This is a genomic window from Phenylobacterium sp., from assembly GCF_016793225.1.
Lineage (GTDB): Bacteria > Pseudomonadota > Alphaproteobacteria > Caulobacterales > Caulobacteraceae > Phenylobacterium.
On the sequence record NZ_JAEUMN010000071.1, the window covers coordinates 1 to 56,724 of the forward strand.

The 56,724-nt window shown below is 71.2% G+C and carries 51 protein-coding genes and 1 pseudogene (1 of these 52 only partly in view); 26 read left to right on the top strand and 26 right to left on the bottom strand.

From position 1 onward, the window contains the following. Window positions 1-2,261: penicillin-binding protein 1A (locus tag JNK30_RS07785; RefSeq protein WP_367118737.1), on the bottom strand; the 2,261-nt coding region annotated here is incomplete at its 3' end. Between the two features lie 84 nt (window positions 2,262-2,345). Continuing rightward, window positions 2,346-3,533, bottom strand: coding sequence for an N-acetylmuramoyl-L-alanine amidase (locus JNK30_RS07790; protein ID WP_293481496.1), 1,188 nt, complete (start codon window positions 3,531-3,533; stop codon window positions 2,346-2,348). 453 nt (window positions 3,534-3,986) lie between these two features. Between JNK30_RS07790 and JNK30_RS07795 the strand changes: the two genes are divergently transcribed. The 6 genes from JNK30_RS07795 to JNK30_RS07820 all read left to right on the top strand — a co-directional run bounded on the left by JNK30_RS07795 (window position 3,987) and on the right by JNK30_RS07820 (window position 12,847). Continuing rightward, window positions 3,987-6,683: a ribonuclease E/G gene (locus JNK30_RS07795; RefSeq protein WP_293481497.1), complete on the top strand. Its 2,697-nt coding sequence runs from the start codon at window positions 3,987-3,989 to the stop codon at window positions 6,681-6,683. 128 nt (window positions 6,684-6,811) lie between these two features. Beyond that, window positions 6,812-8,227: a M48 family metalloprotease gene (locus JNK30_RS07800; protein ID WP_293481498.1), complete on the top strand. Its 1,416-nt coding sequence runs from the start codon at window positions 6,812-6,814 to the stop codon at window positions 8,225-8,227. Window positions 8,228-8,258: 31 nt separating this feature from the next. Next, window positions 8,259-9,002: a DsbA family protein gene (locus JNK30_RS07805; protein WP_293481499.1), complete on the top strand. Its 744-nt coding sequence runs from the start codon at window positions 8,259-8,261 to the stop codon at window positions 9,000-9,002. Between the two features lie 49 nt (window positions 9,003-9,051). Next, entirely contained in the window at window positions 9,052-10,542 is a 1,491-nt protein-coding gene (locus JNK30_RS07810) for an NAD(P)/FAD-dependent oxidoreductase (RefSeq protein ID WP_293481500.1), read from the top strand. A 288-nt stretch (window positions 10,543-10,830) separates the two neighbouring features. Further along, window positions 10,831-12,234 carry an aldehyde dehydrogenase family protein gene (locus tag JNK30_RS07815; protein ID WP_293481501.1) on the top strand — a complete coding sequence of 468 codons (1,404 nt, stop codon included), beginning with the start codon at window positions 10,831-10,833 and terminating at the stop codon, window positions 12,232-12,234. A 220-nt stretch (window positions 12,235-12,454) separates the two neighbouring features. Continuing rightward, window positions 12,455-12,847, top strand: coding sequence for a GFA family protein (locus JNK30_RS07820; protein ID WP_293481502.1), 393 nt, complete (start codon window positions 12,455-12,457; stop codon window positions 12,845-12,847). Window positions 12,848-13,192: 345 nt separating this feature from the next. Here the strand turns inward: JNK30_RS07820 and JNK30_RS07825 are convergent, their stop codons facing one another. Further along, entirely contained in the window at window positions 13,193-13,999 is an 807-nt protein-coding gene (locus tag JNK30_RS07825) for a thiazole synthase (RefSeq protein ID WP_293481503.1), read from the bottom strand. 1 nt (window position 14,000) lies between these two features. Further along, window positions 14,001-14,201, bottom strand: a complete 201-nt coding sequence (thiS, locus tag JNK30_RS07830) for a sulfur carrier protein ThiS (RefSeq protein WP_293481504.1) — start codon at window positions 14,199-14,201, stop codon at window positions 14,001-14,003. Window positions 14,202-14,413: 212 nt separating this feature from the next. On the opposite strand from thiS, the gene aroQ reads away from it, so the two are divergent. From aroQ to JNK30_RS07850, 4 genes are all read left to right on the top strand, one after another. After that, a complete protein-coding gene (gene aroQ / locus JNK30_RS07835; RefSeq protein ID WP_293481505.1) occupies window positions 14,414-14,851 on the top strand; it encodes a type II 3-dehydroquinate dehydratase in 438 nt (145 codons plus the stop codon). A 29-nt stretch (window positions 14,852-14,880) separates the two neighbouring features. Next, a complete protein-coding gene (gene accB, locus JNK30_RS07840) occupies window positions 14,881-15,372 on the top strand; it encodes an acetyl-CoA carboxylase biotin carboxyl carrier protein (RefSeq protein WP_293481506.1) in 492 nt (163 codons plus the stop codon). Between the two features lie 4 nt (window positions 15,373-15,376). Then, window positions 15,377-16,723, top strand: a complete 1,347-nt coding sequence (gene accC, locus JNK30_RS07845) for an acetyl-CoA carboxylase biotin carboxylase subunit (RefSeq protein WP_293481507.1) — start codon at window positions 15,377-15,379, stop codon at window positions 16,721-16,723. Window positions 16,724-16,884: 161 nt separating this feature from the next. After that, window positions 16,885-17,499, top strand: coding sequence for a cysteine hydrolase (locus tag JNK30_RS07850; RefSeq protein WP_293481508.1), 615 nt, complete (start codon window positions 16,885-16,887; stop codon window positions 17,497-17,499). A 19-nt stretch (window positions 17,500-17,518) separates the two neighbouring features. Here JNK30_RS07850 and JNK30_RS07855 read toward each other — a convergent pair whose 3' ends face one another. Genes JNK30_RS07855 through JNK30_RS07870 form a run of 4 tightly spaced genes read right to left on the bottom strand, consistent with a single transcriptional unit; the run spans window position 17,519 to window position 21,261 of the window. Beyond that, on the bottom strand, window positions 17,519-18,874 hold the full coding sequence (locus JNK30_RS07855; RefSeq protein ID WP_293481509.1) for an ATP-binding protein: 1,356 nt from the start codon (window positions 18,872-18,874) through the stop codon (window positions 17,519-17,521). After that, a complete protein-coding gene (locus JNK30_RS07860) occupies window positions 18,871-19,545 on the bottom strand; it encodes a response regulator transcription factor (protein WP_293481510.1) in 675 nt (224 codons plus the stop codon). The genes JNK30_RS07855 and JNK30_RS07860 overlap by 4 nt, the downstream gene beginning before the upstream one ends. A gap of 8 nt (window positions 19,546-19,553) precedes the next feature. Continuing rightward, complete coding sequence (locus JNK30_RS07865; RefSeq protein ID WP_293481511.1) at window positions 19,554-20,054, bottom strand: PepSY domain-containing protein; 501 nt, start codon at window positions 20,052-20,054, stop codon at window positions 19,554-19,556. Window position 20,055: 1 nt separating this feature from the next. Continuing rightward, a complete protein-coding gene (locus JNK30_RS07870; protein ID WP_293481512.1) occupies window positions 20,056-21,261 on the bottom strand; it encodes a glycosyltransferase in 1,206 nt (401 codons plus the stop codon). A 123-nt stretch (window positions 21,262-21,384) separates the two neighbouring features. On the opposite strand from JNK30_RS07870, the pseudogene aat reads away from it, so the two are divergent. Next, a pseudogene (gene aat, locus JNK30_RS07875) lies at window positions 21,385-21,975 on the top strand (leucyl/phenylalanyl-tRNA--protein transferase); the annotation flags it as partial. Here the strand turns inward: aat and JNK30_RS07880 are convergent. Together JNK30_RS07880 and JNK30_RS07885 are read right to left on the bottom strand one after the other, a co-directional pair. Further along, complete coding sequence (locus JNK30_RS07880) at window positions 21,972-22,784, bottom strand: DUF2155 domain-containing protein (protein ID WP_293481513.1); 813 nt, start codon at window positions 22,782-22,784, stop codon at window positions 21,972-21,974. The pseudogene aat and the gene JNK30_RS07880 overlap by 4 nt on opposite strands. 6 nt (window positions 22,785-22,790) lie before the next feature. Continuing rightward, window positions 22,791-23,195, bottom strand: coding sequence for an NADH:ubiquinone oxidoreductase subunit NDUFA12 (locus tag JNK30_RS07885; protein ID WP_293481514.1), 405 nt, complete (start codon window positions 23,193-23,195; stop codon window positions 22,791-22,793). 171 nt (window positions 23,196-23,366) lie between these two features. Between JNK30_RS07885 and JNK30_RS07890 the strand changes: the two genes are divergently transcribed. Continuing rightward, entirely contained in the window at window positions 23,367-25,817 is a 2,451-nt protein-coding gene (locus JNK30_RS07890; protein ID WP_293481515.1) for a ribonucleotide reductase, read from the top strand. Between the two features lie 169 nt (window positions 25,818-25,986). After that, complete coding sequence (locus tag JNK30_RS07895; RefSeq protein WP_293481516.1) at window positions 25,987-26,988, top strand: pentapeptide repeat-containing protein; 1,002 nt, start codon at window positions 25,987-25,989, stop codon at window positions 26,986-26,988. A gap of 16 nt (window positions 26,989-27,004) precedes the next feature. On the opposite strand, the gene aspS is transcribed toward JNK30_RS07895, so the two are convergent. From aspS to JNK30_RS07910, 3 genes are read right to left on the bottom strand one after another with little or no spacing between them, the layout of a single operon-like run. Then, window positions 27,005-28,783 carry an aspartate--tRNA ligase gene (gene aspS, locus JNK30_RS07900; RefSeq protein WP_293481517.1) on the bottom strand — a complete coding sequence of 593 codons (1,779 nt, stop codon included), beginning with the start codon at window positions 28,781-28,783 and terminating at the stop codon, window positions 27,005-27,007. A gap of 60 nt (window positions 28,784-28,843) precedes the next feature. Continuing rightward, on the bottom strand, window positions 28,844-29,704 hold the full coding sequence (locus JNK30_RS07905; RefSeq protein WP_293481518.1) for a hypothetical protein: 861 nt from the start codon (window positions 29,702-29,704) through the stop codon (window positions 28,844-28,846). Window positions 29,705-29,711: 7 nt separating this feature from the next. Further along, window positions 29,712-31,073, bottom strand: coding sequence for a serine hydrolase (locus JNK30_RS07910; protein ID WP_293481519.1), 1,362 nt, complete (start codon window positions 31,071-31,073; stop codon window positions 29,712-29,714). A 113-nt stretch (window positions 31,074-31,186) separates the two neighbouring features. On the opposite strand from JNK30_RS07910, the gene JNK30_RS07915 reads away from it, so the two are divergent. Continuing rightward, window positions 31,187-31,678 carry a flavodoxin family protein gene (locus JNK30_RS07915; RefSeq protein WP_293481520.1) on the top strand — a complete coding sequence of 164 codons (492 nt, stop codon included), beginning with the start codon at window positions 31,187-31,189 and terminating at the stop codon, window positions 31,676-31,678. Window positions 31,679-31,695: 17 nt separating this feature from the next. Beyond that, a complete protein-coding gene (locus JNK30_RS07920) occupies window positions 31,696-32,553 on the top strand; it encodes a TauD/TfdA family dioxygenase (RefSeq protein WP_293481521.1) in 858 nt (285 codons plus the stop codon). Between the two features lie 2 nt (window positions 32,554-32,555). Here the strand turns inward: JNK30_RS07920 and JNK30_RS07925 are convergent, their stop codons facing one another. Continuing rightward, the gene (locus tag JNK30_RS07925) at window positions 32,556-32,735 is read right to left on the bottom strand and encodes a hypothetical protein (RefSeq protein ID WP_293481522.1); all 180 of its coding nucleotides are present in this window, start codon (window positions 32,733-32,735) and stop codon (window positions 32,556-32,558) included. A 197-nt stretch (window positions 32,736-32,932) separates the two neighbouring features. On the opposite strand from JNK30_RS07925, the gene JNK30_RS07930 reads away from it, so the two are divergent. From JNK30_RS07930 to JNK30_RS07950, 5 genes are all read left to right on the top strand, one after another. Further along, window positions 32,933-34,852 (top strand): nidogen-like domain-containing protein, encoded by a 1,920-nt coding sequence (locus JNK30_RS07930; protein WP_293481523.1) that lies wholly within the window; start codon window positions 32,933-32,935, stop codon window positions 34,850-34,852. Beyond that, window positions 34,828-37,590 (top strand): filamentous hemagglutinin N-terminal domain-containing protein, encoded by a 2,763-nt coding sequence (locus tag JNK30_RS07935; RefSeq protein ID WP_293481524.1) that lies wholly within the window; start codon window positions 34,828-34,830, stop codon window positions 37,588-37,590. Before JNK30_RS07930 ends, JNK30_RS07935 begins: the two co-directional genes overlap by 25 nt. An 86-nt stretch (window positions 37,591-37,676) precedes the next feature. Then, window positions 37,677-38,381, top strand: a complete 705-nt coding sequence (locus JNK30_RS07940) for a hypothetical protein (protein WP_293481525.1) — start codon at window positions 37,677-37,679, stop codon at window positions 38,379-38,381. Then, a complete protein-coding gene (locus JNK30_RS07945; protein ID WP_293481526.1) occupies window positions 38,378-39,193 on the top strand; it encodes an enoyl-CoA hydratase in 816 nt (271 codons plus the stop codon). The genes JNK30_RS07940 and JNK30_RS07945 overlap by 4 nt, the downstream gene beginning before the upstream one ends. Before the next feature lies 1 nt (window position 39,194). Further along, entirely contained in the window at window positions 39,195-39,533 is a 339-nt protein-coding gene (locus JNK30_RS07950) for a hypothetical protein (protein WP_293481527.1), read from the top strand. A 7-nt stretch (window positions 39,534-39,540) separates the two neighbouring features. On the opposite strand, the gene JNK30_RS07955 is transcribed toward JNK30_RS07950, so the two are convergent. Then, complete coding sequence (locus JNK30_RS07955; protein WP_293481528.1) at window positions 39,541-41,199, bottom strand: M10 family metallopeptidase; 1,659 nt, start codon at window positions 41,197-41,199, stop codon at window positions 39,541-39,543. Window positions 41,200-41,341: 142 nt separating this feature from the next. Further along, entirely contained in the window at window positions 41,342-41,722 is a 381-nt protein-coding gene (locus JNK30_RS07960) for a hypothetical protein (protein ID WP_293481529.1), read from the bottom strand. Window positions 41,723-41,919: 197 nt separating this feature from the next. Between JNK30_RS07960 and JNK30_RS07965 the strand changes: the two genes are divergently transcribed. From JNK30_RS07965 to JNK30_RS07985, 5 genes are read left to right on the top strand one after another with little or no spacing between them, the layout of a single operon-like run. Continuing rightward, entirely contained in the window at window positions 41,920-42,951 is a 1,032-nt protein-coding gene (locus tag JNK30_RS07965; RefSeq protein ID WP_293481530.1) for an HWE histidine kinase domain-containing protein, read from the top strand. 55 nt (window positions 42,952-43,006) lie between these two features. Further along, window positions 43,007-44,038, top strand: a complete 1,032-nt coding sequence (locus JNK30_RS07970) for a 2OG-Fe(II) oxygenase (RefSeq protein ID WP_293481531.1) — start codon at window positions 43,007-43,009, stop codon at window positions 44,036-44,038. Then, a complete protein-coding gene (locus JNK30_RS07975; protein WP_293481532.1) occupies window positions 44,035-45,111 on the top strand; it encodes a 2OG-Fe(II) oxygenase in 1,077 nt (358 codons plus the stop codon). The genes JNK30_RS07970 and JNK30_RS07975 overlap by 4 nt, the downstream gene beginning before the upstream one ends. Window positions 45,112-45,169: 58 nt before the next feature. Then, window positions 45,170-45,610: a DUF3617 family protein gene (locus JNK30_RS07980; protein ID WP_293481533.1), complete on the top strand. Its 441-nt coding sequence runs from the start codon at window positions 45,170-45,172 to the stop codon at window positions 45,608-45,610. 56 nt (window positions 45,611-45,666) lie between these two features. Beyond that, window positions 45,667-46,452: a tryptophan 2,3-dioxygenase gene (locus JNK30_RS07985; protein WP_293481534.1), complete on the top strand. Its 786-nt coding sequence runs from the start codon at window positions 45,667-45,669 to the stop codon at window positions 46,450-46,452. Window positions 46,453-46,461: 9 nt separating this feature from the next. Here the strand turns inward: JNK30_RS07985 and ssb are convergent, their stop codons facing one another. From ssb to flbT, 10 genes are all read right to left on the bottom strand, one after another. Then, window positions 46,462-46,947, bottom strand: coding sequence for a single-stranded DNA-binding protein (gene ssb / locus JNK30_RS07990; RefSeq protein WP_293481535.1), 486 nt, complete (start codon window positions 46,945-46,947; stop codon window positions 46,462-46,464). A gap of 134 nt (window positions 46,948-47,081) precedes the next feature. Beyond that, window positions 47,082-47,462, bottom strand: coding sequence for a hypothetical protein (locus JNK30_RS07995; protein WP_293481536.1), 381 nt, complete (start codon window positions 47,460-47,462; stop codon window positions 47,082-47,084). An 18-nt stretch (window positions 47,463-47,480) separates the two neighbouring features. Next, window positions 47,481-48,191 carry a hypothetical protein gene (locus JNK30_RS08000; protein WP_293481537.1) on the bottom strand — a complete coding sequence of 237 codons (711 nt, stop codon included), beginning with the start codon at window positions 48,189-48,191 and terminating at the stop codon, window positions 47,481-47,483. Between the two features lie 44 nt (window positions 48,192-48,235). Then, on the bottom strand, window positions 48,236-50,998 hold the full coding sequence (locus JNK30_RS08005; protein WP_293481538.1) for a hypothetical protein: 2,763 nt from the start codon (window positions 50,996-50,998) through the stop codon (window positions 48,236-48,238). Between the two features lie 174 nt (window positions 50,999-51,172). After that, on the bottom strand, window positions 51,173-52,006 hold the full coding sequence (locus JNK30_RS08010) for a flagellin (RefSeq protein WP_293481539.1): 834 nt from the start codon (window positions 52,004-52,006) through the stop codon (window positions 51,173-51,175). Between the two features lie 171 nt (window positions 52,007-52,177). After that, the gene (locus JNK30_RS08015; RefSeq protein ID WP_293481540.1) at window positions 52,178-52,483 is read right to left on the bottom strand and encodes a flagellar protein FlaG; all 306 of its coding nucleotides are present in this window, start codon (window positions 52,481-52,483) and stop codon (window positions 52,178-52,180) included. A 122-nt stretch (window positions 52,484-52,605) separates the two neighbouring features. Beyond that, complete coding sequence (locus tag JNK30_RS08020; protein ID WP_293481541.1) at window positions 52,606-53,424, bottom strand: flagellin; 819 nt, start codon at window positions 53,422-53,424, stop codon at window positions 52,606-52,608. A gap of 282 nt (window positions 53,425-53,706) precedes the next feature. After that, complete coding sequence (locus JNK30_RS08025) at window positions 53,707-54,525, bottom strand: flagellin (protein WP_293481542.1); 819 nt, start codon at window positions 54,523-54,525, stop codon at window positions 53,707-53,709. 282 nt (window positions 54,526-54,807) lie between these two features. Next, the gene (flaF, locus tag JNK30_RS08030; RefSeq protein ID WP_293481543.1) at window positions 54,808-55,173 is read right to left on the bottom strand and encodes a flagellar biosynthesis regulator FlaF; all 366 of its coding nucleotides are present in this window, start codon (window positions 55,171-55,173) and stop codon (window positions 54,808-54,810) included. Then, entirely contained in the window at window positions 55,133-55,558 is a 426-nt protein-coding gene (gene flbT / locus JNK30_RS08035; RefSeq protein ID WP_293481544.1) for a flagellar biosynthesis repressor FlbT, read from the bottom strand. The genes flaF and flbT overlap by 41 nt, the downstream gene beginning before the upstream one ends. Window positions 55,559-55,770: 212 nt before the next feature. Between flbT and JNK30_RS08040 the strand changes: the two genes are divergently transcribed. Continuing rightward, window positions 55,771-56,724, top strand: the 5' portion of a protein-coding gene (locus tag JNK30_RS08040; RefSeq protein WP_293481545.1) for a tetratricopeptide repeat protein. The gene runs 831 nt beyond the window's last position; only the first 954 of its 1,785 coding nucleotides appear in the window; the start codon lies at window positions 55,771-55,773; the stop codon falls past the right edge of the window.

Sequence of the window (56,724 nt, forward strand, 5' to 3'; positions counted from 1 at the left end):
GCCTCGCGGACGCCGCGGATCATGGCGAACTTGGCGTTGGCCGGAGCCTTGAACGGCTTGGCCGGCTTGTCCTTCAGCGCCTCGGTCATGAACTCGGTGAAGATCGGCACGGCGGCCACCGATCCGGTCTCGTTGTTGCCGAGGCTGCGGTTGTCGTCGAAGCCGATGTAGACGCCGACGACGAGATCCGGCGAGAAGCCCATGAACCAGGCCGACCGGTAGTCGTTGGTCGTGCCGGTCTTGCCGCCCAGCGGCTTGCCGATCGAGGAGGCCTGGGTGGCGGTGCCCCGCTGGACGACCCCCTCCATGAACGACGTCACCTGATAGGCGGTCACCGGATCGATCACCTGGTCGCCCGCCCGCGGGATCCGAGGGCTCTCGCCGCCCGAGAAGCCGGCGTCGCAGCGGCTGCAGTCGCGGCGGTCGGCCTTCCAGATCACCTTGCCGTTGCGGTCGGCCACGACCTCGATCAGGTGCGGCTGGACCAGCTTGCCGCCGTTGACGAACGTCGAATACGCGGCCGCCATGCGGAAGACGGTGGTCTCGCCCGACCCGAGGGCCATGGCCAGCACCTTGTCCATCTTCTTCGTCACCCCCATGCGCTCGGCGAGCGACGAGATGCGGTCCATCCCCACGCCCTGGGCCAGCCGAACGGTCATGGTGTTGCGCGACAGCTCGATCCCCTTGCGCAGCGTCAGCGCGCCCAGGAAGTCGCGGTGGTAGTTCTCGGGGCTCCAGTCCTTGCCGCCATAGCCGCGCAGGGTGATCGGGGCGTCCAGGACCGTCGAGGCGGGGGTGTAGCCGGCCTCCAGGGCCGCGGCGTAGACGATCGGCTTGAACGACGAGCCCGGCTGGCGAAGCGCCTGGGTGGCGCGGTTGAACTTCGACAGCGAGAACGAATAGCCGCCCACCATGGCGAGCACCCGGCCCGAGTAGGGCTCCATGGCGACCAGGGCGCCGTTGGCGGCCGGGATCTGCTTCAGCCGGAAGCCCGAGCCGCCCTCGTTCGGGGCCACGAAGATCAGGTCGCCCGTTCCGATTCCCTTGCCGGCCCGGGCCCACGCCACGTCCTGCCCCGCCAGGTTCCCTTCGACGCCGTCGATGTTGCGCACCCTAACCGTCCCGCCCGAGACGCTGAGCACCACCGCGCGGCGCCAGGTCGTGTGCTCGCGGGGCCGCACGGTCTTGCGCGCCACGTCTTCCCAGCCCTCGAGCGTGGTCACGTTGCCGAACGCGCCGCGCCAGCCGTGCCGGCGGTCGTAGGTCTCGAGCCCGTTCATCAGCGCGGTCTTGGCCGCGCTCTGGAGGCGGGGGTCGAGCGTGGTCCGCATGTAGTAGCCGCCCGCGTTCAGGCGCTCGTCGCCCAGCTCCTCCATCGAGAGCGCGATCCGCCGCACCTCCTCCACGAAGTAGTCGGCGTCCCGGTACTGCGAGCGCGTGGGCGCCGGCTGGACCACGAGGTCCTGGGCCATGGCCGCGTTGGCCTCGGCCCGGCTCACCCAGCCCAGGTCGGCCATCTGGTCGATCACCCAGTTGCGCCGCGCGATCGCCTGCTGCTTGCGGCGGATCGGATGGTAGTTGTCGGGCCCCTTGGGAAGCGCGGCCAGATAGGCGCTCTCGGCCAGGGTCAGCTCCGACATCGACTTGCCGAAGTAGTTGTAGGCGGCCGCGCCGACGCCGTACGAGCGATACCCGAGCCAGATCTCGTTCATGTAGAGCTCGAGGATCCGCTCCTTGGAGAGCGTCTGCTCGAGCTGCGACGCGAGGATCGCCTCCTTCAGCTTCCGGCCGATCGTCTGCTCGTTGGACAGCAGGATGTTCTTGGCCACCTGCTGGGTGATGGTCGAACCGCCCTCCAGGCGACGCCCCTGGGCCAGGTTCACCACGTTCTTCATCTGCGCGCGGGCGAAGCCACCCACGTCGACGCCGCCGTGCTGGAAGAAGCCATGGTCCTCGGCGGCCAGGAACGCCTGGGCGGTCTGCTTCGGGATCGCCTCGTAGGGCACGAAGATGCGGCGCTCGCGCGAGAACTCGCCGATCAGGGTGCCGTCCCAGGCGTAGGCCCGCGTGGCGGTCGGCGGGTGGTAGTCCACCAGCTCGCCCGCGTCGGGCATGTCGTGGAACAGCCAGGCCGAATAGACGCCGACGCTGAGGGCCGCCAGGGCGATGAAGCTCAGGGCCCCGACGCCCAGCAGCGCGACCCACCGCGGGACCTGCGGACGGGGCGGCAGCGCCGTTTCCGGGGTTTCGGGGGCGGTCAACTCGGGGCGGCTCCGGCGCGCAACTAGAGCCCGTCGTCTATCCTGTGTCGCCCCGGGCGCCAACGTCCGGGACGGGCCGGTGCGTCAGCGCGACGCGAGCCGGACCTGTTCGCCGAAGTGGCTGTCGATGGCCCGGGTGACGGCGCTCATGAGCCGCGCGCGCTGGGCCGGATCGCGCAGCCGGGCCTCGTCCTCGGGGTTGGAGACGAAGCCCATCTCGAGCAGCACCGCCGGCACGTCCGGCGCCAGGAGCACCATGAAGCCCGCGTCCCTGTGGCTGCGGCGCAGCATCGGCGCCCTGCCCTCGATGTTGGCCACCAGGGTCTGGGCGAACACCGCCGAGCGGTTCCGCGTGGCGCGCTGGGTCAGGTCGAACAGGATGTCGCGCACCCCCTGGTCGCCGGTCAGGCTGGCCTTCATGAACCAGTCGTTGGCGCTGACGAACTTCGTCGCCCGCGCGGAGGCCTTGTCCGACAGCGTGTAGACCGACGCGCCCTTGAGGTCGGGCTCGGGCCCGGAATCGGAGTGCAGCGAGATGAACAGGTCCGCGCCGGCGCGCTGGGCGACGCGCACGCGATCCTCCAGCGGGATGTAGACGTCCCGCGAGCGCGTGAGCACCACCTTGTAGCGGCCCGTGCGGTTCAGCTGCTCGGAGAGCGTCAGCGCCGCGGCGAGGTTGATGTCCTTCTCGTAGCCCAGGGCGCCGCGCGCGCCCGAATCCTTGCCGCCGTGCCCGGCGTCGATCACCACCACCTTCTTCAGCGGCAGCGCGGGCTTGCGGACCGGCAGGAATTGCGACCGCAGCTGCGGGTTCATGGGCTTGACGATCGGCGCGCTCGCCATGACTGCGCCCGGCGCGGCGGCGACGTCGATCACGTAGCGATAGTTCACGACGCCGTCGGCCGGCGGCAGCAGGAAGCGCCGCTTCAGCTTGCCGTCCCCGGCGAGATCCATCTGCAGGCGCGCGCCGCCCTGGACCTGGTCGATGGTCCAGGCCCGAACCACGCCCCGTCCGGCGCCCTGCTGAAGCTGCGCGGCCGTGACGCCCGGCAGCATGACCACGACGCGGCGGTCGGCGGAGCCGTCCGACACGACCCGGGCGCTGGCGGCGCCGTCCAGCTCGATGACGAGGCGCGTCTCGCTCGCGTCGCCGCCCATCCGGACCTTGAGGAGGTCGACCTGTTCGGTGGCCGCATGGCCCACGGCGACCGCGGCGAGGCCGAGCGCGAGGGCCGCGCCCAGGGCCGCCGCGCGCCCCCGGTTCCGTCCCAAAGCCCCTGTCAGCCGCCGCAGCACTCGATCACGCCCCGAAACGACGAAGATTCGCACGATACGAACCGATTGCCCATATAGCGGCGGGCCTCGTGGACAAAGGGTTAACGAGGTGTTGCCGCCGGTCGGGCAGCTTGACGGCGCGGCTTTCCTTTTCAGCCCCCATGTTGCAATGTCCGCCCGCGCGACGTCGGAGCGCCCGTCCCGGGCCCGAACGCCACGCGACAAAACCACCCAGCGTCGGCTTCGACCGTACCTTCGGCGACGACGCTCCGATCCGATCCGCGCCCATCCGGACGCGCCTAGGAACACACCCGATGAGCTGCGCAGCTCGAGCCACTTCTGGCCCCAAGGCCTCCGCAGACGGCGTCAACGCCGTCGTCGCCGGCCGCGCGCGCGCTCGTCCCATATGCCGGCAGCGCTCGAACCTCGTGGCGCGCCGCGGAGAGACTGATGCCCAAGACGATGTTGATCGACGCAGCCCACGCGGAAGAGACCCGCGTGGTGGTCGTCGACGGGAACCGCGTTGAAGAGTTCGATTTCGAGAGCCAGAACCGCAAGCAGCTACGAGGGAACATCTACCTCGCCAAGGTGACGCGGGTCGAACCGTCGCTGCAGGCGGCCTTCGTGGAGTACGGCGGCAACCGCCACGGCTTCCTGGCCTTCAACGAGATCCACCCCGACTACTACCAGATCCCGGTCGCCGACCGTGAAGCGCTGCTGCGCGAGGAGGCCGAGGAGCAGGAGGAGGACGAGCGTCCCGCCCGGGGCCGCCGCCGCGCCGCCGCCGATTCGGCCGAGTCCGACGCCGACGCCGAGCGGCCGGACGACGATCCGGACTACATGGCGACCGACGAAGACGAAGACGACGTCATGGAGGAGGAGCTGGCGCGCCGGAAGCGCCGGCTGATGCGCCGCTACAAGATCCAGGAAGTGATCCGCCGCCGGCAGATCATGCTGGTTCAGGTCGTCAAGGAAGAGCGCGGCAACAAGGGCGCCGCGCTGACCACCTACCTCTCGCTGGCCGGGCGCTACGGCGTCCTGATGCCGAACACCGCCCGCGGCGGCGGGATCAGCCGCAAGATCACGACCGCCACCGACCGCAAGCGCCTGAAGAGCGTGGTGCAGAGCCTGGACGTGCCGAACGGCATGGGCCTGATCGTGCGCACGGCCGGCGCCAAGCGCACCAAGGCCGAGATCAAGCGCGACTACGACTACCTGCTGCGGCTCTGGGAGAACATCCGCGAGACCACCCTGCACTCGATCGCACCGGCGCTGATCTACGAGGAGGAAGACCTCGTGAAGCGCACGATCCGCGACCTCTACGACAAGGACATCGACGAGGTCTGGGTCGAGGGCGAGGCCGGCTACAAGGAAGCGCGCGACTTCATGCGCATGTTGATGCCCAGCCAGGCCAAGAAGGTGCAGGCCTACCGCGAGCCCACGCCGCTGTTCGTCAAGCACCGGGTCGAGGACCACCTCAGCCAGATCTATTCGCCGGTCGTTCCGCTCCGCTCGGGTGGATACCTGGTGATCAACCAGACCGAGGCGCTGGTCGCCATCGACGTGAACTCCGGCCGCTCCACGCGCGAGCGGAACATCGAGGCCACGGCGCTGAAGACCAACATGGAGGCCGCCGAGGAGGCGGCGCGCCAGCTGCGTCTGCGCGACCTCGCCGGCCTGATCGTCATCGACTTCATCGACATGGATGAGTCGAAGAACAACCGCGCCGTCGAGAAGAAGCTCAAGGACTGCCTCAAGGACGACCGCGCGCGGGTCCAGATGGGCAAGATCAGCCCGTTTGGCCTGATGGAGATCAGCCGCCAGCGCCGTCGCACTGGGGTCCTGGAAGGCACCACGCACCTCTGCGAGCACTGCGGCGGCACCGGGCGCGTGCGCTCGGTGGAGTCCAGCGCGCTGGCCTCGCTCCGGGCCCTCGAGATCGAGGCGCTCAAGGGCGGCGGCGAAGCCACCCTGCGCGTGCCCCGCGCCGTCGGCCTCTACATCCTGAACGAGAAGCGCGCGCACCTGGCGCGGCTGCATCAGGCGTTCGGCCTGTTCGTCACCGTGGTGATCGAGGACGAGATGGCGCACGCCGATCACGTCATCGAGCGCACCGCCATGGAGACCCGGCCCGACCACGCCCCGCCCCTGGCGGCGCCGATCCAGGCCTATGTCCCGTCGGCCGAGGAGGAGGCGTTCGACGACGAGGCCTTCGAGGATGAGGATGAGGACGAGGTCGACGAGGACGCCGACGACGAGGCCGAGGCGGACGACGGCGAGCCGCAGGCCCGCCGCGCCCGCGAGGAACGCCCGCGCCGCGACGACGACGAGGAGGGCGGCCGCCGGGGCCGCCGCCGCCGCCGCCGCGGGCGCGGACGCGACGAACGTCCCGACCGCCCCGAGCGCGAGCCGGCGGCCGAACGCGAGGCGCGGCCCCCGCGCGAGAGCGACGAGGACCGCGACAGCCGCCGCCGCCGCCGCGGCCGCCGCGGCGGTCGTCGGATGCGGGACGACTTCCGTCCGACCGACGCCTTCTCGTGGGTTCGCCCCTGGGTGCCCTACGGCGACGATCCGTTCGTCTGGTACGACCCGGCCGAGGACCTGAAGGTCGCCGCCGCCCAGGCCGCCCCGGCGGCCCCCGCGCCGACCCCCGTCGCGGCCGAGGCTTCGGCCCCCGCCCCGGCGTCCGTGTCGCACGACGGCGAGGACGACATCTGGGTCGAGCTGCCCGAGGCCGAGGAGAAGCCGAAGCGTTCGCGGCGGGCCCGGGGCCGCGGCCGCGGCCGGAACGGCGACGCCCCGTCCACCGAGGCCGCCACCGAGGATGCGCCCGTCGCGGTCGAGGCCGAGGCTGCGCCCGCGCCGGAGCCTGCGCCTGAACCTGAGCCGGCGCCCGTCGTCGCCGAGGAGGACGCGCCCCCGGCCAAGCCGAAGCGCACCCGCAGCCGCAAGGCGGCGGCCGCGCCCGAACCCGAGGCCGTCGCCGTCGCAGAACCGGCGGCTCCCGAGCCGCCCGCCGCCGAACCCGCGGTCGTGGCGGAGGCAGCGCCGGCCGCCGAGGCCGCGCCTGCACCGCGCCAGCCGGATCCCAACGAGATCTCGGGACCGGCGCCGGCGCCTCGGAAGGGCTGGTGGCGGCGCGGCTGACCGCGCCCGGAGCGACATCTTCCCGCCGCGAAGGCGCGTCATCTCCGCGATGGCGCGCCGCTCGCGTAGAAAGTGGATTCCACTTTCGCCGGGCCCGCTCTAGCATCCGCCCTGGTCATGGGGGACCGATGGGCTTCGAGAGAGTGAAGAGCATGGTCTCCCCATTGCGCTCTGTTTCCCGCGTCGCGCTGGGGCTCGCCGTCGCCGCGAGCGTGGCGCTGAGCGCCGGCCAGGCGGCCGCCCAGTCGTTCATCCGCGACACCGAGATCGAGGAGATCCTGGCCCGCAACTCCGAGCCGATCCTCCGCGCCGCCGGCATCGAGCCCAGGAACGTCGAGATCATCCTGGTCGGTTCGAAGGACCTGAACGCCTTCGCCGGCCCCCGCGTCATGGGCTTCAACACCGGCCTCATCCTCGAATCGGACACCCCCAACGAGCTGCAGGGCGTCATCGCCCACGAGGTGGGCCACCTCGCCGCCGGCCACTCCGCCCGGTCGGGCGACTTCAGCAAGGCGGGCATGCGGCCCTTCCTGCTGACCATGGGCCTGGGCGTCCTTGCGGCCATCGCGGGCGCGCCCGACGCGGCGGCGGGCCTGGCCTCCAGCGCGAGCTACTTCGGCACCCTGGGCGCCCTGGGCTACAGCCGCGAGCAGGAGAGCCGCGCGGACCAGGCGGGCGCCACCCTGCTGGACAAGGCCGGCCTCTCGGGCAAGGGCCTGGCCGAGTTCTTCGACAACTTCCGCTATCAGGAGGTCTTCGACGAGGCGCGCCGCTTCGGCTACTTCCGCAGCCACCCGATCTCGTCGGACCGCATCGAGGCCCTGCGCCGCCGGGTCGAGGGCCAGCCCCACTACGGCAAGACCGACAGCTCCGAGGCCATGGCCGAGCACGCCATCATGAAGGCCAAGCTGGACGGCTTCCTCAATCCGCAGGTGGCGATCACCAAGTACGAGGAGAAGGCCGCCGACTATCCGTCGCGGTACGCCCGCGCCATCGCCTACTACCAGCTCAAGGAGCCGGACCGGGCGATCAAGCTGGTGGACGCCCTGCTCGCGGACCAGCCCGAGAACCCGTACCTATGGGAGCTCAAGGGCCAGATCCTGTTCGAGTTCGGCCGCACGCCCGAGGCCGAGGCGCCGCAGCGCCGCTCGGTCGAACTGAAGCCCGACGCGCCGCTCCTGCGCATCAACCTGGGCCAGACCCTGATCGCCCTCGACGACAAGAAGAAGGTGCAGGAGGGCATCACCGAGCTGAAGCGCGCGCTCACCCAGGAAGAGGACAACGCCGTCGCCTGGCGCCTGCTGGCCGAGGCCTACGACAAGACGGGCGAGGACGGCCTCGCCCGCCTCGCGACCGCGGAGTTCAACTACAACATCGGCGACAAGCAGCAGGCCCGCGTCTTCGCCATGCGCGCCCGCGAGATGCTGACCCGCGGCACGCCCGAGTGGCGCCGCGCGACCGACATCGTGCTGGTGGCCGAACCGACCCGCGAGGACCTCCGCGAACTGGCGCGCGAAGGCTCCGTCGGCGGCCGGACGCGTTGAGGCTCACCGCCGCCTTCCTATCTGGAACCCCATGAAGCGCTTCTTCCCCCTCGCCGCCCTGGCCGCGGCCTCGCTCGGACTCGCGGCCTGCAAGCCCGCCCAGCCCGCGGCCGACCCGGAGTTCGGCGCCAAGGTGCGCGCCTACCTGCTCGAGAACCCCGAGGTGATCCAGGAAGCGGTGACCCAGCTGCGCCTGAAGGAGGCGGCCAAGGCGGCGGCCCCGACCCTGGCCCGTTATCGCAAGCAGCTCGAGAACGATCCCCGGGACCTGGTGATCAACCCGCGGGGCTCGGTGACGGTGGTCGAGTTCTTCGACTACCGCTGCGGCTACTGCAAGGTGGTGGCCCCCGAGGTCGCGAAGCTGATCCGCGAGAACCCCGACGTCCGGTTCGTCTTCAAGGAGTTCCCCATCTTCGGCGAGGTCTCCCAGAGCGCGGCGCGGGTGGCGCTAACGCCGCAGGCCAAGGCGAAGGGCCTGCCGCTGCATCAGGCGCTGATGGCCGACAAGAGCCTCAGCGAGGCCTCGCTGGACCAGCACCTGCGCGACGCCGGCCTCGATCCCGCGACCGTCCGCCAGGCCGCGCGCGATCCGGCCATCGACCAGCAGCTGCAGGATGTCCGCGCCCTGGCCGGCGGCCTCGGGCTCACGGGCACTCCGGCCTTCATCATCGGCGACTACGTCATCCCCGGGGCCGACATGGACTCGGTCCGCGCGGCGCTGGCGCGCATCAGGAACGAGGGCATGAAGCGGCCGCCGGCGGCGGCCCCGACGTAAAGCGCAACCTCTGCTAGACTGCGCCCAGGGCGTCACAGCGAGGACATTCATGAGCGAACGCGTGCTGGTCATCGGGGCCGGGATGGCGGGATTGTGGACGGCGATGGCGCTGGCCGGCCCGCAGCGCGAGGTCATCGTGCTCGACCGCGACCCGCCGCCGCCGCCGGGGGGCGCCGACGAGGCCTTCCAGGACTGGCAGCGCCGCGGCGTCGGCCATCTCCGCCACAGCCACGCGTTCCTCGCCCGGCTGCGGACGCTCGTCCGCGACCGCCACCCTGCCCTGCTGGACGCGCTGATGGCGGCCGGCGTGCGGGAACTCGGGTTCGAGGGCGGCCTGCCGGAAAACCTGAAGCCGGGCTACGTCCCCGCGCCCATCGACCGCGATCTCGCAATCCTCACCAGCCGGCGCACGACGCTGGAGCTGGTCATGCGCCGCTACACCGAGGGCCTGGCGGGCGTGACCATGCGGCCGCAGACCTTCGTGAAGGACCTCATCGTCGAGCCCGGCTCGCCGCCCCGGGTGACCGGCGTGCGCCTCGAGGACGGCGGCGAACTGCACGGCGACGTGGTCGTGGACGCCAGCGGGCGCAACAGCCAGGCCTACGAACAGCTGGCCGCGGCGGGCGCGTCGATCCCCGAGAGCTCCGAGCCCTGCGGCGTCATCTACTTCACGCGCCACTACCGCCTGCTGGAGGGCCAGAGCGAGCCGCCGCGGACGCGGAACTCGGCGACGGGCGACCTGGGCTACCTCAAGTTCGGCGTCTTCCCGGGCGACAACGGCTGCTTCTCGATCACCCTGTGCACCCCCGAGGTCGAGGAGGAGATGCGCAAGGCGATCGTCGACCCCGAGGTGTTCGACGCCGTCTGCCGCCAGATGCCCGGCCTCGCCCCCTGGATCGACCCCGACCGGGCGACGGCCACCAGCAAGGTCTTCGGCATGGGCCAGCTCGAGAGCCGCTGGCGCGACGTGGCCCCCGAGGGCCGGCCCGCTGCGCTGGGCTTCTTCCCGGTGGGCGACAGCGTGGTCCGCACCAACCCCCTCTACGGGCGCGGCTGCTCGTTCGCCGCCGTGAGCGGCCACCTGCTGCGCGACGCGCTGGATTCGAGCGCCGATCCGGCGGCGCGCCTGCTGCACTACCGCGCCGGCGTCGAGCGCGAGCTGCGCCCCTACTACGACGTGATGCGCCAGGCCGACCGCGGGGCCATCAAGCGGGCCCGGGCGGCGCTCCTGCCCGAGGCCCGGCCGTCGCTGCGCGGCCGGCTCGTGAAGAGCTTCATGGAGGACGGCGTCGCCATCGCCCTGCGCCAGGACATCGAGCTGATGCGGGCGTTCATGAAGGGCTTCCACATGCTGGAGCACCCGCAGGCCTGGCTCAAGCGGCCGGCGAACCTCGCCAAGGTCCTGCGCGTCTGGGCGCGGGGCAAGGCGAAGAACGCGGCCCTCTATCCGCCCAAGCCCGGCCCGGACCGCCGGCCCATGTTCGAGGCGCTGGGCCTCGACCTGCACGCCGACGAGCAGCGCGTCCGGCAGGCCGCCTAGCCCCCTGATCAACATCCGGCCATCCCGGCGAAGGCCGGGATCCAGATGGACGGGCTCGGAAGCCGGTTCCGCAGGCTCGGAGCCCTTCCCATCACGACCCCGCACCGGGATCTGGGTCCCGGCATTCGCCGGGACGATCGGAGGCTGTTGCAGTCCCCGGTCGCGAATTGAGTGCGGACCCTGGCGCCTGGCTGAGGCCCGAATCCGACGGACAGGACGGCGCGGCGCTTGACCACCGCGACGTAAAGGGCGTTGCGTTCCCCCCGAAGAATTCCCGGGAGGATCCCTATGTCGGACTACAAGCTTCTCATCGGCGGCAAGCTGGTCGACGGCGACGCCACGATGAACGTCCTGAACCCCGCCACCGAGGAGCCGGTGGCCACCTGCCCGCGCGCTTCCAAGGCCCAGCTGGACCAGGCCGTCGCCGCGGCCAAGGCCGCCTTCCCCGCCTGGAGCAAGACCTCCATCGACGAGCGGCGCGCCGTTCTGGTGAAGATCGCCGACGCCATCCAGGGCAACATCGCCGAGCTCGCCCGCCTGCTCACCCAGGAACAGGGCAAGCCGCTGCAGGACGCCATGGGCGAGGTGTTCGGCGCCTCGGCCTTCTTCCGCTACTTCGCGAGCCTGAACCTGGACGCCAAGGTGGTGCAGGACGACGCGTCGGGCCGGGTGGAGATCCGCCGCAAGCCGCTGGGCGTCGTGGGCTGCATCGTGCCCTGGAACTTCCCGATGATCCTGATGGCCTTCAAGGTGCCCGCGGCCCTGCTGGCCGGGAACACGGTCGTCCTGAAGCCCGCGCCGACCACGCCGCTGACCGCGCTCAAGCTGGGCGAGCTGATCCGGGACATCGTGCCCGCCGGCGTCGTGAACATCATCGCCGACGCCAACGACCTCGGCGGCGAGATGACCAAGCACCCCGACATCCGCAAGATCAGCTTCACCGGCTCCACCGAGACCGGCAAGAAGGTCATGGCCAGCGCCGCCGACGCGCTGAAGCGCGTGTCGCTGGAACTGGGCGGCAACGACGCCCTGATCGTGCTGGACGACGTGGACCCCAAGGAGACCGCGCCCAAGGTGTTCGGCGCGGCCATGCAGAACGCCGGCCAGGTCTGCATCGCGGCCAAGCGGATCTACGTCCACGAGAGCATGTACGACGCCATGTGCGACGAGTTCGCCCGCCTCGCCAACGAGATGGTGGTGGGCGACGGCCTCGAGCAGGGCGTCCAGATGGGCCCGCTGCAGAACAAGCAGCAGTTCGAGAAGGTCATGGGCTTCATCGAGAGCGCCAAGAAGGACGGCAAGGTCATCGCCGGCGGCGGCCGCAAGGGCGACAAGGGCTACTTCATCCAGCCCACCGTCGTGCGCGACATCACCGACGGGACCAAGCTGGTCGACGAGGAGCAGTTCGGCCCGGTGATGCCGGTGATCAAGTACTCCGACCCGGCCGAGGCCATCCGCCGCGCCAACGCCTCGATCTACGGCCTGGGTGGCTCGATCTGGGCCAAGGACACCGAGAAGGCCTGGAGCCTGGCCGAGGAGATGGAATCCGGCTCGGTGTGGGTGAACAAGCACGCCGACCTGCAGCCCCACCTCCCCTTCGGCGGCGCCAAGTTCTCCGGCGTCGGCTCCGAACTGGGCGAGGAAGGCCTGAAGGAATTCACCCAGGTCCAGGTCCTCAACATGGCCCGCTGACCGCCTGCTGACCCTCCCTTCCCGCTCGCGGGAAGGGGACCGCGCCCCCGGAATCCTTCCCTTCCCGCCCGCGGGAAGGGGGGACCGCGCCCAAAGGGCGCGGTGGGAAGGGCAAGCCGCAAGCGCCGAGGCCCGGAAGGCCGCGCGTGCTGCCGCCACACCGTTGTCAGCAGCCCCGCCCTAGTGTCGCGCCGACGGCAGACCTGAGGGAGACCCGCCGATGCTCACCGGACGTTGCCACTGCGGGGCCATCACCTACGAGATGGCCGAGCAGACGATCCACCACGCCCTGTGCCACTGCACCGACTGCCGCCGCTCGGCCGGCGCGCCCATGGTGGCCTGGGGCATGGTGCCGGCGGACCAGATCACCATCCACGGCGCGCCCCACGTCTACGCCTCGTCCGAGCACGGCCGCCGCCACTTCTGCCCCACCTGCGGCACGGGCCTGTTCTACACGAACGACGAGATCTTCCCCGGCCTCATCGACGTCCAGACCGCCACCCTGGACGACCCCGGCGCCCTGCAGCCCTCCGCACAGATCCAGGTGGCCGAGCGCATCCCCTGGATGGCCACCGCCCACGACCTGCCCGCATTCGAGAGGTATCCGGGCTGACGCCATCCCCCCGTCATCCCGGGCGCAGCGCTCGCCGGAGCGCGGAGACCCGGGACCCAGCCCCTACGCCCGGAAAGCTGCGCCATGACGCGCGACACGCACGCACAGAACCCAGACTGGCGCTAACTTTCCGACCCCCTGGTTCGAGGGCCTGAGGGGCCGCTGTACTGCATGCCGTCGCAGGGGCGCGTCGGGGGTTGCGCGGCTAGGTCCCGGGTCTCCGCGCTCTCCGAGCGCTGCGCCCGGGATGACGGAGCTTAGGGGCCAAAGCTCGAAGCTCCGCAGCGGACCCGCCGCGACAGCGGCGGCGAGCCCTGTCGGGCCGCGCGTCGGCGCGCCTGTCCCTCAGATCAGCCCGCTCAGCGGTGACGACGGGTCGGCGTACATGCGCTTGCCCATGCGGCCGGCCAGGTAGGCTTCGCGGCCGGCGATCACGGCGTGCCGCATCGCCGTGGCCATGCGGATCGGGTCCTTCGCCTCGGCGATGGCGGTGTTCATCAGGATCGCGTCGCAGCCCAGCTCCATGGCCAGCACCGCGTCCGAGGCCGTGCCCACCCCGGCGTCCACCAGCACCGGCACCTTCGTCTGCTCGATGATCAGGCCCAGGTTCAGCGTGTTCTGGATGCCGCGACCGGAGCCGATCGGCGCCGCCGCGGGCATGATGGCCGCCGCCCCGGCGTCCTCCAGCTTCCTCGCGTACACCGGGTCGTCCGAGCAGTAGACCATCACCTCGAACCCGTCGGCGATCAGCAGCTTCAGCGCCCGCAGCGTCTCTTCCATGTCGGGCAGCAGGTGCGGCGTCTGCGACAGCACCTCCAGCTTCACCAGGTCCCAGCCGCCGGCCTCGCGGGCCAGGCGCAGCAGGCGCACCGCCTCCTCGCCCGTGTAGCACCCGGCGGTGTTCGGCAGGTACGTGAACTCGTCCTCCTTCACGTAGTCGCTGAGCATCGGCGCGCCGGTGTCGCTGAGGTTCACGCGGCGCAGCGCCACCGTGACGATCTCGGCGCCGGCGGCCTTCGCCGCGGCGGCGTTCTGGCCGTAGTCCCTGTACTTGCCGGTCCCCACGATCAGTCGCGAGCGGAACGTGCGGCCGGCGACGGTCCAGGTGTCGTCGCCCAGCGAGGAATTGGGGGTCTGCGTCGCGCCGTCCACGTCAGCCGCCTCCGATGAAAGCCACGATCTCGATCCGGTCGCCGTCGGCGAGCGGGGTGCTGGCATAGACCGACCGCGGCACGATCTCCAGGTTCCGCTCGACCGCGACCTTCTTCGTGTTCAGGCCCAGCGCGGCCACGAGGCCGGCCACGTCGGCCACGCCCTCGAAGCTGCGGACCTCGCCATTGACCGTCAGTTGCATCAGCGGGTTGTGGGACTCCCGACCGCCGAAGACAAGCCTCCGCCGCAGGCGCCGTTCAACCACCAAGTGCACCAAGGTCACCAAGGTTCGCCGCGCGACCCGGTATCTGCTTGGAGACCTTTGTGCTCTTGGTGTCTGGCCGCCCGCGGCGCCGTCCTTGTGAGTGAAGCCCTGGACGGCTAAAAGGCCGCCGGAATCGACGGCGGAGCTCAATGCCGAAACCGATCTATGTGCTGAGCGGCCCGAACCTCAATCTCCTCGGGACCCGCGAGCCGGAGATTTACGGTCATCACACCCTGGACGACGTGCGGGCCCTCTGCGAGGCGCGTGCGAAGGCCAAGGGCTTCGAGGTCGTGTTCCGCCAGTCCAATCACGAGGGCGAGCTGGTCGACTGGATCCAGGAGGCGCGCACGAACGCAAGCGCCCTGGTCTTGAACCCGGCCGCCTACGGGCACACTTCCATCGCCATCCTGGATGCGCTGAAGATGCTGGCGATCCCCGTCGTCGAGTGCCACCTCTCCAACCCGGCCGCCCGCGAGGCGTTCCGGCGCGAGACCTACGTGTCGCTGGCCGCCACCGGGGTCGTCTCCGGCTTCGGGGCCGCAAGCTACGAACTGGCCGTCGAGGCCGCCGCGGGCCTGGCCCGCTAGACAGACCTGACCACACAAGGGCCGAACCCATGCCGACCTCTTCCAAGGCGCCCGCCGATCCGTTCGACGCACGCCTGGTGCGCAAGCTGGCCGACATCCTGACCGAGACCGGGCTGACAGAGATCGAGGTCGAACAGGGCGCGCTGAAGATCCGCGTCGCCAAGCAGGCCACGGCCGCCGCCGTGCACCATGTGGCGCCCCCCGCGCCGGTCGCCGTCGCCGCGGCTCCGGCCGCCGCCGCGCCGGCCGCGCCCGCTGCGGCCCCCGCCGCGCCCGCGCGCGCCGCCGGCGATGAGGTGAAGTCGCCGATGGTCGGCACCATCTACCTGCAGCCGAACCCCGGCTCCCCGCCCTTCGTGAAGGTGGGCGACACCGTCGAGGCGGGCCAGACCCTGTTCATCGTCGAGGCCATGAAGACGATGAACCCGATCCCCGCCTCGCGCGCCGGCCGGATCGTGGAGATCCTGGTCGAGGACGCCCAACCCGTCGAATTCGGCGAGCCGCTCGCGATCATCGAGTAGCCCGATGTTCGACAAGATCCTGATCGCCAACCGGGGCGAGATCGCCCTGCGGGTCCACCGCGCGTGCAAGGAGATGGGCATCGCCACCGTCGCGGTGCACTCCGAGGCCGACTCCAGCGCCATGTGGGTGCGCCTCGCCGACGAGAGCGTCTGCATCGGCCCGCCGCCCGCCGCCAAGAGCTACCTGCACATCCCGGCGATCATCGCGGCGTGCGAGATCACCGGCGCCCAGGCGGTGCACCCGGGCTACGGCTTCCTCTCCGAGAACGCCCGCTTCGCCGAGATCGTGAACGCCCACGGCTTCACCTTCATCGGCCCGAAGCCCGAGCACATCCGCATGATGGGCGACAAGATCACCGCCAAGCAGGCGGTGAGGGCCGCCGGCATCCCGGTGGTGCCCGGCTCGGACGGCGCGGTGACCACCGAGGAGGAGGCCATCGCCGCGGCCAAGGAGATCGGGTTCCCGGTCCTCATCAAGGCGGCGGCCGGCGGCGGCGGGCGCGGCATGAAGGTGGCCAGGACCGAGGCCGACCTGGTCGAGGCGGTGCAGACCGCCCGCGCCGAGGCCAAGGCCGCGTTCGGCGACGACGCGGTCTACATGGAGCGCTACCTGCAGACCCCGCGGCACATCGAGCTGCAGGTCATCGCCGACAGCTTCGGCAACGTCTGCCACCTGGGCGAACGCGACTGCTCGCTGCAGCGCCGCCACCAGAAGGTGCTCGAAGAGGCCCCCTCCCCGGCGATCGACGCCGAGGCCCGCGCTAGGATCGGCAAGGTGGTGGTCGATGCCGTCAAGGCCATCGGCTACCTCGGCGTCGGCACCATCGAGTTCCTGTACGAGAACGGCGAGTTCTTCTTCATCGAGATGAACACGCGTCTGCAGGTGGAACACCCGGTCACCGAGGCCATCACCGGCATCGACCTGGTGCGCGAGCAGATCCGCATCGCGGCCGGCCTTCCGCTCAGCTTCAAGCAGTCGGACGTGGTCTTCGAAGGCCACGCCATCGAGTGCCGCGTGAACGCCGAGAACCCCAAGACCTTCGCGCCCTCGCCCGGCCTCGTCACCGACTACCACGCCCCCGGCGGCCTGGGCGTGCGGATGGATAGCGCGCTCTACGCCGGCTATTCGATCCCGCCCTACTACGACAGCCTCGTGGGCAAGCTCATCGTCCACGGCCGCGACCGGGCCGAGTGCATCGCGCGGCTGAACCGCTGCCTGGCCGAAACCGTGGTGGCCGGCATCGACACCAACATCCCCCTGTTCCAGGACCTGCTGGCGCAGCCCGACATCCAGAAGGGCGACTACAACATCCACTGGCTGGAACGCTGGATGGCGAGCCAGGCCGGCTAAGGCGCGTTCCGGTTCAGCGCCTCGATCGCGTCCGATCGTCCCGCCGAGGCCGGGACCCGGGTGCCGAGTACGGACTTGAGGGCTCGACGGCGCGCCGGCGAATCGCTGGACTGCGCCCATGCTGCATGACTGGCGGATCCCCGAGCGGGGCCGAACGGCAAATGGCGCGCCGGGGCCGCCGGCACGCGTTCGAGCGGCTGTCGCCGGCCACGACCGCGCTCGTCGTCGTGGACATGGTTCCGTTCTTCGTCCTGGAGAACCCCTACTGCGCCGGCGTCGTCCCGCAGATCAACGCCCTGGCGCACGCGCTGCGTCAGGCCGGCGGCGTGGTCGCCTGGGTCCTGCCGTCGTCGGACGATCCCTTTGCGGCCGTCTCGAAGGAGTTCTTCGGGCCGCAGGTCGCGGAGACCTACCGCACCTCGGGCGGCTTCGGGCCCCTGCCTGCGCGCTTGGCGGCGGGCCTGGGGCACGAGCCCGACGATGTGTTTGTCGAGAAATCCGCCGCCAGCGCCTTCTTCCCCGGCCGCTGCACGCTGCCCGACATCCTCGCCGGGCGCGGCGTGCGCACCGTGATCGTGACCGGCACGGTCACCAACGTCTGCTGCGAGGCGACGGTGCGCGACGCGCGGACGCTGGGCTACCGCGTGATCATGGTCGCCGACGCCAACGCCACCGTCCGCGACGAGATGCACAACGCCAGCCTCACCGCGGTCTACCGCAGCTTCGGGGATGTCCGCCCGACCGCCGACGTCCTGGCGCTCATCGCCGCCGGCTAGACCGGGCGCCGGCGCCTGCTCAGCCCGGGAAGCGCATCACCACCCGCAGGCCCGGCGCCGCATCCTCCAGGCGCAGGCTGGCGCCCTGCCGGTCGGCCGCCGCCGCCACGAGGCTGAGGCCCAGGCCGAACCCCGGCGCGTCGCGTCCGCCGCCGCGGTAGAACCGCTCCAGCACGCGCGACCGCTCTTCGGCGGGCACGCCCGGGCCGTCGTCGGCGACCTCGATCTCCACCGCGCCGGCGTCCCGCCGAGCCGCCAGACGGATCGCCCCGCCGGCAGGCGTGAACTTGATCGCATTGTCGAGCAGGTTGCTGACCATCTGGAACACCAGGTCGCGGTCGCCCTGGAGGGCGAGCCCGGGCGGGACGTCGATGGCGAGCGCCTGGCCCTTCTCCTCCGCAGCCGGCGCGTGCAGTTCGAGGGCGTCCTCGAGCAGCGGCGACAGGTCGACGGCCGAACCGGCGTCGCGCGGGCCGCTCTGCAGGCGCGCGATGCGGAGCAGCGCCTCGAACATCGACTGCAGCCGCGCGGCCTCGTCCAGCGCGCCGACGGCGCGGGCGCGCACCTCGGCGGGATCGTCGGTGGCCGACAGCTCCTCCAGCTCGGCGCGCAGGCGCGTGAGCGGCGTCCGCAGTTCGTGGGCGATGTTGTCCGACACCCGGCTGATCGAGGCGACGAGGCCCTCGATCCTCGCCAGCATCACATTGAGGGTCGCCGAGAGCTGGTCGAAGTCGTCGTCGCTGCCGTGCAGCTCGACGCGGCCCGAGAGATCCCCGGCGATCACGGCCCGCGCCGCGCGGTTGATCCGCTCCAGGCGGCGCGACACGGCGTAGGTCATGATCAGCCCGCCGAGCAGGCCCAGGACGACGCTCATGCCGGCGCCCCAGGACAGCCCTTCGAACAGCAGGTCCTCGCGCTCGTCCAGGTCCTCGGTGTCGAGGCCGACCAGGAGGCGGTAGCCGCCCGGCAGGATCACGTCGCGCGCGACGGCCTCGTGCTCCTCCTCCGCGCCCGTGGCGTAGGTGCCGAACTCGTAGCGGACCCACTCCTGGCCGCGGACCTCGGGCCAGTCCTGCAGGTTCGCGGCCACCACGGCGCCGCTCGGCGACACCAGTACGTGATAGGGAAGCCGCCCGCTGGCGGTCGCCACGCGGCGCTCCAGGGCGCGGATGAGGGCGTCGCGGCCGTCCGTCGTGTAGACCGCCACGAGCCGGTCGCTGTCGCGCCGGATCGCCGCCTCGACCTGCGTCAGCGGCCGCCACACCCCGGCCACGTAGGTCGCCCCCAGCATCACGCCGAACGAGCCGCTGAACAGCGCCATGTAGACCAGGGTCAGCCTGAGCGTCAGGCTGCGCAGCGCGGACCGCAGGTTCATGTCCGCAGGCTGTAGCCCATGCCGCGGACGGTCTGCAGCAGAGGCGGATCGAAGTCCTTGTCGATCTTCGCCCGCAGCCGGCTCACGTGCTGGTCGATGATGTTGGTCTGCGGGTCGAAGTTGTAGTCCCAGACGGCCTCCAGCAGCATCGATCGGCTCACCACGCGGCCGGCGTTGCGCAGCAGGTGCTCCAGCAGGGCGAACTCCCGGGTGGTCAGGTCGATGGGGTGGCCGCGCCGCGTGACCGTCCGGGTCAGCAGGTTCATGTGCAGGTCGGCCAGCGCGAGCTCGGTGGTCTCCTGGACCGCCGCCCCCTTGCGCCGGCCCAGGGCTTCGACGCGCGCCACGAGTTCGGAGATGGCGAAGGGCTTGGACAGGTAGTCGTCGCCGCCCGCCCGCAGCCCCTTCACCCGGTTGTCCACGTCGCCGAGCGCCGAGAGGATCAGCACGGGGGTGCTGTCTCCCGACGCCCGCATGGTCTGCAGGATCTTCAGGCCGTCGACGTTCGGCAGCATGCGGTCGAGGACGATGACGTCGTAGGTCTCGGCGGCCACCTGGAAGAGCGCCTTGCGGCCGTCGGCCACGTGGTCGACCAGCCAGCCTTCACCCTTCAGGCCCTTCACCACATGGCCTGCGACCCGTTCGTCATCCTCCACGACCAGCACGTGCATGAGAGCGGTCAGTCTCCGATCAGGGGCGTGATGGCGCCGGTCCGAAGGTCGACCAGCACCTCGCGGTCCTCTGCGCCCACCAGCTCGATCTCGTAGTAGTGCCGCCCGCCCCGGCGCTCCAGCCCGATCTCGGCCACGCGGCCCTTGGTGGCTTCCTCGACCCGCGCGATGGTCTCGGCGAGCGAGCGCGGCGCGGTCTGCGCGGCCTTCAGGTGTTCGCCGACCAGCGGCAGGCGCGCGCGCAGGGACTTCGATTGCCGGATCAGCTGGCCGGTGTTCGCATCGACGAGCGCCTCGATGGGCTTGCCGTTCTTCACCAGGCTGACCTCGTAGACCATGTCGCCCAGGTCCACGTCGAACTCGGCGTCGTAGGCGCGCGCGCCCAACTGGCTCTCGGCCGTCGCCACGGCCTGGGACAGCGAGACCTTGGGCCGGACCACCTGGGCGGTGGCGGGGACAGCAAGCGCGGCGAGCGCGCCGGCGGCGAGGAAGGTGTTTCGAATGTTCACGTCAGCACTCCGTACTTCGTTGGGGGATGACTGCAGATAGCGCCGGCCCATGGGACTGGCCTTCCACAAGCATTTGAATTTCGTCATGAAGCCGCCGCGCCCCGGCGACCACGGCGCACAGCCGGGCCAGGTTGGCGTCCAGCGGAAAGTCCCCTGCCCGCCCGCCGGGAAGGATGCGGGTCGCCGGATCGGTCTGGGCGAGGAGGCCGCGCGCGAGGTCCGACGGACTGTCGGGATCGACGAGCACGCCGAAGCGGCCGTGTCCCAGGACGTCCGGCGCAGCCCCCGCGCTGCGCGACGCGACCACCGGAACGCCGCAGGCGAGCGCCTCCAGCAGACTGTTCGAGGCGCCTTCCCACCGCGACGCCAGAACATAGGCCGAAGCGCGCGCCACCAGCGGGAACGGGTCGGCCACCTCGCCCTCGAACCGGACGGCGTCGGCCACTCCCGCCCCGCGCGCCTGCGCCTCGAGCGCAGCACGCGCCTTGTCCGGGCCGCCCCCCAGCACGAGGAGGCGGAGCTCGGGCCGGCTCTCGCGCGCCAGCCGCAGGGCGTCCAGGAGGCGTGGGTAGTTCTTCTGCGGATGAAGCCTGCCGACCGCCACGACATAGGGCCGGCCGTCGTCGACCCAGGGGTGGCGGACGGGGGCCGTCGCCCGGCGCCGGATCGCCTCGACGTCGACGCCGTTGCTGAGGACGTCGATGCGGCGATCCCGGCGCGCCCGTCGGAAGGCCGGTCCGCGCGCCAACGCGGCCGAGACGCAGACGAGCCGCGTCGCATCGGCGGCCACGAGCCGCAGGCCGGCCTCCCGCGCGGCGCGACGCAACGGGTCGGCGCCGGCGTGCGCGGGATCGTTGCTGATCCTGTAGATGCGCGGCACGTCGGGCAGGCCGCGGAGCGCCGCCCACACCGCCAGATGCCCGTGGTTGCCCATGGACACCACGACCGACGGACGCAGGGCCTGCAGCTCGCGGCGCAGCGCCCCGGTCGCGGCCGCCAGGGCGAGCCCGCGAGGGCCGCGCGCCCAACCGAGACAGGTCAGGCCGGCGCCGCGGAGGTCCTCGGCGAGCGGGCCCGGCTGCAGGCACACGACCTGGACGGCGAGACCTCGCTGGACGAGCGCATTCGCCAGATGAACCGCATTGCGCGCCACGCCGTCGCCGGCCAGGCGGCCAAGGAACAGCACGATCGGACCCGTAGAGCTCATGGGTCGAGCTTGGCGATGGCCGATGACACCCGCCTCGCCGGAACATTTGCTTTCGCCCATGTTCCCCGGCGGCGGACGCCCGAGCGCTTGCGGCGGCGTCGCGGCGCGCTAGACGTTCGGGCGATGTCCGCGTTCGACGCCCGCGACCTGCTCGACTGCTACGCCCGCGGCGTCTTCCCGATGGCCGACGCTCGCGAGGACAGCCGCGTCTTCCTCATCGACCCCGAGCGCCGTGGCGTCCTGCCGCTCGAGACCTTTCACGTCCCACGGCGGCTGGCCCGGACCGTCCGCGCCGACGCCTTCGACATCCGCGTCGACACCGCCTTCCATGACGTGGTCCTGGCCTGCGCCGCGGCCGGACCTGGCCGCACGGAAACCTGGATCAACCGGCCGATCGAACGGCTCTATCTCGAGCTCCATCGCATGGGACACGCCCACAGCGTCGAGTGCTGGCGCGGCGACCGCCTTGTCGGCGGCCTCTACGGCGTCTCGCTGCGCGGCGCGTTCTTCGGCGAAAGCATGTTCTCGCGCGAGCGCGACGCCTCGAAGGTGGCGCTGGTCCACCTCGCGGCCCGGCTTATCGCCGGCGGCTTCCGGCTGCTGGACGCCCAGTTCATGACCGAACACCTGCGCCAGTTCGGCGCAACGGAGATCGCCCGGGCGGAGTACCACCGAAGACTCGCCAGGGCCCTGGAGGTGGAGGCCGAGTTCTACGTCGGCGGCGACGGGGCCGCGGGTTCGGACCTCGGCGGCTCGGCGGCCTTCGCCGGCGGAGCGGCGGCGGGCGCGGCCGGCGAAACCGGAGCGGGGGCGGCTTTGGCCGGCGGCAGGTCCAGCAACTTGGGCTCGGCCGCAGGCGGCGCCTTGGCGGGCGGCGGGCGCACCGCCGCGGTCACGGCGGGCGCGGGCGCGCTGGCCCTGCAGCTGATCAGCCAGGCGTCATAGGTGGCGTGCTCCACCGGGTGCAGCCCGGGCGACGAGGCGAACATCCAGCCGCGGAACGCCTGCTTCGGCGCCGGCGTGGGCCGGCCCGGCTGCGCGCGGGGCTGGGAGTCGATGCTCACATAGACGATGGAGTCCTCGATCGCCTCGTCCGGCGCCGAGCGCTCGCAGGCGCTCACGGTGAAGACGAGGCCCTTCCACCGCACCGGGGCGCCGACGCGCGCCTCGAACCGGAGGGTTTCGGCCGTCACCTTGTCGATCGCCTGCAGGATCGCGACGTCGTAGGCGCGGGAGCGGCGGATCGGCGCCGCGGCCGGCTTCTCGGCGACCTGCGCCTTGGGCGGCGCGGCCGGGGCCACCTCCTCGGCCGTCACCGGCGCGGCGACCGCGGGCGCGGGCGCAGCCACGCTGGACGGGGGAGCCTCCTCGGGCGGCGGCGCGGCGACGGGCGCCGAGGGCGCGTCCGGGGCGGTGGGCGCGCTGGGGGCCGTCGGCTGCGCGCTGACCACGCTCGCCACGCACGCGCCGATGACAAGGCCCGTGGCGGTGCGGGAGATCAGGCGAGGCGGGCGGCGTCCCATGCAGGCCTACTCCGGGCTCCAGGCCTCGTAGTCGCCCGTGGCGCGCTGCCGGTCTCCGCCACGGGAGATCGCGCCCTTGGGCCGGTAGGCGTGAATGGTGCCCGTGAGGTTCGGGCGGTGGTCCTTCTCCCAGGCCTTGCGCGGCAGCGGCGCGGCCGTCGGCGGCTCGTCGAAGGTGTAGTGCAGCCAGCCGTGCCAGTCGGCAGGCACCTTCGAGGCGTCGGCATAGCCCTTGTAGATCACCCAGCGCCGCTTGCGGCCGCGATCGTAGCTGTCGCGATCGTCGCGCGCCTCGAAATAGCGGTTGCCAAGCTCGTCCGTCCCGACGAGGCGGCCGCGCCGCCAGGTCGTGAAATGGATGCCGGTGGTGGCGCCGTTCCACCAGGTGAAAATGGTCTTCAGGACGGACAAATCGGGGCCCTTCGCAGGCTGTCAGGCGGGCGGACAATAGCGATGCGCCACGCAGCCGCCAAGGCCGGCTTTTGCAGCAATATGTTGGGGATGAGCGGTGATGACCCCCCAACATCTGCTGCCTGCGAATCACGACGCGCCTTAGGCTCGGCCGACTTGGGAGGAGGCCGAATGGACAGCGAGACCGCACAGGCCGGAATCGAGCGCCGCCTTCTCGAGATCGGCGGCGGGATGGTCGAGGTTGAGGCTCCCGCCCACTTCACCACGGCCAGGGTCGAGGCCTGGATCGGCTGGGCCGAGGGTCGCGCCGACATCGCCGCCGCGATCCAGGCGTTCGCCTACGAACTCGCCGGCAAGGCGCAGGCGAAGGGACTGACGCGCGACCTCAAGACCCGCACAAGGTTCCGCGAGACGCTGGCCGAGGCGATGCTGCACGGCCGCATCGGCTTCCTGGCGGCCGGACCGGCGCTCAAGGTCCTGGAACCCGGAAGCGGCGCGCTGGACGCCGTGACCGCGTCGCACCGTGGCCGGGAGGCCGCCCAGGCCGCGGCCAGCCTGAACGCGGCCCGGCTGCAGGCCGTGATGGACGCCGTCCTCCGATGCGAGGGCGACGGCGACGCCTGCGCCGATCCCGCCCGCAACGCCTCCCTCGCGCGCGCCGCCGAGGCGGCCCGCGCCGCCGGCGCCACGGACGCCGCCATACAGGACGCCATCGCGCTGGTCCGGGGCGGCGAGACGATGTGGCTCTGCTCGCTGCCTCCGCCGCCGCCCGTGACGCCGTACGTCGCGCTCCGCGGGCAAGGGTCCGCCCTCGCCCGCGCCGCCTGGACCACGGGCCGTGTGGTGGCCGCGCCCGACGTCGTGAGCGCTTCGGCGATCGCCGAGGCCGCGGCCATGCCCGCCGCGGGCGTGGAGCTCATGGCCTTCTGGCGCGACGGCGCCTTCGACGAGGCGGCGTTCGCCGCGGACGTGGCGCTCGCCGCCACCGCGCTGGCCGCGGCGCATGACGGGCCCGTGCGCCTCGGGCTCGCCGGCCTGGGCGACTGGCTGGTCGCCCACGGCTTCGACTACGACAGCGACGCCGCCCGCTCCGCGGCCCGCAACCTGTTCCAGGCGGCGCGGGACGCGGCCGAGGACCTCGACGTCGACCTCAAGTTCGCGCTGATGTCCGAGCCCGAGCTGGCCCTGCGCGTCGGCGGCCGCCTCGACGCCGCCCCCTGGGAGGGCCCCGTCACCCTGGCCGAGACCGCCGACGGCGAGGCCGTCCGCGTGTTGTCCGAGGCCGCGATCCTCGGGCTGCAGGCCATCGGCGCGGACCGGACCGAGGTCCAGGCCCGCCTCCTGGGCCGACGGCACTTCGCCGACGCCCCGGGCGTCAACGTCCAGAGCCTGACCGCGCGGGGCTTCACCAGCCTCGAGATCGAGGCGGCGCAGGCGGAGCTCCCGTTCGTCCGGAACCTGGCGCAGGCGTTCGCCCCGCACGTGGTGGGCGAGGGCTTCCTGCGCGACGTCCTCGGGGCGACGGGCGATCAGCTCGACGATCCCGCGCTCGACGTCCTGGCGCTCGCCGGCTTCCCGCCCGGCGACGTCGCCGCGGCCGAGGCGTTCATCCTCGGCGGCGACAGCCTCGAGGACGAGGCGCTCGACGATGACCAGCGCGCCGTGCTCCGTTCGCGCGACGCGACGCCGCTCTCCGCGCAGGCCGCGATGCTGGCCGCCCTGACCCCCGTGCTGGACATTCCGCCCGTGCTCGAGGTTCCGCTGCCCTGGTCCGCAACGCTGGCGGACGTGGCGGCCGCCCTGGCGGCGGCGGACATCGCAATCCGGCCGCGCCGTGGCCCGCCGCCCCTCGCCGCCGAACTGGACCTTCCGCCTGCCGCTGAGCGCCCCGCCCCCGCCCGCGTCCAGGCTCCCCAGGTCGAGGAGCGCGTGGTCGAGCGGATCGTCGAGCGCGAACGCACGCGGCGCAAGCTGCCGGACCGGCGCAAGGGCTACATCCAGAAGGCCAGCGTCGGCGGGCACAAGGTCTACCTCCACACCGGCGAGTACGACGATGGCGAGCTGGGCGAGATCTTCATCGACATGCACAAGGAAGGCGCCGCCTTCCGCTCGCTGATGAACAACTTCGCGATCGCGATCTCGATCGGCCTGCAGTACGGCGTTCCGCTCGACGAGTTCGTGGACGCCTTCGTCTTCACGCGCTTCGAGCCGGCCGGCGAGGTCAAGGGCAACGACACCGTCAGGTCCGCCACCTCCATCCTCGACTACATCTTCCGCGAGCTGGGGATCAGCTACCTGGGCCGCGACGAGCTCGCGAGCGCCGATCCGGCCGGGCTGAACGCCGACGGGCTCGGACGGGGGAAGGCCGAGGCGGCGCCGGCCGAGGACGCCGAGCCGCAGCCGGCCTCGCGGTTCATCAGCCGCGGCTTCGCCCGTGGCGCGGCCCCCGACAACCTGGTGTTCCTGCCCTCGGCGGGACGTGCGCCCGGGCCGGCCGCGATGGGCGCCGCCGAGGTCTGCGCCGCATGCGGCGACATCGCGGTCGTCCGCAAGGGACAGGCCCTGATCTGCGAGACCTGCGGCGCCCGGGCCGGCCGCCTCAATGAGACTCCGACCGGCTAGGCCCTGCCGGCAGCGCGGTCCGTCGAAGCTGGGAGGACGGCCGCGCGGCCGGTTCCTCAATCCGGGTAGGATCGTCGCTAAGTCCTTCCAAGTTACCGCGAATTAAGTGGCGCCTGCCGGTGGATGCAGGCATCCGTCACCTCCAGACCACCGGAGTTGCGCCGTCACGATGCGTTCCCGTTCGCCCCGTTTCCAGGCCGCCCTCGCCGCCGCCACAGCGATCCTCGCGATCGCGGGCGGCGCCGCTGCGGGCGACAAGGAAGTGCGCCGGCAGGACTCGTTCGGCGGCTCCTGCACGAAGTGCGAGCTGTCGGGCCGCAACCTCCGCGGGGCGCGGATCATCAGTGCGAACTTCTCGGGCGCGACCATGGTCGGCGTCATCCTGCGCGAGGCCAAGCTCCACGCTTCGGTCTTCGCGAGAGCCGACCTCACCAAGGCCGATCTGACCGAAACGGTGATGACCGGCGCGAACTTCTCCGGCGCCAACCTCACCTCCGCACGGGCCCGCGCCGCCGAGGCCAACGGCGTGCTGTTCGGCAGCGCCAACATGACCCGGATCGACCTGGCCGACGCCGAGGCTTCGGGCGCCGTGTTCGCCCGCGCCATCCTGGTGGGCGCCAACCTTCGGGCCATGACCATCCGCGGCGCCTCGTTCTCGCAGGCCGATCTCAGCCAGGCCGTGCTCAACGACATGGAGGGGACAGGCGCGTCGTTCGAGCGCGCGGTCCTGCGCGGCGCGAGCTTCCGCGCCGCCGAGCTTCAGGGCGCCAGCCTGTCGCGCGTCGAGGCGCGCGGGGCGGTCTTCTCGGACGCGACGCTGACGGGCGCGAACCTGTCGGGCGGCCAGTTCCAGCACGCCGCGTTCCGCTCGGCCGACCTCACGGGCGCGAACCTGACGGGCGCGAACTTCGACGGCGCGGACTTCCGCGACGCCGACCTCACCCACGCGCTCATTTCGCGGGCCGACCTCTCGGGCGCCCGTGGACTGCGGCAGGACCAGCTCGACGACGCCTGTGCGGACAGCCATACGCGGGTCCCGCCAGGGCTCACGGCCCGGACCTGCAGCGGCGCGCGGTTCATCTACCGGAGCCACGCGAAGCCGACGATCCGCTTCGTGCCGATGGCGCCGCCGGCGCCCCCCGCGCCACCGGCTCCGCCCGGGCCGCGCTAGCTAGGGGTCCGCCGCCTCAGGCCTTGATCGGCGGGGCGAGGCGGATGTGCAGCTCCTTCAGCTGCTTGTCCGCGACCTCGGAGGGCGCATTCATCATCAGGTCCTGCCCCTGCTGGTTCAGCGGGAAGGCGATGACCTCGCGGATGGCCGTCTCGCCGGCCAGGAGCATGACGATGCGGTCGATGCCGGGCGCGAGGCCGCCGTGGGGCGGCGCGCCGTGGCGGAAGGCGTTCAGCATGCCGCCGAACTGTTCCTCGACCACGCTCTCGTTGTACCCCGCGATCTCGAACGCCCGCACCATGATCTCGGGCAGGTGGTTCCGGATCGCGCCCGAGCACAGCTCGTGGCCGTTGCAGACGATGTCGTACTGGTAGGCGAGGATATCCAGAGGATCCTTGCTGTTCAGCGCCTCCAGCTCGCCCTGCGGCATCGAGAACGGGTTGTGGCTGAAGTCGACGTGGTTCGTCTCCTCGTTCATCTCGAACATCGGGAAATCGACGATCCAGACGAACTCGAAGCGGTCCTCGGCCACCAGCTTCAGGTCGGTTCCGACCTTGGTGCGGGCGTTGCCGGCGAACTTGTAGAAGGCCTTGGGATCGCCGGCCACGAAGAACGCGGCGTCGCCCTGCCCGAGGCCCAGCGCGCCCATCAGGGCGTCGGTCTTCTCAGCCCCCAGGTTCTTGGCGATCGGACCGCCCCAGCCACCCTGGTCGTCGGACCAGAAGATGTAGCCCAGGCCCGGCTGGCCCTCGCCCTGCGCCCAGCTGTTCATGCGGTCGCAGAACGCCCGGCTGCCGCCGCTCTTCGCGGGGATGGCCCAGACCGCGTTCTTCCTGTCCTCGAGGATCCGCGCGAAGAGGCCGAAGCCGCCGCCGCGGAAGTGATCCGACACGTCCTGCATGACGATCGGGTTGCGCAGGTCGGGCTTGTCCGAACCGTACTTGGCGATCGCCTCGCGGTACGGGATCCGTGGGAACGGGTACGGCGTGACCGGCTTGCCCTCGCCGAACTCGGTGAAGACGCCGTGCATCACCGGCTCGATGGCCGCGAACACGTCCTCCTGGGTGACGAACGCCATCTCCACGTCGAGCTGGTAGAACTCCAGCGAGCGGTCGGCGCGCAGGTCCTCGTCGCGGAAGCAGGGCGCGATCTGGAAGTAGCGGTCGAAGCCCGACACCATGAGCAGCTGCTTGAACTGCTGCGGCGCCTGCGGCAGCGCGTAGAACTTCGACGGATGCAGGCGCGACGGCACCAGGAAGTCGCGCGCGCCCTCGGGCGAGCTGGCCGTCAGGATCGGCGTCTGGAACTCGAGGAAGCCCTGCTCGATCATCCGGCTGCGGATCGACTGGATCACGCGCGACCGCAGGACGATGTTCCGGTGCAGCGTCTCGCGGCGCAGGTCGAGGTGGCGGTTCTTGAGCCGGATCTCCTCGGGATAGTCGGGCTCGCCGAAGACCGGCAGCGGCAGCTCGGACGCCTCGGACAGCACCGCGACGTCCTTCACCTTCACCTCGACCTCGCCGGTCGGCAGGTTCGGGTTCACCGTCTCGGCCGTGCGGGCGACCACCTCGCCGTCCACCCGGATCACGCTTTCGGCGCGGAGGTGCTCGACGATGTTGAAGCCCGGGGTCGACGGCGCAAGGACCAGCTGCGTCAGGCCATAATGGTCGCGCAGGTCGATGAAGATCAGGCCGCCGTGGTCGCGCTTGCGATGGATCCAGCCCGAGAGACGGACGGACTTGCCGGTGTCGGCGGCGCGGAGCGCGCCGCAGGTATGGGTGCGGTAGGCGTGCATTTTCCGAGGGAAACGGGGTGTTTTACGAGGCGCGGAAGGGCGCACGGAGGGGGCGGAAAGTCAAGGCGCGGCCGCCCCGGCGCGACGAGAGGCCAGGCTCACCAGGAGCCCTGCGGCGAGCCAGAAGCCGAGCACCGGGCTGACGCCGATCCCGACCAGCGGCGTCGGGAAGGCCCCCAGCAGCGGCGAAACCGCCGAGACGAGGAAGTAGCCGCCGAGCGCCAGGGCCGGCGGGGCCGGCGCCCTGGACCGGCGCGACAGCATGAGCGGGGCCGCGCTCGCGGTCGCCAGGGAAACGGCGGCCACCGCAGCCGCCATGGGCGATACCTCCCCCGCCAACCGGAAGATCTCCTCGACCTCTGGAACCGGTGCGAGCGGGTCCGGCCGGATCCACGCCATAGCGGCGGCCGCGGCGCACAGCCCTGCGACGGCGACGCGATGGACCGGCCGGAGTGGCGAAGCCGCGGCCGCGGCCACGAGCGCCACCGCGACCGCCGTGGCCTGCGAGGCGTCAGGCTGGGCGATCAGGAGCAGGAGCGCCGCCGCCGCGGCGACCCAGGGCCAGGGCCTGCGCAGGTCCATCGCCGCCAGCGCGACCACGGCGGCGGGCATCAGGAGCTCGGCGGCGTTCACCCGAACCGGGCCCACCTGCAGCCAGCGGTGCACGCCCTGCAGACCTTCGGCGGCGAAGGTGAGCGCCACGGCAAGGAGCGCGGCCGCGACGAACACCCTCTCCGCACGCGGTCCGGCCAGCCGCGCCACCCCCGCGGCCGCGGTCGCGCCCAGGATCCAGGCGGCGAGGTTCAGTCCCCAGCGCTGGGCCCCCACACCGCTGTGCGCGGCGACATGGGCCCCCAGGGCGACGGCCGTGAGGGAGGCCGCGCCGAAGACGACTGCGAAGGTTCGCAGAGCCCGATCCAAGGGCCTCCTACTTCTCCGGGTGGAGCAGCGCCTGGTAGGTCAGCGTCCGGGCCATGGTGCCCAGGTCGTCGCCCCCGGTGCCGCCCAGGCGCTGGATCATTCCGACGAAGAAGAGGTCGTTCGTCGGATCCACCCAGAACCAGGTGCCGGCGGCGCCGCCCCAGCTGATCGTCCCCTTCCCTTCCAGCGTGCCGGCGGCGCGCGGGTCGTTGACGACCATGAAGTCCAGCCCGAAGCCCACCGCCTCGTTGAAGCGAGCGCCCGAGGTGCCGTTGGAGTTCACCAGCACGTTCTTGGGGATCACGTTGGTGCCGAGCAGCTCGACGGACGCGGGCGACAGGATGCGGGCTCCGTCGAGCACCCCGCCGTTGAGCAGCATCTGGCAGAACCGGGCGTAGTCCATCGTCGTCGAGACCAGGCCGCCGCCGCCCGATTCCATGGTGGGCGGCTGCAGGTAGGTCGGCAGCGGGTTGTCGAAGATCTTGTCGGCCTCCTGGATCTTCCCCAGATCGCGGTTGAAGGCGTAGACAGCGGCCAGGCGGTCGGCCTTGGGCGCGGCCACGTAGAACGCCGTGTCGTTCATCTTCAGGGGCCGGAAGATCCGGTCCTGCATGAACTGGCCCAGCGTCTGGCCGGTGATCTTCTCGACGATGTAGCCCTGGATATCGACGGACGAGGAGTACCGCCACGAGGTCCCGGGCTGGAAGACCAGGGGGATCGTCGCGGTCTTGTCGATCATGTCCTTGAGCCCGTTCGAGCCCAGCACGCGCTTCTCGCGGTACATCTTGTCGACCGGATGCTCGTCCTGGAGGCCGTACCCGAAGCCTGCCGTGTGGCTCATGATCTCGCGCATCGTCGGCGGGCGCTTCATGTCCTCGAGGATCGGCACGCCGTTGCCGTCCGTGCCCGTCATCACCTTGAGGGTCTTGAACTCGGGCACGAAGCGCGTGACCGGATCGTCCAGCCGCCACTTGCCCTCCTCGAAGAGGATCATCATCGCCACGCCGGTGATCGGCTTGGTCATCGAGTAGATGCGGAAGATCGTGTCCTCGGTCATCGGCGTCCCCGCCGTGAGGTTCTTCTTCCCGTAGGTCTTGAACGAAACCACCTTGCCGTGGCGGGCGAGCATGGTGGTCATGCCCGCGACCCGGCCCGAGTTCACGACATTGGCCATGTAGGCGTCCAGCCGCGCCAGACGGGCGCTGTCGAAGCCCAGCGCCTCCGGACTGGCCGCGGGTGCCAGCGCGCCGACGGGCGCCTTGACGGCGGCCGGCTTGCGCGCGGCCTGGGCGTAGCCCGCCTGCGCGGGCGCAAGCGCCAGAGCGACGACGCTCAGGGCCGCGGCCAGGCGCGTGCTTGTACGAAGCATGATGATCCCCTCCCCCAATATCCTTGGAGCCGAGCTTAGGGCCGGGTCGCGTCGGCGCAAGCACGGTCGCGTTTCAGGTCGGCAATCCGCCGCGGCGACGCTAGCCTGCCGCCATGAAGCGGCTCCTGATCGTGTGGCACTCGCGGACCGGCGCGGCGCGCGCCATGGCCGAGGCGGCGGCCGAGGCGGCCGAAGCCGAGCCCGGCGTCCGGGTGCTGACGCTGCCCGCCGACGAGGCGACCGCCGAGGATCTGCTCGCCGCCGACGGCTATCTGTTCGCCGCGCCCGAGAACCTCGCGGCGCTCTCCGGCGCCATGAAGGAGTTCTTCGACCGCGCCTACTACCTGGTCCTCGAGCGGCTGAACGGCCGGCCCTACGCCATGATGATCGCGGCCGGCAGCGACGGGCACGGGGCCGTACGCCAGCTGGCGCGGATCGCCACCGGCTGGCGGCTGAAGCCCGTGGCCGAGCCCCTCGTCGTCTGCACGCGCGCCCAGGACGCGGACCGGATCCTCGCGCCGAAGGTGCTGTCCGAGGACCAGCTCGCACCCTGCCGCGAGCTCGGCGCGGCCCTCGCCGCGGGGCTGGCGATGGGCGTGTTCTGAGGCTTATCCTCGCGGCCATGGACGCTCGTACGCCCTTCCACCTCGAGCCCCTGCCCGCCACGTTCGGGGCGAGGGTGACGGGCCTGCGCCTGGCCGGGCTCGACGAGGCCGATTTCGCCGCGCTTTACGAGGCCTGGCTGGAGTACGGGCTGCTGGTCTTTCCCGGGCAGAACCTCAGCCGGGAGGAACAGGTCGCCTTCGCCAGCCGCTTCGGGCCGCTGGAGTTCCGTCTCGCGCCGATCAGCAATGTGCGCGAGGACGGCTCGGTGCGCCTGCCCGACGACGACTGGGTCCAGGTGCTGAAGGGCAACATGGGCTGGCACTGCGATTCCACCTACATGCCGGTCCAGGCGAAGGGCGCGGTCTTCACGGCCCACATCGTGCCGGCGTCGGGCGGCGAGACCGAGTGGGCCGACATGGCCGCCGCCTTCGAGGCCCTTTCGCCCGAGATGCGCGCGCGTATCGCCCCGCTCAGCGCCTACCATTCCCTGAGGCGCAGCCAGGCCAGGATCGGCCACGACTACCGGAAGAGCACGGAGCACGGCGGCTACGGCGCGGACGTCGAGACCCCGCCCCTGCGCCCCCTGGTGAAGACGCATCCGGAAACCGGCCGGCCCTGCCTCATGATCGGCCGTCATGCGTTCGGCATCCCGGGTCTCGCGGACGCGGAGGGCGAGGCGCTGCTCGATGAGCTGCTCGGGCACGCCTGCCAGCCGCCGCGCGTCTGGACGCACGCCTGGGCGCCGGGCGACGCCGTGATCTGGGACAACCGCCGCCTGATGCATCGGGCGCGGCCCTGGGACCTCTCCAAGCCGCGGGTCATGTTCCACTCGCGGATCGCGGGGGACCCCGCGACGGAATCCGCAGCGGCCTGAGCTCAGTCGGCGGAGCGACGGGGCGGCGTGATGCCGAACACCGCGTCGTCCCCGACCACGATGATGCTGGGCGTGCGCGCCGGCGGGACGCTCATCAGGGCGTCGATGAGCTCGCCGTCGTCCTCGCGTTCCGCCGCCTGCGGCGCGTCCGCCTCGCCGTCGAAGACAGTCCGTCCGGTCATCGGGCCTCCTCGCCGGGAGAATCCGGGCCGCGCGGTTCGGTTCCCTGGCCGGGCGCTCCCCCGCACGCTTTACGTGGATGTCAACCTGTGCGAATCGAGAGGTGCTCTCGGAAGCGCGGTAGCGCATGTTTCAGCCCGATACCGGCGCGTTCCGGCTGTGAACTCAACGGCTTCGGCCGTGGTGGGGGGTGAGTAGCGTGCCCAGCCTCGTGACGGGCCTTGGCGGCCCCGCCGGCTTCGGCGAGGGCGTGCTCGGCCGCAATGACGACAGCTCGACCGGCGCGATCAACATCACGTCGGTTTTTGGCGCTGGCGGGCTCAATTTCTTCGGCACGAACCACACCAGCCTGTTCGTCAACAACAACGGAAACATCACCTTCGGCAACCCGCTGGGCCAGTACATCGGCGCGCCCATCGGGGCCGGCGGACTGAACGTCCCGATCATCGCGGCGTACTGGTTCGACATCGACACCCGCGGCGGGGTCGACAATCCGTCGCCCGGCGGCACGTCGACCGGTTCGAACCTGGTCTACTACGACCTCGACACGACCAACCGCATCTTCACCGCCACCTGGGATGACGTCGGTTACTTCTCGGGTCAGATCGGCAATCCGAACGCCTTCCAGATCCGCCTCATCGACGTGGGCGGCGGCGACTTCGACATCGAGTTCATCTACGAGCACATCAACCAGTCGACCTCGGCCACGAACGACTCGTTCGGCGAGACCCCGCGCGCCGGGTACGCCCGCGGGAACGGCTCGGCGGGGTTCGAGCTCACGCTCTCGGACATCGCCGGCGATACGGGCGACTTCGAGATCATCAAGACCATCGACACCGAGATCGGGAACACCGGTCAGGCGGGCTACTACTACTTCCAGGTCCGCGGGGGCGTGGTCTCAGGCGGCGCGGGGGGCGGCCCCTCGTCCAGCGAACCCCCGCCCCCGCCGCGCCCGGCGACATTCGACGTCCGCCAGATCGGCCTGTTCCGCGAGGGCGACGAGGGGACCGTCGCGGTCGACGTCGTCATCACCCGCTCGGGGGACGACCTCAACGCCGGCTCTGTGGTCGACTGGGAGATCACCCTCGATGACCCCAACGACCTGGCGCCGGGCCAGCCGTTCTCGGGGTTCGTGGCGTTCGCGCCGTTCGAGACCACCGCCACGGTCCGTGTGGAGATCCAGGGGGACCGCCGGTTCGAGGACGACGAGTGGTTCCACTTCCGCCTGACGCAGGCCAACTTCAACGGCGAGACCTGGGACCCGGGCGTCGACGCCGTCGGCGTCATCGTCAACGACGATCCGGCCGTGAACTTCCAGTTCGCCGGTCCCGTCACGCGGGCGGAGGGCCTTGTCGGCGCCTCCCCGTTCGACTTCGTCGTGCTGCGAAGCGGAGACCTCTCGCGCGCCTCGACCGTGACCTGGACGGTGTCGCTCGACACCGCCGACGCCCAGGACCTCGACGGCGGCCAGGCTCTGTCCGGGACGATCGAGTTCGCCGCGGGCCAGGATCGCGCGATCATCACGGTGAACGCGCTGGGCGACGTACGGCCCGAGCCTGACGAGACCTTCACGGTCCGCCTGGTCTCGGCCACCACCGGCGCGACCACCCTGCCCCTCAACGCGAGCGCCGCCGGCGTCATCCTGGACGACGATTCCCGCCAGAGCCTCCTGATCGCCAGCCCGTCGGCGCTGGTGCTGCCCGAGGGCGACGCCGGAAGCGCGACGAGCTTCAACATCACCATCATGCGGGTGGGCGACGTGGCCACAGCCGCCAGCGCGCCCTACGCGATCAGCTTCCCGACCTCGGGCGGCCTGAGCCCGAGCGAGATGCAGTCCGCCCTCACCGGCACGATCAGCTTCGCGGCCGGCGCCTCCCAGGCGACGCTGACCGTCGTGGTGACCGGCGATGTCGCGCCGGAGGGCAACGAGAGCTTCGTCGTCACCCTCGGCGGCGGCGCCCTGAACACCCTGAGCATCACGGGCGTCGTTCTCAACGACGACAAGGTGGCGACGGCGGGCGCCGGTCCGTTCGAGGCCGCCGCGGCGCCGATCGAACTGTCGACCTTCATGTCGCAACTGATGGGAGGCGGCCTGTGGTCCGACGCAGGCGCGGTCTAGCGCCGGCGCCGCGTGCACGCCGGGTCGGATGGCTGGCCAGCTGCGCCGCCGTCCTCGTCTCGGCGCCGCCCGCGCATGCGCAGCTCGTCCTCGACGCCGCCGCCACCCTGGTCTCCCCGGGCGGACAGAGCCCGGCGATCGTCCAGACGGCGCGAACGGCCGACATCACGCTCGGCGCCCCACGCACGATCCTCAACTGGTCCACGTTCAATCTCGCCTCGGACCAGGCGGTCGTATACCGGTTCGGCGACCGCAACTGGATCGTGCTGAACCGCGTCACCGGCCAGGCGGTGCTCGACGGCCAGATCGAGGCCTTCGTCGGCAATGCGCGCGGCGCCGGCAACGTCTGGTTCTACGCGCCCGGCGGGGTCGTCATCGGCTCCAATGCGCGGGTGAACGTCGGAGGCCTGCTCGCCACGTCGGGCCAGGTCGCGACAGCGGGCTTCCTCGACCCCTCCAACTTCAGCTTCGGGTTCACGGGGGGCGGCGCCGGGCGCGTGGACGTCCGCGCCGGGGCCGAAGTGAAGAGCGGCGGCGGTCCTGTCGCCCTGATCGCCGGCGCAGTGACCACGGCCAGCGGCGCCGCCGTCACCGGAACCGGCCGCTCGAGCGTCCTCTATGCTGCGGCCGGCGACTACACCGTTCGGTTCGCGCCGCAGCCCGGCGACCTCGACCTCGTCGACTTCGTGGTGCCGGCCGGCGGCGGCACGGCCTCCGCGACACCCCTGACGCTCGCCGGCCAGACGGCCGCGGGCAGCGTCTATCTGGCCGTCGTCAACCGCGCCGATGTGGCGAGTGCCGTGGTCAGCGCCCCGGGCCTGATCGCGGCCCAGTCGGCGAGCGCCGACCGTGGCGACGTGATCCTCGCCGCCGGCGCGGGGATCTCCAACCGCCAGCCCGGCGCCACGCGCGTCAACACCACGACCGAGACCACCGCCACGTTCGGCGTGGTGACGGCCACCCGCGACCTCCTGGGCGGGTTCGCCGCGCCGACGGCCATGACCGCGACGCAACTCTCCGCAGGACGCGACCTGGGCCTCGCGGCGGCCAGCGTCGACACCAGCGGGCTCGACGCCGGGCGGCTCCTGGCGGTCGACGCCGCGCGGAGCCTCACCGTGCGCGCCAGCGCCTCCGCCGGCGCCGCAGCGACGCTGCGCACGACCGGCGCACTCAACGTCGCGGGCGCCGTGAACGCGGTGGGCCGCCTCCAGATCGACGCCGGCTCGGTCCAGGCCGCCCGGTTGAACTCCGGTCGCAGCGTGGTCGTGAACGCGTCCGGCGCGGCGGCGAACGGCGGCCCCGCGGTCAGCGTGAACGCGGCCCTGGCGGCGGACGACATCCTCATCACCACGACCGGCGCCGCCGGCTCCATCGTGCTGGGCGAGGCAAGGCTCACCGGCGCGGGGACGGACGAGGGTCCGGCCGGCCGCAGCCTGATCCTGCGGACGGGGGGCGCCTCGGCCGACATCACCTTCGGCGCCGTGTCCGGCTCCCCGCTGGCCGGCGCTTCCAACGTGGCTTTCGCCGGCGGTCGCGACGTGACCGTCAGCGTCCCCGGCCTGCTGACGCTTGCACCCAGCTCGGCAGGCCGGACCTTCACCATCCGCGCCTCGGACCTCGAGCTCACCGGAACGCTGACCGCAGCGAACCTGCGCATCGAGTCCCTGCAGGGCGCGATGACCCTGGGCGGAGCGGCGGGCGGCGCAGCCGGGGCGCCGGCGGCCGACATGCCGGGCCTTCGCCTGACCGACGCCGAGTTCCAGCAGATCGCCGTCAGCGGCGAGGCCAGCTTCTACGCCGGCTCGACGGCGTCGGATGCGCGCGGGGACCTGGTGGTCCAGGACCTGAACGTGACCCCGGGCCGCACGCCCCGCCTGCTCTTCGCCGCGGGCGGGCAGAACGACGTGGTCATCCCGGGCACGCTCGCGCCCGGCATCACGGGCGGCGTCGTCAACATCGGCGAGGCCGCGGTCGATTCGCCGTGGCGGCCCGGCCGGATCCTGGTGACCGGCGCCGTCGGCTTCTCCCGCGGCTCGCCGGACGCGGGCTACAGCGACGTGCGCGCCTTCGACGAGGTGAACTTCAACGCACGGAACGACGTGCTCATCGGCGCGCCGCGCTTCATCAGCCTCGTGGCCTCCGCCCCGCCGTCGTCGATCGACATCGTCCGCAACCTGCCGGTGGGCGTGGCGCCGACGCCCGACGAGGAGAACCTGGTCTTCGTCACCGCGGCCGAGCTCTCGCTGCGCGCGGCCGACCGGATCGTGCAGCAGAACACGGGGACCATGCAGCGCCCCAACGGGATCCTCGTGACGACCCTGCTTCCGGGGGCGCTGAGCGCCGCCCGCGCCAGCGTCGTCGACCTTTCGGGGGCGTTCCGCGACGCGAACGGCGTGGTCCGCGGCGGCTCGCTGAGCGTCGAAGGCGGCGGCTCGGGGATCATCCGCTTCAACGGCTGCGACGCCGGCCAGGGCGGCTGCGGGCCGCTCGCCGTGGCGGCCTTCACCAATCGCATCATCGACAGCTCGGGCCTGGGCGCGCTGAGGACCGGCTCCGGCCGCTCGACGGACGGGGTGGATCCGGCGACCGCAGGACTCGGCGGCGTGCCGCCCGAGCCGCCAGTGCTCGTGTTCACCGATCCCAACGCCGAGGCCGACGCCATCGCGACCGATCCGGTCACCCTGGGCGCCGGCAGCGCCGAGGTGTGGCGGCAGAAGCGGCAGCGGCCAGGCCGGTAGCCGCAGATTCCCGCCCGAGGCTGCCGCGGCGGGAGCCAAACCCGTGCTAGGCTGGGGCGATTGTAACGCTCGCGGGGAGGCGGGGCGTGCTGGGTATCGACATCTCGGCCTTGAGTCAGGCGGAGCTGCGGCAGCTTCTGGAGGTCGCGCGCGCTCGCGGGCAGCAGGCCCTCATCGCGCAGCTCACCGCCGAGATCGAGGCGCGGCCGGGTCGCATCGGACGCTATGGAACGCCCTCGTCCTTCGTGCTCGGTCAGCCTGCGGTCGAGGCCTCGCCGCCCGCCAGGGTCCGCCCTCGGCGGCGACTGGCGGTCGCGATCACGGCGGGAGTCGCGGGCGCTGCGACAGCCGCCCTGGTCCTCGGCCTGAGCGTCGATCCGGGACAGCTTGTCACGCCGGTCCGCGACACGGCGCCGCCGCCGCGGGTGGCCCTGGCGCTCGCGACATCCCCCCTCGCGGCCGATGATCCGCTCTCCGACCCGGTGCCGGAGCAGGCCGCTCAGGGCGCGGCGCCGCCACGCCGGCACAACCCCTGTTACGACGAGCCCACCGCTGCGGACCGGCTGGTCTGCGGCTATCCCAGTCTCGCGCAGCGGGAACAGGCTCTGAAGGCCGCGCTCCAGGCCGCGCTCACGGCAGGCGCCGACGCGCGCGCGCTGGAAGCCGAGCAGGCGGCGTGGAAGGGTGAGCGGGACGGCGTCTCCGACCGCGAGGCGCTCGCCGACCTGTACGACCGCCGCATCCGCCAGCTGGCCGACGCCGCCAGCCCACCGCCGCCGGAGTCCCCATGACCGACACGCCGATCCTGTACGAGGTCAGCGACCACATCGCGACGATCACCCTGAACCGCCCGGACCGTCTGAACGCCTGGACGGGTCCCATGGGATCCGAGCTGCGGGCCGCCATGGCCAAGGCCGACGCCGATCCCGACGTGCGCGTCATCATCCTCACCGGCGCGGGCCGCGGCTTCTGCGCCGGGGCGGACATGGGTTATCTCGCCACCGTGACCGAGACCGGCGAGACCGGCGGCGGGCGGGGACCGGAGCCCTACGATCCGGCCTCCCGCGGCGACTTCCATCACCCCATGGCGTACTTCCCGAGCGTGAAGACCCCGATCATCGCGGCCGTCAACGGTCCGGCCGCCGGGATGGGCTTCGTGATCTCGCTCTACGCCGACCTGCGGTTCGCCGCCGACAGCGCCGCGTTCGTGACGGCCTTCGCGCGCCGGGGCCTGATCGCCGAGCACGGGATCAGCTGGACCCTTCCGCGCCTGGTGGGGCAGTCCCGGGCGATGGACCTGCTGCTCTCGTCCCGCAAGGTGGGCGCCGAAGAGGCGCTTCGCATCGGCCTCGTCGACCGCGTGTTCCCGACCAACGAGCTCATGGCCGAAACCCGCGCCTACGCGCGCATGCTGGCCGACGAGGTCTCGCCGCGCTCGCTGGGCGTGATCAAGCGGCAGCTGTGGGAATCGGCCTTCCAGGACCTCGGCGAGGCGCTCGAGCTCGCGGACCGCGAGATGGCCCTCAGCCTGAAGAGCGACGACTTCAAGGAAGGCGTGGCGCACTTCGTCGAAAAGCGCGCGCCGCGCTTCACGGGCGCCTGAGATGGCCCTCGCGGCGGCCGCCGCCCTGCTCCTGGCCCTCGCCGCCGCGCCCGGGCGCGAGACGCCGGCGGGGACCACGGCGTTCAAGTGCCAGGACGGCAGCGACGTCACGGCCCGCTTCGCGGCCCGCGGCGAGCGGTTCGTGGCCATCGTCGACGCGGGCGACGGTCCGCACGTCCTGACCAGCCTCCCGGGCCTCGACAGCGGGCCGGTGAAGCTCACCTGGAGCGACGGCGTCCGGACCCTCACCTGGAGTCCGGGGGTGCAGATCATGTTCCTGGACCGGGCCGGCCACCGCATGTGCGGCCGGGCGCACGGCCACGGCGGTCACGGCCGCTGACGCCGGCTCAGGCTCCGAAGATCGATCCCGGCGGCAGGCTCGACATCGCGACGCCCACCAGGATCACCTGGCCGGAGCTCATCTGGATCACCGTGTCGCCGCCGACCTGCATGACCGTGAACTGCGTTCCGGCATCCAGGAGGACGCGGTCCCCCTCGGCGACGCTGAAGTCGAGGACCCGGTCGATCCCGGCGTCCGCAGAGGAGTGGAACAGGTCGGCGCCGCTGCCGCCGGTCATGGTGTCGTCGCCCCGGTCGCCCGAGACGAAGTCGGCCCCCGCGCCCCCGGCCAGGGTGTCGTTCCCCTGCCCGCCCCGCACCGTGTCCGCCCCGTTCTCGCCGTGGCAGGTGTCGTCGCCGAGGTTGCCGTAGGTGAAGTCGTCGCCGTCGCCGCCGAACAGCAGGTCGTTGTCGCGGCCGCCGACGCAGAAATCCGTGCCGCCGCCGGTGGAGACGGTGTCCGAGCCCATGTTGCCGTTGATGTCGTCGAAGTCGGCGCCCCCGACGAGGCTGTCGTCGCCCTCGTCGCCGCGCAGGTAGTTGCCCGCCACGCCGGCGCTGCCGCCGGTGATCGTGTCGCCGCCCGCGCCGCCGGCCACCGAGTCCGAGCCGGCGCCGCCCGAGATGCTGTTGGCGGCCGTATTGCCGATCACGGTGTCCGAACCCGCGCCGACCAGCACGTTCTCGATGGTGGTGTTGGGCGACGTCGCGAGGTTGTTGGACCAGGTGTAGGTGTCGGGCTTGTTCAGGAAGTCGGCGATGAAGCTTGCCGAGAAGTTCGGGAACGCCGCCGTGTAGAAGGCGATCTGCGCCGCCACGGGAAAGAGGGCGATGGAGGAATAGGTCCCTGGCGTCAGGTTGATGCTGGACGCCCGGGTGTGGGCGGCCAGGTCCAGGGTGTCCACCCCGCCGTTGTCCACCAGCGTCGCCATCAACGCGGTGTCCTGCGAGAACGTGTAGGTGTCGCCGCCCGTCGCCACGTTGCTGGCCGCGCCGTAGAGGCCCTGGATGGCGATGACGTCCAGCAGCATGGGCGTCGAGGGCTGCACGAAGTCGCCGCTGGCGAACAGCGTGCCGCCGCGGACCTCGAAGGTCCTCAGGATCGAGTCCTCGAAGTTCGTGTACGACATCACCGTGTAGCGGGTCGTGTCGAACTCGACCGGCAGGCGCGGCCCGTCCTCGAACGGGTGCTTCAGGCCAAGCGCGTGGCCGATCTCGTGCAGCAGCGTCGTGTAGAGGAACGTGCCCGGATCGGCGGCGTCGCCCTTGTATTCATCGTCGAGCCAGATGTCCCCCTCGAACGCGGCGCTGCTGAACCCGGGCGTCGGCGGGCCGTAGGCGTAGGCCGCGGCGTTGGCGCTGGCGTAGTCCGCGGCGTTGGTGAAGGCGATCCGGATGTCGCCCTGGGTGAAGCCGTTGTCGGACACCTGGTTGATCGAGAGGTTGATCAGCCGGTCCCAGGCCTGGATGGCCATGACGAACGCGGACGCCTGGCTCGCCGAGAGCACGCCGTAGGCGGCGTTGAAGGGTTCGTCGCCGGGCGGATAGGACGTCGCGGACCAGACGGCCCCCGCCCCCGGGATCGAGAAGGTGATGGACGACGTCATCCAGCGCGAGCCGTCGCCCTCGTGAAGTCCCGCGAAGATCTCCGCCGTCGTGATCGGCATCGCCGCCCCCGAATAGCACCTCAGTCGGAGCTATTACGTGGTGGCGATGGTGAATTCTTCGTCTTCCCGCCCCTCGGGTCGTGCAGGGGCGGCGGCCCGATGCTCGGAGGGCCGCCGCCCCGCACCCGCGGGCGCCGGCGCCCTAGTAGCGCCAGCCCCAGCCGCGGCGGTTGTCGTACCGGTCGTACTGGTCGGGGCGGCCGTCACGGTCGCGGTCGCGGTTCCACTCGGCGCGATCCGGGATCCCGTCGCGGTCGGAGTCGCGGCGGCCATAGCCGTAGCCGTAGCCGTTGTGCCGATAGCCGTGGCGGCGGTTGTCGTAGCGGTCGTACTGGTCGAGGCGGCCGTCGCGGTCGCGGTCGCGGTTCCACTCCCGCCGATCCGGAATGCCGTCACGGTCGGCGTCATGATAGCGGCCGCTGTAGTAGCCGTCGTAGCCATACCCGTACGGCTGGGCCGAGGCGGCGCCGGCCGCGAGCGTCGCGGCGGCGAGCGCGGCGCCGAGGATCAGGGTCTTCTTCATGGGGGCCTCCTTTGGCTTGTCCCCACCGTAGGCCCGCCTGGCTGAACGGGGTCCGGGACGCCGGTTCAGCGCCCGTTCACCACCCTGAACTGGGCCGTAGCCCCTGCCCGGCGCCACCGGCGCCCGGAACTCGCGGCCACGCCGGTGGTTCGTAGGGCCACCGAGTGAGCAATTGGCGGCAGAGGCGTCTCCGGCCCATGGAACACGACGATCCCGCGATCGACGGCGAAGCGGCTCGGCTGGTGATCGCGCACGCGCGCGACTACGCGATCATGACGCTCGACCTCGACGGCATCGTACGCTCCTGGAGCCCCGGCGCGGTCCAGGTCACCGGCATCACCCAGGACGCCGCCATCGGGACCCACTTCGGGCGTCTGTTCCTCGAGTCGGACCGGGCCATCGGCGATGACCGCCGCGAGCTGGAGCACGCCTGGGAACACGGACGCGTGGAGGACAGCCGCTGGCACGTCCGGGGCGACGGCGCCCGGTTCTGGGCCAACGGCGTGACCATGGCCATCCGCGGCAGCTCGCCGCCGATGCTGATCAAGATCATCCGCGACGAGACCCAGAGCCGGCTCGCCGAAGAGCAGCGCGTGCTGCTGCTGAACGAGCTGAACCACCGGATCAACAACACGCTCGCCACGGTCCAGTCGCTGGTGGAACAGACCCTGCGCGCGGCCGACCTGGACCGCCAGCTTCGGGACGATCTCTCCGCCCGCCTCGAGGCGCTGAGCCAGGCGCACAGGGCGCTGATGGAGCACAACTGGGCCGGCGCCGATCTCACGGACCTCGTCGAACGCGCCCTGGCCCCTTTCACCACCGGCGAGGACGCCCGGTTCTCGGTCGAGGGCCCGCCTCTGCGGCTGAGCGTGCACCAGGCCGTGTCGCTCTCGCTGGTGCTGCACGAGCTCGCCACCAACGCCGTCAAGCACGGGTCGCTGTCGCGCCGCGGGGGACGTGTGTCGGTGCACTGGAACCAGGCGCTCGACGAGCAGGGCGGCCGGCGCATGAGCTTCCTGTGGGCCGAGAGCGGCGGGCCGGCCGTCCAGCCGCCCAGCCGTCGCGGCTTCGGCTCCCGCCTGCTGGAGCGCAGCTTCCCGCAGGGCAGCGGCGGCGAGGTCAAGGTCGAGTACGCCGAGGAGGGCGTCCGGTGCGCCGTCTCGCTGCGCCTGTCGAGCGAGGCCGAGATGCCGATGCTGGACCTGGCGGCCGCAGCGCAGAGCGCCTGACCTCTGACTTCACCGCGGCGGTGACAACGCGCGCCGCCACGCTATGGTCCGCGCCATGCTCGCGATCGGCCAGGCGGCTCCCTTCTTCGTCGCGCCCACGGTCTCGTCGCCCGAGTTCGTGTTCGACACGGCCGGCGGCCGCTATGTGCTGATGCTGTTTCTGCCGACGGACGAACGGCTCCAGCCCGCGCTGCAGGCCCTCGCGACGCACCAGCGCCTGTTCGACGACGTCAAGGCCGCCGCCTTCGTGGTGATGCGGGAGCCGGACCGGATCCAGGGCGTGCGGGACCTGCGCGGCCTGCGCTGGATCTCGGACCGGACCGGCGCGATCACCCGGCACTATGGCCCCGACGCCCACTGGCTGTTGCTGGACCCGGCGCTTCGGACCCTGGCGACGTGGCCCATCGAGTCCGCCGACGAGGTGTTCGCCAGGGTCGCCGCGCTGCCGCCCGTCGAGGCGCACGCGGGGGTCCCGCTACATGCCCCGGTGCTCATCGTGCCGCGGGTGTTCGAACCCGAGCTTTGCGAGGCCCTGATCGCGCGGCATCAGGAAAGCGGCGGCGAGGCCACAGGGGTGATGCGCGACGCGGGCGACCGCACGGTCGCGGTCATGGACGAGCTCAAGCGGCGCCGCGACATCTGGATCGACGATCCCGATCTGAGGGCGGGCATCCAGGCGCGCCTGGAACGCCGCCTCTATCCGATGATCGCCATGGGGCTGGGCTTCACGGTGACACACATCGAGCGGTTCCTGGTCAGCTGCTACGACGCGGCCGACGGCGGCGTCTTCCACGCCCACCGGGACAACACCACCCAGGGCACGGCGCACCGCAAGTTCGCCTGTTCCCTCAACCTGAACGACGATTTCGAGGGCGGCGACCTGCGGCTGCCCGAGTTCGGTCCGCAGACCTATCGCGCGCCGCCGGGCGGCGCGGTGGTCTTCTCGTGCGGCCTCATGCACGAGGCGACGGCGGTCCGCCGCGGCCGCCGCTACGCCTTCCTGCCCTTCTTCTTCGACGACGCCGGCGCCCAGGTCCTGGCGGCCTACCAGGCGCGGGTCGCCGCCGCGGAGACCGTGTCCGCATGAGCGCCGCCTGGGCCCTTCCGCCGCTGTCCGAAGGCGAGTTCGCGCCGGACTTCGTCGCGCCCACGCGACAGAACCCGCGTTTCCATTTCCGGACCGTGGCCGGCCGCTACGTGGTGCTGGGCTTCCTCCCCCGCGATCCCGCCCGCCGGGCGCAGGCGGTGGCGGCCTGGGAGGCCGAACAGGCAAGGTTCGACGACCAGTTCCTGGCCGCATTCCTCGTGACGCCCGCGCCCCTGACGGACGACGCGCCGCCGGACCGGGTTCCCGGCCTGCGATGGTTCTACGACGCCGATGGCCAGGTCCACGAGCGCTATCAGGTCGCCCCCGAGGACGGCGGATGGTTCCTCCTCGACCCGGCGCTGCGCATCCTGGCCCGGGCGCCGCTGGGCGAGCCGGGAGCCGTCTTCGGCCGGCTGGCCGCCCTGCCCCCGCTCGCGGCCCACGCCGGCGTGCCGCTCGTCGCGCCGGTGCTGATCGTCCCGCGCGTCTTCGAGCCCGATCTGTGCCGCCGGCTGATCGCGTACTACGAGGCGCGCGGCGGTCTGCCGTCGGGCGTCATGCGCGACATCGACGGCAAGACCGTGGGCGTGCTCGACCGCATGAAGAACCGCCGCGACGTGATGGTCGAGGACGCCGACCTCCGCCAGGAGCTGCTGCAGACCCTGAAGCGCAACCTCGTGCCCGCCATCCGCCGGGGCCTGCAGTTCACCGCCACGCGCCTCGAGCGCTACCTCGTCGCCTGCTACGACGCCGAAGAGGGCGGCTACTTCCGCCCGCACCGCGACAACGAGACGCTCGGCACCGCCCACCGCCGCTTCGCCTGCTCCATCAACCTCAACGCCGAGGCGTTCGACGGCGGCGACGTGCGCTTCCCCGAGTTCGGCCCCCGCACCTACCGGCCGCCCACGGGCGGGGCGGTCGTTTTCTGCTGCAGCCTGCTCCACGAGGCGACGCCCGTGACGCGCGGACGCCGCTACGCCTTCCTGCCCTTCCTCTACGACGAGGCGGGCCATGCGATCCGCGAGCGCAACTACAAGCTCATCGACAACAGCTCGGCGGCCGCCGCGAGCTAAGGCTCCGTTCACCGGCGCAAGCCACCTTGCCGCCGGAAACGGCCGATAGAGTCTTCCGATGCGCCTCCTGCCCGCCCTCCTCGTCCTCGCGATCGCCGCCCCTGCGGAGGCCGCGACGACCATCCTGCCCGGCTACTGGGAGTCGACCAATCGCCTGCTCTCGCCGATCCGGCAGACCAAGACCGAGAAGCGCTGCATCACGCCCGCCGACGTGGAGAAGTTCATGTCGGGCCCGTCGAACCGCCACTACGCCTGCACCTACCCCACCAAGGTGTTCGCGGGCGGCAAGATCCGCCTGAAGGGCGCCTGCGTCTCGAAGAAGGGTCGCAAGGTCGCGGTGCAGGGCGAGGGAACCTACACGCCGACGAGCTTCAACCTGACCGCCGAGATCGCCACCGAGTTCCTGGGGCTCGACATCTCCGGCAAGGCCTCCACCGAGGCCCGCCGCATCGGCGACGCCTGCCCGGCCCCGCCGTCCTCTACGCCCGCCGGCGGGTGAGCGCGGCGGACGCCGCCCGGCTTGACAGCCCGGCGCCGCGGGCGGTCCCTGCCCCGATGACCGTCACCTATTCGAGCTACCTCGGGCTGGACCGCCTCCTCTCGGCGCAGCATCCCACCAGCGACCGCCACGACGAGCTGCTGTTCATCGTCATCCACCAGACGAAGGAACTCTGGCTCAAGGAGATCATCCACGAGGTGCGGCTGGCCAAGGCCCTGGTCCGCTCCGGCGAGGTGGAGCCGGCGTACAAGGCGCTGGCGCGCGTCTCCCGCATCCAGACGATCATGACGCTGTCCTGGGACGTGCTGGCGACGATGACGCCGGCCGACTACCTGAGTTTCCGCGACGGCCTGGGAGCGAGCTCGGGCTTCCAGTCCTGGCAGTTCCGCACCCTGGAATACCTCCTCGGCCTGAAGGACGCGGCCTTCCTGGCGTTCCAGGACGAGGGCTCGGCGGCCCGCGGCGAGCTCGAAGCGGCCCTGGCCGCGCCCAGCCTCTACGACGATGCGCTGGCCCGCGTGGCCGCCAGCGGGCTGCAGATCCCGCCGGAGGTCCTCCAGCGCGACGTCACGCAGCCCTACGCGCCGCACCCGGCGGTGGAGGACGCCTGGCTCGAGGTCTACCGCGACACCGCGCGCCACTGGGAGCTCTACCAGCTGGCCGAGAAGCTGGTCGACCTGGACGACGCGCTGCTCACCTGGCGGCACAAGCACGTTCTCACCGTCGAGCGGATCATCGGCGGCCGGCGCGGGACCGGCGGCACCGAGGGCGCGAGCTACCTTGCCCGCACCCTCCAGCGGCGGTGTTTCCCGGAGCTGTGGAGCGTCAGGAGCCGGCTCTAGACGCCTGGCCTAGAACGGAATCTCGTCGTCGAGGCTCGCGGAGAAGTCCTCGCTCGGGCGCGAGCCGCCGCCGTTGCGGGGGCCAGAGGAGAAGCCGCCGCTGGCGCCGTAGCCGCCGCCGTCGTCGGCCCCCGCGCTCTCGCCGCGCCCGCCCAGCATGGTGAGCTCGCCGCGGAACTTCTGCAGCACGATCTCGGTGGAGTAGCGCTCGGCGCCCGAGTTGTCCTGGTACTTGCGGGTCTGGAGCGCGCCCTCGATGTAGACCGTCGAGCCCTTGCGCAGGTAGTTCTCGCAGACCTTCACGATGTTCTCGTTGAAGATCACCACCCGATGCCACTCGGTCTTCTCCTTGCGCTCGCCGCTGGTGCGGTCGCGCCAGGTCTCGGAGGTGGCGACGCGGAGGTTGGCGACCCGGTCGCCGGAGTTGAGGCTGCGGATCTCGGGGTCGGCCCCGAGGTTGCCCACCAGAATGACCTTGTTGACGCTGCCCGCCATCGATCTGTCCTTGCTTTCCGTGTGCGCGGGCTCGTCGGCCCTGGCGGCACGCTAGCGCGCCGGATCGGCGACAGCAACCAAAAGGTTCCGCTTTTGTTCAGGTTCGGCCCGGACCGTCCACAGCTGAATCGCCGCTACTCCTGCGGCATCGCTCCGGGAACCGCCAGCCGCCCGTCGCCCGTCCGGACCAGCGCCACGTAGCGGGGGCCCTCCAGCGAGGTGGAGGTCATGACCCCTTCCTTCACCAGGAAGAGGAAGTTGGCCTGGTAGGCGCCGTAGATCTCCTGCTGGTTGCCGCCCATGCGGAGGAACTGGATGCGCATGGCCTCCAGGTTCGCCGCGCAGCGCTCCAGGCTGGGGGCGTCCACCAGCTTGTTGTACTTCAGGGACCCGTCCTTCTGCGGAACGACGTGGTAGCAGATGCCGGCGTCCCCCGGCGGCTTCGTCCGCTTGGCGCAGCCCGACACGGCGAGCGCCGCGGCGAGCAGGAGGATCGGGAGAGGATTTACAGACATAAGATCAGCCTACCAGGGTCAGCGCACGACCGGAATGCTGCAGTCGGCATTCTGCGGCGCCAGCGTGTGGAACGTGCGGTTGTCGTCCGAGATCTCGACCCGCCCGGCGACGAGCCGCAGCGTCTGCGGACCGAAGCGGCCGTAGGTCGCCGCGCCCGGCCGCTCGCAGCGGCCCGCGAACAGAGCCTGGACGCAGGCGTCGAGGTCGGTGTCGCCCGCGACCTTGCGCCAGCGGCCGCCGCCGTGGCGCCAGCAGGCGGTGGCGGAGGCCGCCGCCGAGGCGGCGTCTTCGGTGTCCTCGACCGGCTCGATGGGGGCCGCATCGGGCGCGATCTCGTCCTGCGGCGTCGGCGGCAACGGGGTCAGCACCTGGCCGGCCTGCTCGGCCGCGGCCAGCGCGCCGGTCTCGTCCAGGCCGACGTCGAGCGCATCGGTGGCGACGCCGTTGCGCTCGGCGCAGGCGCTCAGGCTCAGCTCGCCGACGAACTGGCCCTGGACGAAGCAGCGCAGCGGCTTGCCCGGATCGATCCGGCCGGCCTCCTCGCCGCCGCTGGAATCGATGACGAGGCCCCCTTCGGACGCCGGAGGCGGCGCCTCCGGACGGTCGCCGCGCACCAGCACCCACGCGATGGCGCCGCCTGCGAGCAGCGCGGCCACGCCGCCCAGGAGGACGAGCGGCGGGCCACGGCGGCGTGGCGCCGGCTCGGCGGGCTGCGGAGGCGTGTCCATGCGGTCTGGCTAGACCCGCAGAAGGACGCTTTCAAGGCGCCGCCTCAGCCGCCCAGGCGTGCGAGCGCGGCCTGGTAGTTGGCGATCTGGTTCGTGAGGTAGGCCGGGACCGGGCCCGAGGCGGCGGCGGCCGCCAGCGGATTGGGCGGCGACGCCGCGGCCTTCAGGTCGATGTAGACCTGACGCAGCTTGCCCATCGCCGCGCCGATCTCGGCCAGCGCGTGCTTGCGCTCGGTGTCGTTCTCCAGCGAAAGCGCGGAGTCGAAGCCCAGGCCGTAGATCACCGACTTGCCGTCCGCCGGCACGGTCTTGCCGTCGACCACCCGGGTCTTGCGCACCACGCCCTCGGGGATTCCGAGCAGTTCCAGCGCATCCTTGTCGGCCTTGCCCGCGGTGAACTCCAGGGTCACGCGATCGGTGCTGGGCTCTATCCGCAAGGTCCGCTGACCGTTGCTCGTGGCGATGCTCACCTTCGCCTGGAAGCCGCTGGCGCGCCGGATCTTCTGGGCCAGCGTGTCGAGCGTGTCCTTGTCCTCGATCGTCACCGTCCCGCGGATGCCGAGGCCGGTCTGGACGGTGAACTGGTCGCCGGCGCGCAGGCCGGAATGGGCGGTGATGCGGGCCGAATCCGTCAGGTCCAGCTCGCCCTTGGGCAGGCCGATCCGATCCAGGACGCTGGCCCCCGTCGTGTCGACGGCGATGGCCGTCGGCGCGGCCCGGCCGTCCTTGCCCGTGAAGCGGCGGGCCCAGTCGATCGTGCCGGCGTTCACGTCCAGGCGGGCCAGGAAGCCGTCCTTCGTCCCCACGGGCGCGAGCCCGTTCGGGAGGTCCGTCCCGGCTGAGCCCCCGATCCACACCTGGCCGCCCGCGACGGCCAGCGAGGTCGCGCGGTCGTCCCCTGCCCCGCCGTAGTACGCCACCGAACCCCCGCCGCCGAGGTTGGCCGAGAGGCGCGCCGCGAAGGCGTCCTGGCCGCCGGCGTGCGCGCGGGTCACCGAAAGGCCGGACAGGCCCGGATTGCCGGTGGAACCGGCGACCACCACGTCGGAACCGTCGAGCGCCAGGCCGGTGATCTGGCCGCCCTGCAGGTCGCCGAGGTCCTGCGTCGAGGTGAGCACCGGCGCCGCGCCCGAGACGTCGTAGCGCCGCAGCACCGCGCGTCCGTCCTCGACGCTGGCGGTGATGACGCTGGTCCCGTCCACGACGAGCCCCGCCGGCCGGTCCGCGCCGGTGGTGCCGAACGTGGTGGTGAAGAGCGTCTGCACCTTGCCGGCCGCGTCGGCCTTGAACGCCTGGAGGTAGGCGTCCGCCTCGCCGATCGTCGCCGCGCCCGGCAGGGTCGAGGTGGTCCGGCCCGAGACATAGACCGTGCCGTCCGCCCCGAACGCCACCTCGCTCGCCTCGTCGGCCTGCCGCGCCCCGCGGCGCTGCGTCCACAGTTCCTGGCCTTCGGCGTCGTAGAGGGTGACGAAGCTGTCGGTCACGCCGTCGAACGCGCCCGTGGAATTCAGCGGCCCGTCCGCGGCGCCGTTCAGCACGCCCTTGACCGAGCCCGCCACGGCGATCTTGCCGTCGGCGGCGATGGCGAGGCCGAGGCCCGTCGCCTCGTCCGCAGCGCCCAGCGTGCGGGCGAAGATCAGCTGGCCGGCGGCGTCGTACTTCAGGAGCGCCACGTCCTGCTCGCCGCGCAGCGCCTGGCCCGCCGTCTTCTCGACGACGTCGGCCAGCATGTAGACCGAGCCGTCGGCCGCCACGCGGGTCTCCCGGACGGTCTTCACCTCCGGCCCGAGGGTCTGTCCGAAGATCCGGCCATCCACGAAGTTCGCCTCGCCCGGACGCTGCAGCGGCGCCGGCACCGAGACCGTGTCGGTCTGGAACTTCAGGAACTGTGCGGCCTCGGTGGAATCCTTGGTGTCGGCCTTGCCGTCGGGGTCCGGGTTGCCCGCGTTCTGCGCCACGTAGACCGCGCCGGCGGTCGCGGAGGCCGAGAAGCTGATGGTCTCGCCCAGCGTGGCCTTGATCTTCAGGGCGTACTGATCGGGGATCGTGCCCACGGTCACGGTCTTGCCGCCGATGGTGGTGGTCTTGGGGCCGCCCGGAATCCGCTGCGAGGCGAATCGGCTCTCGATCCCGGCCGCCTCGAGCTGCTGGTTGACGTAGGCGGCCACGTTGCCGACCGAGCGGGTCGTCGCGCCCATGCCCGCCAGGTCGATCGGCACGTTGAAGGTCTGGCCCGAGCGCTTCACCGTCACGGTGAACTGCACGGCGCCTTGGAAGGCCTCGGCGGCCGTGTCGCTGGATCCGGACGCCAGCGGACGCGTGACGTACTCCGTCTTGGCCTTGGGCACGCCCAGCGCCGAAGCCGCCGAGGTGGAGACCTCACCCTGGATCACCCGGACTTGGTCGAGCTGCAGGGTGTCGACGTAGCCGAGGATCTCCTTCAGGCCACGGTCGAAGGCCTGGTTGATCCGCGTGCGGTCCGCCACCGCCAGGTTCTTCGCCGTCGACTGTTCGGCGACGCCCATCAGGGCGCCCAGGCCCTGGTAGAGCGCGAAGAGCTTGCGGTAGTCGGCGCTCGCGCCGGGCACGTCGAGGCGCGTCGCCCCTTCGCTGACGAAGCGGCGTCCGGAAAGGGCGGCCTTCACGGCCTCGTTGGTGATGGCGGCGGCGGCCGGCTGGTTCCAGGGGGCCGTCGGGATCGTCTTCTTCTTGGCGGCCGTCGCGCCCGCGCCGGCGCCCGCGGCGGTCTGACCGGCGCGTGACTGAAACAGGTTCAGCAGCAGGTTCGGGTCGAGCGGCGTCACCATCAGGAAATCACCTTGCCGGACCAGCCCTTACCGGCCGTTAACCGGCGCCGCCTGCGGCGGAATAATCGCGCGCAGGGCAACTCGGAAGACAAGCGTACAACAGCCTGTAAAACATGGAAAAACCCCGGACGTCCCAGCGCCCGGAGTTCTTCGACGCCCCAACGAAACGGGACCTTAGCCGCCGCGGAACAGCTGCAGCACGATCTGCGGCGCGGAGTTGGCGATGGAGAGCGCCTGGGCGCCCAGCTGCTGCTGCACCTGCAGCGCCTGCAGGCGCGCGCTTTCCTTGGCGAGGTCGGCGTCGACGAGATTGCCCACCCCGGCTTCGAGCACGTCGGTGAGCTTGGAGACGAAGTCCAGGTGGGCGTCCACCTGCTTGGCCTGGGAGCCAAGGTTGCCCAGCGCCTGGTTCACGTTGCTGATCGAGGCGTTCAGGCGCGCCAGCACCGTGGTGGCGATCGTCACCGTCGTGATGTTCGCGTTCGCCGTGATCGTGATGTTGCTGCCGCCGAGCGCCAGGGTGCGCGTGGAGAGCGTGAGCCGCGAGGTCGCATCGGCGTTGGCCAGGAACTGGATGTTCCCGCCGGTGCCGCTGAAGAGATTCGCCCCGTCGAACTCCGAGTTCGTCACCACCTGGGTGATCTGGCGCAGGATCGCGCGGAAGTCCGAGTTGAGCGCCGTGCGCGAGTTGGTGTCGAGCGAGGTGTCCATCGCCGCGACGACCTTCTCCTTCAGCTGCACGAGCAGGTCCGAGACGGTGTCGCCGGCCGCCAGCGAGACCTCGGCGATCGAGTTCGCACGCTCCAGGCTGATCCTCACCGCGCCCAGCGCGCCGATATCCGCCCGCTGTCCCTGGGCGATCGCCCAGATCGCGGCGTTGTCCTTGGCGTTGCCGATCTTCAGGCCGGTGTTCACCCGGTCCTGGACACTGGCCAGCTGGTCGTTGGTCTTGTTGAGGTTCTGCAGGGCCGTCAGCGCAGCCTTGTTCGTGTTGACGCTGATTACCATCGCGCTCTCCTGGCGGGGCTCCCCGGCGCCGACTCGCGTCTTCGCCTCGCCTCGAAGCTAGGAAGGCGTGGTGTTCATATGGTTAACACGCATAAAGCATGGCGCCGCCGCCGGAGGGCTCCGGGGCGGTGGGGACAAGCGTCCTCGTGCGCGCGCGGGCGCGCCCGTCGATCAGGCCTCGGTGCTGATCACCGATCCGGCGGCGTACTGAGCCTCGTCCTTCAGCCTCAGGACCTCGGCCCGGGGCAGCTGCTGGACGACCTCGCCGGTCAGGCGGTTCACCGTCTTGTAGACGTACGACCCGCTGGCCTGGTCCATTTCAATCACCAGTCGCATTTCGACCGGAGCCGCGACGGGGACCGGAGCCGGGGCCTGGGCCTTCGCGCCGCGCTTGGCGGCGGGGGCGTCGGCTGGCTTGGCGGTCTGAACCCTCTTCGGCTCGGGCGCGGGCGACGTGGCCGCGACCTTGGTTTCCATCTCTCCTTTCGCTGAACGTCAGTGCAGCGCTCCACGTGAGGCGAACGGCGGACGGGCGAACCCGTCCGCCGGACGCGAGTTGCCGCCCGCGATGCTGCGAGAGCCTCGCGGGCGCGCGGGCCTTAACGGAAGAGGCCCAGCAGGATCGAAGACGACTGGTTGGCGATCGACAGGGCCTGCACGCCAAGCTGCTGCTTGGTCTGGAGGGCCTGCAGTCGGGCGCTTTCCTTGGCCAGGTCGGCGTCGACGAGGTTGCCCACCCCGACGTCGATGGTGTCCTGAAGCTTCTTCACGAAGTTCAGGTGGCTGCCGAGCGCCTTGGAACCGGTGCCGAGCGACGAAAGCTTGCTCGACACTTCGGTGATCGCCGCGTTGACCGCCGCGATGGCGAGCGAGGCCGCCGCCGTGGTCCCCAGCGTGCTGGCGTTGATCGACAGCGCCGTCAGGGTCAGGGTCTGGGCCTGCACGGTGATCACGGACGTGGCGTCCGAGTTGGCGATCGCCTTCACCGTGGTGCCCGCCTGCTTGATCAGGTTGGCGCCGTTGAAGTCGGCGTTGACGACGGCCTTGGTGATCTGACCGAGCAGCGACTTGAACTCGTCGTTCAGCGCCGTGCGGCTGGCCGTGTCCAGACCGGAGTCACGGGCGGCCAGGGCCTTTTCCTTGAGCTGCAGCAGCACGTCGGAAATGGTCTCGCCGGCCGAGATCGCGACCTCGACGGCGGACTGGTTCCGCTCGAGCGACGAAATGACCGAGTTCAGGGCGTTGGAAGTGGCGCGCTGGTTCTGGGCGATGGCGAAGATAGCGCCATTGTCCTTCGCCGAGGCGACCTTCTTGCCGGTGTTGATCCGGGACTGCACCGTCTGCAGTTCCGAGTTCGTGGCATTCAGGTTCTGGAGCGCGATGAGCGCGCCAAGGTTGGTGTTCACCGAATTGGGCATCGGTAGGTCCTTCGTTCAAAAGGTCCAGCCGTCGTTCTGATGGCCGGGGGCGTTTTGCCCGCCCCCCACGCAGCAAGCCGCGGGCCAGCCAAACCTTACCGAAGGTCCCGTTATGTCTCTGAATTTGCAGCATTAAGGAGGCATTATGGTTGCCTCGACCCGGCAATTGTTGCCCACCACTCCGAGGGCTGGGCACAAATTGCCTACCGGGCCCGGCAAGAATCGCCGGCCGGGAAAGGAGCCCGCCGGACGGGCCGAAGCCCGCCCGACGGTTTCGCGCACTTAGCGGAACAGACCCAACAGGATCGTCGAGGACTGGTTGGCGATCGATAGCGCCTGGACCCCGAGCTGCTGCTTTGTCTGCAGCGCCTGGAGTTTTGCGCTCTCCTTCGCCAGGTCGGCGTCGACGAGGTTGCCCACCCCGACGTCGATCGTGTCCTGAAGCTTCTTGACGAAGTTCAGGTGGCTGTTGAGCGCCTTGGCGCCGGTGCCGAGCGACGACAGCTTGCTCGACACCTCGGTGATCGCCGCATTCACGGCCGCGATCGCCAGCGAGGCCGCCGCCGTGGTCCCGAGGGTGCTGGCGTTGATCGACAGCGCCGTCAGGGTCAGCGTCTGAGCCTGGACCGTGATCACGGACGTCGCGTCCGCGTTGGCGATCGCCTTCACCGTGGTGCCCGCCTGCTTGATCAGGTTGGCGCCATTGAAGTCGGCGTTGACGACGGCCTTGGTGATCTGACCGAGCAGCGACTTGAACTCGTCGTTCAGCGCCGTGCGGCTGGCCGTGTCGAGGCCGGAGTCACGGGCGGCCAGAGCCTTTTCCTTGAGCTGCAGCAGCACGTCGGAAATGGTCTCGCCGGCCGAGATCGCGACTTCCACCGCCGACTGGTTCCGCTCCAGCGAGGAGATCACCGAGTTCAGGGCGTTCGAGGTCGCACGCTGGTTCTGGGCGATGGCGAAGATAGCGCCATTGTCCTTGGCCGAGGCGACCTTCTTGCCGGTGTTGATCCGTGTCTGGGTGGTGGCAAGCTCCGCGTTGGTGGCGTTGAGGTTCTGGAGCGCAACGAGCGCGCCAAGGTTCGTATTCACCGAATTGGGCATCGGTTGATCCTTCCATTCTGGAATGAAGTGAGCCGGGCCTTTTGCCGGCTTGGCGGATTTTCCGCCGGATCCCGCGTCGCAATCGGAATGCCAGCCCCGCGCGGGCGGCGCTCAGCTCATGCCGCTGAAAACAAACATGTTTCCGCGGAGTGCGGTTCGCTCAATCTGAGTAGGACGCGGCGCGATCCTGCCGCCCGGCATATCCTGCCGACTAAACCCGGCGTCCTGCAGCGTGCGCGGACGCGGGCGGCGCGGGACCTTCGCGCCTGCGTCGCGCGTGGATCAGGCGGCGGCCTGAGCGCCGCCCGCGAGGCCCTGCATGATCAGGCGGTTGATCTCGATCAGGGGCTCGAACTCCTCCTGGCCGCGGATGACCAGGCTGGTGTGCTTGCCCACCCAGATGCTGAGCGAGACGATCGAGGCGCGCAGGGGCGCGGGCAGCGCGTTGTCGCTGCGCTGGCACTCGCCGGCCAGCGCCGTCCACATGCGCTTGTTCCAGTCGAGCGCGTCCATCCGCTTGCCGAACTCGGAACGGTCCAGCTGGGCGGCGTCCATCAGGGCGCGGGTCACCTGCGCGAAGAGGCGGTACTCGAGGTCGCGCGGGCTCTCAGCCCGCGTCGCCGCCTGCTGATAAGCCTGAAGGGACATAGCCCAGCCTTTCGTTCTCGTACTCGATCAGCTTCCGGCACAGCATCAGCGCCTTGTAGTACTCGCGCTCCATGCAGTGCTTGGAGATATCCACGCAGTCCGCCAGCACGTCCGGATTGGCGATGACCCCCATGAACTCGGTCATCCGCTGGACGAACTCGCCGTAGTATTTCTCGGCGTTCCCCTCATCGAGGTACATCATCATCACCGGGAAGTAGATCCGACGCGCGGGCGTCTGGACGTCCTCCTCCTGCATGATGTCCTTCTCGCGAAGGACCGAGGCCTTGTTCTGCAGCACGAGGACCGCCCGGCGGTCGCCGTTCTGGACGACGGCGCCGTTCAGGACGAACCTCTCACCCGGCTTCAGCGATAGTTTGAGCGGCAAGTTCGTTCCTCGTCTGCGTTGGCGACCGCGGAGCGCGAATCTGACGAAAGCCATAATCGCGCGAGGCGCGGCCGAACGCACCCCACGCTTAGCGGGCCACCCGTTAACGGCCGATTGCCGCCGTCTCAGGCGCCGCCGTGTGCGCCAGGCTTAGCGGCAGGTTAACCATAAGGCGGCAGGACAGGAGCATCCCGCCTCGAGGAGTCGCGAGAATGGCCAAGACGGCGCTCGACAGCGCTTCCTATCCTGACGGCGCGCAGCTCGGCGCCCAACCCAGCGTCCCCGAGTCCATGGCCGAGATGGGCGAAGCGGGGGGCAAGGACTCCCTCGCCCGGCTGAACAGCGCCGTCGGCGAACTGAGGGCGGTCGCGGCCGCGCCGGTGCTGCGCCGCGCGATCGACTTCCTGAACCGGGAGGACTTCGTCAACGGCGGCAAATGGGCCGTGAAGGCGCTGGAGATCGACGAGCGCAACGGCGTCGGCTGGTACCTCCTCGCCATCGCGCGCGAGCGCGCCGGCGATTTCGGCAATTCGGTGCGCGCCTACGAGGCCGCCCTGGCCCTGCTGCCCGAGCACGCCGAGGTGGCCAACGACCTCGGCCGGCTGGCCTTCCGGATGGGCATGCACGAGCAGGCCGAGAAGCTGTTCCGCCACTACATCGACCACGCGCCCGAGCGCGCGGACGGCGTGAACAACCTGGCCAGCGTCATGCGCGAGCAGGGCCGCACCGAGGAGACGATCGAGCTCCTGCGCGCCGCCATCCAGCGCCATCCCGAGTCGGCCATGCTCTGGAACACCCTGGGCTCGGTGGTGATGGACCAGGGCGACCTGCACAACGCCGCCACCTTCTTCGGCGAGGCGGTGCGGCTGAACCCCAAGTTCGGCAAGGCGCGCTACAACCTCAGCCAGGTGAAGCACGGCCTGGGCGACAACGAGGGCGCCATGGCCGACTGCGACGCGGCCCTGCGGCGCACCAACACCGCCGAGGACAAGCAGATGATGGGCCTGGCGCGCGCCACCTATCAGCTTTGCCTCGGCCGGATCGGTTCGGGCTGGGACGACTACGAGGCCCGGCTCTCGGCGCAGTTCGCCGGGGTCACGCACTTCGCCATCGAGCGGCCCCGCTGGAAGCCCGGCGGCGACCTGCGGGGCAAGCGCTTCCTGGTC

Bases quoted from the DNA above. Each gene is read 5' to 3' on its own strand.
- JNK30_RS07810 (WP_293481500.1), top strand. From the start codon at position 9,052: ATGAGCGAACGCGTGCTGGTCATCGGGGCCGGGATGGCGGGATTGTGG.
- accB (WP_293481506.1), top strand. From the start codon at position 14,881: ATGCCGACCTCTTCCAAGGCGCCCGCCGATCCGTTCGACGCACGCCTG.
- aspS (WP_293481517.1), bottom strand. From the start codon at position 28,783: ATGCACGCCTACCGCACCCATACCTGCGGCGCGCTCCGCGCCGCCGAC.
- JNK30_RS07855 (WP_293481509.1), bottom strand. From the start codon at position 18,874: ATGAACCTGCGGTCCGCGCTGCGCAGCCTGACGCTCAGGCTGACCCTG.
- JNK30_RS07920 (WP_293481521.1), top strand. From the start codon at position 31,696: ATGGACGCTCGTACGCCCTTCCACCTCGAGCCCCTGCCCGCCACGTTC.
- JNK30_RS08000 (WP_293481537.1), bottom strand. From the start codon at position 48,191: ATGGACACGCCTCCGCAGCCCGCCGAGCCGGCGCCACGCCGCCGTGGC.
- JNK30_RS07850 (WP_293481508.1), top strand. From the start codon at position 16,885: ATGGCGCGCCGGGGCCGCCGGCACGCGTTCGAGCGGCTGTCGCCGGCC.
- JNK30_RS07995 (WP_293481536.1), bottom strand. From the start codon at position 47,462: ATGTCTGTAAATCCTCTCCCGATCCTCCTGCTCGCCGCGGCGCTCGCC.
- aroQ (WP_293481505.1), top strand. From the start codon at position 14,414: ATGCCGAAACCGATCTATGTGCTGAGCGGCCCGAACCTCAATCTCCTC.
- JNK30_RS07925 (WP_293481522.1), bottom strand. From the start codon at position 32,735: ATGACCGGACGGACTGTCTTCGACGGCGAGGCGGACGCGCCGCAGGCG.
- thiS (WP_293481504.1), bottom strand. From the start codon at position 14,201: ATGCAACTGACGGTCAATGGCGAGGTCCGCAGCTTCGAGGGCGTGGCC.
- flaF (WP_293481543.1), bottom strand. From the start codon at position 55,173: ATGTCCCTTCAGGCTTATCAGCAGGCGGCGACGCGGGCTGAGAGCCCG.
- JNK30_RS07800 (WP_293481498.1), top strand. From the start codon at position 6,812: ATGGGCTTCGAGAGAGTGAAGAGCATGGTCTCCCCATTGCGCTCTGTT.
- JNK30_RS07955 (WP_293481528.1), bottom strand. From the start codon at position 41,199: ATGCCGATCACGACGGCGGAGATCTTCGCGGGACTTCACGAGGGCGAC.
- JNK30_RS07860 (WP_293481510.1), bottom strand. From the start codon at position 19,545: ATGCACGTGCTGGTCGTGGAGGATGACGAACGGGTCGCAGGCCATGTG.
- JNK30_RS07795 (WP_293481497.1), top strand. From the start codon at position 3,987: ATGCCCAAGACGATGTTGATCGACGCAGCCCACGCGGAAGAGACCCGC.
- JNK30_RS07985 (WP_293481534.1), top strand. From the start codon at position 45,667: ATGACCGTCACCTATTCGAGCTACCTCGGGCTGGACCGCCTCCTCTCG.
- ssb (WP_293481535.1), bottom strand. From the start codon at position 46,947: ATGGCGGGCAGCGTCAACAAGGTCATTCTGGTGGGCAACCTCGGGGCC.
- JNK30_RS07945 (WP_293481526.1), top strand. From the start codon at position 38,378: ATGACCGACACGCCGATCCTGTACGAGGTCAGCGACCACATCGCGACG.
- JNK30_RS07805 (WP_293481499.1), top strand. From the start codon at position 8,259: ATGAAGCGCTTCTTCCCCCTCGCCGCCCTGGCCGCGGCCTCGCTCGGA.
- JNK30_RS07895 (WP_293481516.1), top strand. From the start codon at position 25,987: ATGCGTTCCCGTTCGCCCCGTTTCCAGGCCGCCCTCGCCGCCGCCACA.
- JNK30_RS08015 (WP_293481540.1), bottom strand. From the start codon at position 52,483: ATGGAAACCAAGGTCGCGGCCACGTCGCCCGCGCCCGAGCCGAAGAGG.
- JNK30_RS08010 (WP_293481539.1), bottom strand. From the start codon at position 52,006: ATGGTAATCAGCGTCAACACGAACAAGGCTGCGCTGACGGCCCTGCAG.
- JNK30_RS07890 (WP_293481515.1), top strand. From the start codon at position 23,367: ATGGACAGCGAGACCGCACAGGCCGGAATCGAGCGCCGCCTTCTCGAG.
- JNK30_RS07950 (WP_293481527.1), top strand. From the start codon at position 39,195: ATGGCCCTCGCGGCGGCCGCCGCCCTGCTCCTGGCCCTCGCCGCCGCG.
- JNK30_RS07980 (WP_293481533.1), top strand. From the start codon at position 45,170: ATGCGCCTCCTGCCCGCCCTCCTCGTCCTCGCGATCGCCGCCCCTGCG.
- JNK30_RS07965 (WP_293481530.1), top strand. From the start codon at position 41,920: ATGGAACACGACGATCCCGCGATCGACGGCGAAGCGGCTCGGCTGGTG.
- JNK30_RS07820 (WP_293481502.1), top strand. From the start codon at position 12,455: ATGCTCACCGGACGTTGCCACTGCGGGGCCATCACCTACGAGATGGCC.
- JNK30_RS08025 (WP_293481542.1), bottom strand. From the start codon at position 54,525: ATGCCCAATTCGGTGAATACGAACCTTGGCGCGCTCGTTGCGCTCCAG.
- JNK30_RS08020 (WP_293481541.1), bottom strand. From the start codon at position 53,424: ATGCCCAATTCGGTGAACACCAACCTTGGCGCGCTCATCGCGCTCCAG.
- JNK30_RS07910 (WP_293481519.1), bottom strand. From the start codon at position 31,073: ATGCTTCGTACAAGCACGCGCCTGGCCGCGGCCCTGAGCGTCGTCGCT.
- JNK30_RS07915 (WP_293481520.1), top strand. From the start codon at position 31,187: ATGAAGCGGCTCCTGATCGTGTGGCACTCGCGGACCGGCGCGGCGCGC.
- JNK30_RS07975 (WP_293481532.1), top strand. From the start codon at position 44,035: ATGAGCGCCGCCTGGGCCCTTCCGCCGCTGTCCGAAGGCGAGTTCGCG.
- accC (WP_293481507.1), top strand. From the start codon at position 15,377: ATGTTCGACAAGATCCTGATCGCCAACCGGGGCGAGATCGCCCTGCGG.
- JNK30_RS08005 (WP_293481538.1), bottom strand. From the start codon at position 50,998: ATGGTGACGCCGCTCGACCCGAACCTGCTGCTGAACCTGTTTCAGTCA.
- JNK30_RS07960 (WP_293481529.1), bottom strand. From the start codon at position 41,722: ATGAAGAAGACCCTGATCCTCGGCGCCGCGCTCGCCGCCGCGACGCTC.
- JNK30_RS07970 (WP_293481531.1), top strand. From the start codon at position 43,007: ATGCTCGCGATCGGCCAGGCGGCTCCCTTCTTCGTCGCGCCCACGGTC.
- JNK30_RS07870 (WP_293481512.1), bottom strand. From the start codon at position 21,261: ATGAGCTCTACGGGTCCGATCGTGCTGTTCCTTGGCCGCCTGGCCGGC.
- JNK30_RS07815 (WP_293481501.1), top strand. From the start codon at position 10,831: ATGTCGGACTACAAGCTTCTCATCGGCGGCAAGCTGGTCGACGGCGAC.
- JNK30_RS07880 (WP_293481513.1), bottom strand. From the start codon at position 22,784: ATGGGACGCCGCCCGCCTCGCCTGATCTCCCGCACCGCCACGGGCCTT.